The organism is Aeromicrobium sp. SP1 (assembly GCF_055663785.1).
Map to the genome: position 1 here is coordinate 1 of NZ_JBQVVK010000001.1, position 57,214 is coordinate 57,214.

General features: G+C 71.3%; 50 protein-coding genes (1 of these 50 cut by a window edge). 38 read left to right on the forward strand and 12 right to left on the reverse strand.

What is annotated here, in order from left to right:
- Positions 1-1,544: HtaA domain-containing protein (locus ACT26F_RS00005; RefSeq protein ID WP_471668394.1), on the reverse strand; the 1,544-nt coding region annotated here is incomplete at its 3' end.
- 122 nt (positions 1,545-1,666) lie between these two features.
- Between ACT26F_RS00005 and ACT26F_RS00010 the strand changes: the two genes are divergently transcribed.
- Genes ACT26F_RS00010 through ACT26F_RS00030 form a run of 5 tightly spaced genes read left to right on the forward strand, consistent with a single transcriptional unit; the run spans position 1,667 to position 8,287 of the window.
- Positions 1,667-4,621, forward strand: a complete 2,955-nt coding sequence (locus ACT26F_RS00010; protein WP_471668395.1) for an HtaA domain-containing protein — start codon at positions 1,667-1,669, stop codon at positions 4,619-4,621.
- Positions 4,618-5,715 carry a heme/hemin ABC transporter substrate-binding protein gene (locus ACT26F_RS00015; protein WP_471668397.1) on the forward strand — a complete coding sequence of 366 codons (1,098 nt, stop codon included), beginning with the start codon at positions 4,618-4,620 and terminating at the stop codon, positions 5,713-5,715. The genes ACT26F_RS00010 and ACT26F_RS00015 overlap by 4 nt, the downstream gene beginning before the upstream one ends.
- Positions 5,716-5,725: 10 nt before the next feature.
- On the forward strand, positions 5,726-6,763 hold the full coding sequence (locus ACT26F_RS00020) for a FecCD family ABC transporter permease (protein ID WP_471668398.1): 1,038 nt from the start codon (positions 5,726-5,728) through the stop codon (positions 6,761-6,763).
- Positions 6,760-7,581, forward strand: a complete 822-nt coding sequence (locus tag ACT26F_RS00025) for a heme ABC transporter ATP-binding protein (RefSeq protein ID WP_471668400.1) — start codon at positions 6,760-6,762, stop codon at positions 7,579-7,581. The genes ACT26F_RS00020 and ACT26F_RS00025 overlap by 4 nt, the downstream gene beginning before the upstream one ends.
- Before the next feature lie 46 nt (positions 7,582-7,627).
- The gene (locus ACT26F_RS00030) at positions 7,628-8,287 is read left to right on the forward strand and encodes a biliverdin-producing heme oxygenase (protein WP_471668401.1); all 660 of its coding nucleotides are present in this window, start codon (positions 7,628-7,630) and stop codon (positions 8,285-8,287) included.
- 68 nt (positions 8,288-8,355) lie between these two features.
- Here ACT26F_RS00030 and ACT26F_RS00035 read toward each other — a convergent pair whose 3' ends face one another.
- Positions 8,356-10,137: a hypothetical protein gene (locus ACT26F_RS00035; protein ID WP_471668402.1), complete on the reverse strand. Its 1,782-nt coding sequence runs from the start codon at positions 10,135-10,137 to the stop codon at positions 8,356-8,358.
- Positions 10,138-10,341: 204 nt separating this feature from the next.
- Between ACT26F_RS00035 and ACT26F_RS00040 the strand changes: the two genes are divergently transcribed.
- On the forward strand, positions 10,342-11,439 hold the full coding sequence (locus ACT26F_RS00040) for an NAD(P)H-binding protein (protein WP_471668403.1): 1,098 nt from the start codon (positions 10,342-10,344) through the stop codon (positions 11,437-11,439).
- A gap of 59 nt (positions 11,440-11,498) precedes the next feature.
- Here ACT26F_RS00040 and ACT26F_RS00045 read toward each other — a convergent pair whose 3' ends face one another.
- The 4 genes from ACT26F_RS00045 to ACT26F_RS00060 are packed head-to-tail and all read right to left on the reverse strand — an operon-like array spanning position 11,499 to position 15,013.
- Positions 11,499-11,735: a hypothetical protein gene (locus ACT26F_RS00045; protein WP_471668404.1), complete on the reverse strand. Its 237-nt coding sequence runs from the start codon at positions 11,733-11,735 to the stop codon at positions 11,499-11,501.
- A gap of 55 nt (positions 11,736-11,790) precedes the next feature.
- The gene (locus tag ACT26F_RS00050; protein WP_471668405.1) at positions 11,791-12,507 is read right to left on the reverse strand and encodes a hypothetical protein; all 717 of its coding nucleotides are present in this window, start codon (positions 12,505-12,507) and stop codon (positions 11,791-11,793) included.
- Positions 12,507-14,072: a class I adenylate-forming enzyme family protein gene (locus ACT26F_RS00055; protein WP_471668406.1), complete on the reverse strand. Its 1,566-nt coding sequence runs from the start codon at positions 14,070-14,072 to the stop codon at positions 12,507-12,509. The genes ACT26F_RS00050 and ACT26F_RS00055 overlap by 1 nt, the downstream gene beginning before the upstream one ends.
- Before the next feature lie 5 nt (positions 14,073-14,077).
- Complete coding sequence (locus ACT26F_RS00060; RefSeq protein ID WP_471668408.1) at positions 14,078-15,013, reverse strand: hydroxymethylglutaryl-CoA lyase; 936 nt, start codon at positions 15,011-15,013, stop codon at positions 14,078-14,080.
- 54 nt (positions 15,014-15,067) lie between these two features.
- On the opposite strand from ACT26F_RS00060, the gene ACT26F_RS00065 reads away from it, so the two are divergent.
- From ACT26F_RS00065 to ACT26F_RS00075, 3 genes are read left to right on the forward strand one after another with little or no spacing between them, the layout of a single operon-like run.
- Positions 15,068-16,300, forward strand: coding sequence for a CaiB/BaiF CoA transferase family protein (locus ACT26F_RS00065; RefSeq protein WP_471668409.1), 1,233 nt, complete (start codon positions 15,068-15,070; stop codon positions 16,298-16,300).
- Positions 16,301-16,303: 3 nt separating this feature from the next.
- Positions 16,304-16,984 (forward strand): isochorismatase family protein, encoded by a 681-nt coding sequence (locus ACT26F_RS00070; protein ID WP_471668410.1) that lies wholly within the window; start codon positions 16,304-16,306, stop codon positions 16,982-16,984.
- On the forward strand, positions 16,962-17,561 hold the full coding sequence (locus tag ACT26F_RS00075; RefSeq protein ID WP_471668411.1) for a hypothetical protein: 600 nt from the start codon (positions 16,962-16,964) through the stop codon (positions 17,559-17,561). Before ACT26F_RS00070 ends, ACT26F_RS00075 begins: the two co-directional genes overlap by 23 nt.
- Positions 17,562-17,625: 64 nt before the next feature.
- Here ACT26F_RS00075 and ACT26F_RS00080 read toward each other — a convergent pair whose 3' ends face one another.
- Positions 17,626-19,032 (reverse strand): MFS transporter, encoded by a 1,407-nt coding sequence (locus tag ACT26F_RS00080; RefSeq protein WP_471668412.1) that lies wholly within the window; start codon positions 19,030-19,032, stop codon positions 17,626-17,628.
- A gap of 80 nt (positions 19,033-19,112) precedes the next feature.
- On the opposite strand from ACT26F_RS00080, the gene ACT26F_RS00085 reads away from it, so the two are divergent.
- Complete coding sequence (locus tag ACT26F_RS00085; RefSeq protein WP_471668413.1) at positions 19,113-20,747, forward strand: nitrilase-related carbon-nitrogen hydrolase; 1,635 nt, start codon at positions 19,113-19,115, stop codon at positions 20,745-20,747.
- 118 nt (positions 20,748-20,865) lie between these two features.
- Positions 20,866-22,827, forward strand: a complete 1,962-nt coding sequence (locus ACT26F_RS00090; RefSeq protein ID WP_471668414.1) for an FG-GAP repeat domain-containing protein — start codon at positions 20,866-20,868, stop codon at positions 22,825-22,827.
- 26 nt (positions 22,828-22,853) lie between these two features.
- Here ACT26F_RS00090 and ACT26F_RS00095 read toward each other — a convergent pair whose 3' ends face one another.
- Positions 22,854-24,278, reverse strand: a complete 1,425-nt coding sequence (locus ACT26F_RS00095; protein WP_471668415.1) for an FAD-dependent oxidoreductase — start codon at positions 24,276-24,278, stop codon at positions 22,854-22,856.
- Between the two features lie 24 nt (positions 24,279-24,302).
- On the opposite strand from ACT26F_RS00095, the gene ACT26F_RS00100 reads away from it, so the two are divergent.
- Both ACT26F_RS00100 and ACT26F_RS00105 read left to right on the forward strand, forming a co-directional pair.
- Entirely contained in the window at positions 24,303-25,184 is an 882-nt protein-coding gene (locus ACT26F_RS00100) for a hypothetical protein (RefSeq protein WP_471668416.1), read from the forward strand.
- Positions 25,181-26,185: an MDR family NADP-dependent oxidoreductase gene (locus ACT26F_RS00105; RefSeq protein ID WP_471668418.1), complete on the forward strand. Its 1,005-nt coding sequence runs from the start codon at positions 25,181-25,183 to the stop codon at positions 26,183-26,185. Before ACT26F_RS00100 ends, ACT26F_RS00105 begins: the two co-directional genes overlap by 4 nt.
- 7 nt (positions 26,186-26,192) lie before the next feature.
- Here ACT26F_RS00105 and ACT26F_RS00110 read toward each other — a convergent pair whose 3' ends face one another.
- Entirely contained in the window at positions 26,193-26,912 is a 720-nt protein-coding gene (locus ACT26F_RS00110; protein ID WP_471668419.1) for a GntR family transcriptional regulator, read from the reverse strand.
- A 166-nt stretch (positions 26,913-27,078) separates the two neighbouring features.
- Between ACT26F_RS00110 and ACT26F_RS00115 the strand changes: the two genes are divergently transcribed.
- From ACT26F_RS00115 to ACT26F_RS00175, 13 genes are all read left to right on the forward strand, one after another.
- Complete coding sequence (locus tag ACT26F_RS00115) at positions 27,079-28,335, forward strand: flavin reductase family protein (RefSeq protein WP_471668421.1); 1,257 nt, start codon at positions 27,079-27,081, stop codon at positions 28,333-28,335.
- Positions 28,332-29,672 (forward strand): acyl-CoA dehydrogenase family protein, encoded by a 1,341-nt coding sequence (locus ACT26F_RS00120; protein ID WP_471668423.1) that lies wholly within the window; start codon positions 28,332-28,334, stop codon positions 29,670-29,672. Before ACT26F_RS00115 ends, ACT26F_RS00120 begins: the two co-directional genes overlap by 4 nt.
- A complete protein-coding gene (locus ACT26F_RS00125; protein ID WP_471668425.1) occupies positions 29,669-31,180 on the forward strand; it encodes an aldehyde dehydrogenase family protein in 1,512 nt (503 codons plus the stop codon). The genes ACT26F_RS00120 and ACT26F_RS00125 overlap by 4 nt, the downstream gene beginning before the upstream one ends.
- Before the next feature lie 2 nt (positions 31,181-31,182).
- On the forward strand, positions 31,183-32,385 hold the full coding sequence (locus ACT26F_RS00130; RefSeq protein ID WP_471668426.1) for an FAD-dependent oxidoreductase: 1,203 nt from the start codon (positions 31,183-31,185) through the stop codon (positions 32,383-32,385).
- Between the two features lie 17 nt (positions 32,386-32,402).
- A complete protein-coding gene (locus ACT26F_RS00135) occupies positions 32,403-33,854 on the forward strand; it encodes an aldehyde dehydrogenase family protein (RefSeq protein WP_471668428.1) in 1,452 nt (483 codons plus the stop codon).
- Positions 33,855-33,917: 63 nt separating this feature from the next.
- Positions 33,918-34,733, forward strand: coding sequence for a hypothetical protein (locus tag ACT26F_RS00140; protein ID WP_471668429.1), 816 nt, complete (start codon positions 33,918-33,920; stop codon positions 34,731-34,733).
- On the forward strand, positions 34,730-35,755 hold the full coding sequence (locus ACT26F_RS00145; RefSeq protein WP_471668431.1) for an alpha/beta hydrolase family protein: 1,026 nt from the start codon (positions 34,730-34,732) through the stop codon (positions 35,753-35,755). Before ACT26F_RS00140 ends, ACT26F_RS00145 begins: the two co-directional genes overlap by 4 nt.
- 11 nt (positions 35,756-35,766) lie before the next feature.
- The gene (locus ACT26F_RS00150; protein ID WP_471668433.1) at positions 35,767-37,041 is read left to right on the forward strand and encodes an aromatic ring-hydroxylating dioxygenase subunit alpha; all 1,275 of its coding nucleotides are present in this window, start codon (positions 35,767-35,769) and stop codon (positions 37,039-37,041) included.
- Positions 37,038-37,799, forward strand: coding sequence for a hypothetical protein (locus ACT26F_RS00155; RefSeq protein WP_471668434.1), 762 nt, complete (start codon positions 37,038-37,040; stop codon positions 37,797-37,799). Before ACT26F_RS00150 ends, ACT26F_RS00155 begins: the two co-directional genes overlap by 4 nt.
- Entirely contained in the window at positions 37,796-38,752 is a 957-nt protein-coding gene (locus ACT26F_RS00160; RefSeq protein ID WP_471668435.1) for a hypothetical protein, read from the forward strand. Before ACT26F_RS00155 ends, ACT26F_RS00160 begins: the two co-directional genes overlap by 4 nt.
- Positions 38,749-39,576 carry an SDR family oxidoreductase gene (locus tag ACT26F_RS00165; protein ID WP_471668437.1) on the forward strand — a complete coding sequence of 276 codons (828 nt, stop codon included), beginning with the start codon at positions 38,749-38,751 and terminating at the stop codon, positions 39,574-39,576. Before ACT26F_RS00160 ends, ACT26F_RS00165 begins: the two co-directional genes overlap by 4 nt.
- Positions 39,576-40,256 (forward strand): hypothetical protein, encoded by a 681-nt coding sequence (locus tag ACT26F_RS00170; RefSeq protein WP_471668439.1) that lies wholly within the window; start codon positions 39,576-39,578, stop codon positions 40,254-40,256. Before ACT26F_RS00165 ends, ACT26F_RS00170 begins: the two co-directional genes overlap by 1 nt.
- Positions 40,253-40,999, forward strand: a complete 747-nt coding sequence (locus tag ACT26F_RS00175; RefSeq protein ID WP_471668440.1) for a maleate cis-trans isomerase family protein — start codon at positions 40,253-40,255, stop codon at positions 40,997-40,999. Before ACT26F_RS00170 ends, ACT26F_RS00175 begins: the two co-directional genes overlap by 4 nt.
- A 129-nt stretch (positions 41,000-41,128) precedes the next feature.
- Here the strand turns inward: ACT26F_RS00175 and ACT26F_RS00180 are convergent, their stop codons facing one another.
- Entirely contained in the window at positions 41,129-41,776 is a 648-nt protein-coding gene (locus ACT26F_RS00180; RefSeq protein ID WP_471668442.1) for a class E sortase, read from the reverse strand.
- Positions 41,777-41,943: 167 nt separating this feature from the next.
- Between ACT26F_RS00180 and ACT26F_RS00185 the strand changes: the two genes are divergently transcribed.
- From ACT26F_RS00185 to ACT26F_RS00210, 6 genes are read left to right on the forward strand one after another with little or no spacing between them, the layout of a single operon-like run.
- A complete protein-coding gene (locus tag ACT26F_RS00185) occupies positions 41,944-43,794 on the forward strand; it encodes a hypothetical protein (protein ID WP_471668443.1) in 1,851 nt (616 codons plus the stop codon).
- A 39-nt stretch (positions 43,795-43,833) separates the two neighbouring features.
- Positions 43,834-45,207: an ABC transporter substrate-binding protein gene (locus tag ACT26F_RS00190; protein ID WP_471668444.1), complete on the forward strand. Its 1,374-nt coding sequence runs from the start codon at positions 43,834-43,836 to the stop codon at positions 45,205-45,207.
- Positions 45,197-45,955, forward strand: a complete 759-nt coding sequence (locus ACT26F_RS00195) for an ABC transporter ATP-binding protein (protein ID WP_471668445.1) — start codon at positions 45,197-45,199, stop codon at positions 45,953-45,955. Before ACT26F_RS00190 ends, ACT26F_RS00195 begins: the two co-directional genes overlap by 11 nt.
- On the forward strand, positions 45,955-48,801 hold the full coding sequence (locus tag ACT26F_RS00200) for an ABC transporter permease subunit (RefSeq protein ID WP_471668446.1): 2,847 nt from the start codon (positions 45,955-45,957) through the stop codon (positions 48,799-48,801). The genes ACT26F_RS00195 and ACT26F_RS00200 overlap by 1 nt, the downstream gene beginning before the upstream one ends.
- An 11-nt stretch (positions 48,802-48,812) precedes the next feature.
- Entirely contained in the window at positions 48,813-49,502 is a 690-nt protein-coding gene (locus tag ACT26F_RS00205; protein WP_471668448.1) for a neocarzinostatin apoprotein domain-containing protein, read from the forward strand.
- A complete protein-coding gene (locus ACT26F_RS00210; protein WP_471668449.1) occupies positions 49,499-50,695 on the forward strand; it encodes a hypothetical protein in 1,197 nt (398 codons plus the stop codon). Before ACT26F_RS00205 ends, ACT26F_RS00210 begins: the two co-directional genes overlap by 4 nt.
- A gap of 159 nt (positions 50,696-50,854) precedes the next feature.
- Here ACT26F_RS00210 and ACT26F_RS00215 read toward each other — a convergent pair whose 3' ends face one another.
- Complete coding sequence (locus ACT26F_RS00215) at positions 50,855-51,697, reverse strand: NAD-dependent epimerase/dehydratase family protein (RefSeq protein WP_471668450.1); 843 nt, start codon at positions 51,695-51,697, stop codon at positions 50,855-50,857.
- Positions 51,694-52,527 carry a hypothetical protein gene (locus tag ACT26F_RS00220; protein ID WP_471668452.1) on the reverse strand — a complete coding sequence of 278 codons (834 nt, stop codon included), beginning with the start codon at positions 52,525-52,527 and terminating at the stop codon, positions 51,694-51,696. The genes ACT26F_RS00215 and ACT26F_RS00220 overlap by 4 nt, the downstream gene beginning before the upstream one ends.
- A 47-nt stretch (positions 52,528-52,574) precedes the next feature.
- Here ACT26F_RS00220 and ACT26F_RS00225 point away from each other — a divergent pair, with 47 nt between their 5' ends.
- The 6 genes in view from ACT26F_RS00225 to ACT26F_RS00250 are tightly spaced (at most 30 nt apart) and all read left to right on the forward strand, a layout consistent with a single transcriptional unit that may run on beyond the window.
- Complete coding sequence (locus ACT26F_RS00225; protein ID WP_471668454.1) at positions 52,575-52,901, forward strand: hypothetical protein; 327 nt, start codon at positions 52,575-52,577, stop codon at positions 52,899-52,901.
- The gene (locus ACT26F_RS00230) at positions 52,898-53,557 is read left to right on the forward strand and encodes an alpha/beta fold hydrolase (RefSeq protein ID WP_471668455.1); all 660 of its coding nucleotides are present in this window, start codon (positions 52,898-52,900) and stop codon (positions 53,555-53,557) included. Before ACT26F_RS00225 ends, ACT26F_RS00230 begins: the two co-directional genes overlap by 4 nt.
- A 30-nt stretch (positions 53,558-53,587) precedes the next feature.
- Positions 53,588-54,103 (forward strand): MaoC family dehydratase, encoded by a 516-nt coding sequence (locus ACT26F_RS00235; RefSeq protein ID WP_471668456.1) that lies wholly within the window; start codon positions 53,588-53,590, stop codon positions 54,101-54,103.
- 7 nt (positions 54,104-54,110) lie between these two features.
- Positions 54,111-55,148, forward strand: coding sequence for an LLM class flavin-dependent oxidoreductase (locus tag ACT26F_RS00240; protein WP_471668457.1), 1,038 nt, complete (start codon positions 54,111-54,113; stop codon positions 55,146-55,148).
- On the forward strand, positions 55,145-56,353 hold the full coding sequence (locus ACT26F_RS00245; RefSeq protein ID WP_471668458.1) for a CaiB/BaiF CoA transferase family protein: 1,209 nt from the start codon (positions 55,145-55,147) through the stop codon (positions 56,351-56,353). Before ACT26F_RS00240 ends, ACT26F_RS00245 begins: the two co-directional genes overlap by 4 nt.
- Positions 56,353-57,214, forward strand: the 5' portion of a protein-coding gene (locus tag ACT26F_RS00250; RefSeq protein WP_471668460.1) for an MmgE/PrpD family protein. It continues 518 nt past the right edge of the window; the window shows 862 of its 1,380 coding nt (coding positions 1-862); it begins with the start codon at positions 56,353-56,355; its stop codon lies off the right edge, out of view. The genes ACT26F_RS00245 and ACT26F_RS00250 overlap by 1 nt, the downstream gene beginning before the upstream one ends.

Sequence of the window (57,214 nt, forward strand, 5' to 3'; positions counted from 1 at the left end):
TGCGTGGCCGTGAAGGTGATCGGGGTGGCGGTCTCCCAGGCGGCGTTGGCTGCGCCGCTGCCGGGGTAGGTGTAGATGCCGTAGTTGGTGTGCTCGGCGCCGAGTCCGGAGATCGCGTCGGCGCTGGCCTTGGAGATCGTGAGCTCGGTGGTGAAGGTGCCGTCGGCCTTGAGCTCGATGGCTCCGGCGTTGGCTCCGCCGACGGTGGCGATGTCGGCGGCGGGGAGGGCCCACTTGGTGGCGGCGCCGACGTTCTTGCGGGCTGCGGAGGTCGCTCCGGCCGAGGGGCGCCAGATGTTGGCGTACTTGCCGAAGGCGACGTAGAGGCCGCCGGACCGGCCGGCGAGCGGCGGACGGGTGGCGATCGCATCGGCACTGTCGAAGCCCGAACCGGTCACGGTGATCGTCGCGGTCTCGGCGTCCGTGAACTCCGTCTTCGAGACGGTCACCGTCGGCGCGGCGGCGAACGTGATGGGGGTGGCGGTCTCCCAGGCGGCGTTGGCTGCGCCGCTGCCGGGGTAGGTGTAGATGCCGTAGTTGGTGTGCTCGGCGCCGAGTCCGGAGATCGCGTCGGCGGTGGCCTTGGAGATCGTGAGCTCGGTGGTGAAGGTGCCGTCGGCCTTGAGCTCGATGGCTCCGGCGTTGGCTCCGCCGACGGTGGCGATGTCGGCGACGGGAAGGGCCCACTTGGTGGCGGCGCCGACGTTCTTGCGGGCTGCGGAGGTGGCTCCGGCGGAGGGGCGCCAGGTGTTGGCGTACTTGCCGAAGGCGACGTAGAGGCCGCCGGACCGGCCGGCGAGCGGCGGGCGGGTGGCGATCGCGTCGTCGGCGTCGAAGCCCGAGCCGTTCACGGTGACGGTCGCGGTCTCGTCGTCGTAGACCTTCACCCGCGAGACCGTGACGGTCGGGGTGGTCGCGAAGCTCAGCGTCGCATCCAGGGCATCGAGCTCGGTGCCGGCCGGGTACATGGGCAAGCCGCCGTAGGCGAACACCGCCGCGCCCGCGGCCGTGAGCGTCGTCGGCGCGTCGGTCACGGTGGCGCCGAGCGCCGTGGAGGCGACGTGGCCCGTGAGATCGACATCGGCGATCGCCAGGTCGTCGTGCGTCACGTCGTCGCTGTCGACCGCGTCGACGACCAGGTGGGCGCCGTCCTCGGCGGCGACGAGCCGCACGTCGGACAGGGTCACGTCGAGCGCTCCCGCGTGGCCGGTGAAGTTCACCGATCCCTGGGTCGCGAGCGAGAAGGAGCCGCCGTCGCGCCAGGAGCCCGAGCCCTGGTGGAACGTCGTCTGGCCGCCGCCGTCAGTCGCCGGCGGGGTCGCCGTGACGCTGCCATGGGCGACCGGGCCGGTCAGGTAGGAGCGGAACGAGGCCTTGAGGCCCCACGAGATGAAGCCGCCGTCGAGCGCGATCTCGGTGCCCGCGGCCTGCGCGGCCGTCGTGGGGGCGAGGGCCAGCAGGCCGGCGGTCAGCGCCGCGACCGAGGTGCCGACGAGGGCGCGACGTCCGCGCTTGGGAGCGCGCGGGAGGGTCTGGGGGGACATCGATTTCCTTTCCGAGACGGCCGAACTCACCCGTCGGCCACTGCAGGTAAGGCACACCTTATACTTCTCAGGTCAGCCTTACCTACAGGGGTCCGGTTCGCCGGATCGAGGGGAGCAGAGCCGTGCTGGACCGGATCTCGGGACGTCGAACGACCGCCTCCGCGCGCGCCGCGGGAGCGGCACTCGTGGCCGCGCTGCTCGCTCTCGTGGCGCTGCCCGCGCTGCGTGCCGACGCCGCGGAGCCGTCGGCCGAGGTCGCCGGCGGCACGATCTCGTGGGGGCTCAAGGCGTCGTACCGGTCGTACCTCACGGGTCCGATCGCCCACGGACGACTGACGACCACCGCCCCGGCCACCGACGACGGCACCCAGACCACCTGGGCGCAGGCGGGCGGCACCTGGGCCGAGGGCGCGGCGTCGGTCGAGGCCTCGGGTGCGGTGAACTTCACCGGACATGACGGTGAGATGGACCTGACGCTCGCCAATCCCAGGCTCGTCGTCAGCGGCGGGTCGGCCCAGCTGGAGGTCGACACGATCGACACCGACGGCACCCGGATGACCGGCCTGGCGATCGTCGAGGTCGACCTGGCCGGCGCCGTGGCGACCGGATCGGGTCAGATCACGATCGCCGACGCCCCGACGAGGTTGACCGCAGCCGGCTCGACCTTCATGGGCGGCTTCTACCCGGCCGGCGCCGCGATGGATCCGCTCGACGCCCGCCTCGAGCTCGAGACGCCGCCCGTGCCGCAGCCGACGACCGAACCCACCACGGAGCCGACCGCCGAGCCGACGACGACACCCACGACGACGCCCACCACGGTGCCCACGACCGAGCCGACGACCGAGCCGACGACCGAGCCGACGACCGAGCCCACCACGGTGCCGACGACGGGGACCGGGGAGGTCACGGGCGGCTCGATCTCGTGGGGCCTGAAGGACTCCTTCCGCTCGTACATCAAGGGCCCGATCGCGGCCGGCGCGATCACCACCACCGCACCCGCGACGGACGACGGCACGCAGACGAGGTTCACCGCGGCCACGGGCTCGTGGACCGACGCGGGCGTCGACGTCGCCACGGCGGGCGGCGTCCGCTACACCGGCCACCACGGTGAGCTCGACCTCACGATCACCGCGCCGCGGCTCGTCCTCGACGGCGACGGCGCCCGCCTCGTCGTCGACGCGCGGGACAGCGACGGCATCGCCCGGGCCGGACTCGTCCTCGCCGACGTCGACCTCGGTGGGCACGTCCGGGTGTCCGGCGGCACCGTCAGGGTCTCGGCCGCACCGACGACGCTGACGGCGTCGGGCGAGAGCCTGTTCGCCTACAACGGCGGATCGTTCTACACCGCCGGCACCGCACTCGACCCGCTGGACGCGACGTTCGAGGTCGAGGACGCGGTCGTCCCGACGACCCCGCCCAGCACGCCGAAGCCGACCACGCCGACGACGGCTCCCACGTCCCCGACCCCGACGAGCGGCACCAAGAAGCCGACCTCGTCGAGGGCCGGTGCGCTCACGTGGGGCGTGAAGTCCAGCTTCCGCTCGTACATCACGGGTCCCATCGCGCAGGGCAGCGTCTCGGTCGCCGGTGGTGCCAGCGCCGTCACCGGCGGATACCGCTTCGGCCAGGGCACGACGACGGCCACGCCGCCGGCCGCACAGGGCACGACCGGCTATCGCGGCACGGTCCGCTTCGCGGGTCACCACGGCGAGCTGGACCTGTCCATCTCCCAGCCGTCGGTGCGAGTGACCTCCTCGACGTCGGCCGTCCTGTCGGCCGAGGTCTCCGGCCGTGGCCGCACCGATCTGGCCGTGCTGAGCCTCGGACGGGCCGTCCGCACGACGGAGCAGGGGTGGGTCCAGTACGCGAACGCGCCGGCGGCCCTGACGGCGGCGGGCTCGAGCCTGTTCTCGTACAACGGCAACGCCTTCTATCCCGCCGGCACGCTCGTCGACCCCGTGACGTTCTCGATCGGCGCGACGGCGGGCCCGTCCGGCGGCTCCGGCTCGGGCACGTCCGTCGTCGCGGCCGCGTCCACCGCCGACGACTGGACGGCTCCGGCCTCCCCGCCGGCGACGACGGGTCTGACCCTCGAGCAGGACGAGGTCGCGGCGGGGGACGAGGTCACCGTGTCGGGCGCGGGCTTCCGTCCCGCCGAGACCGGCATTCGCGTCGTGCTCTACTCGACGCCGGTCGTCCTCGCCGAGGACGTCACGGCCGACGCGTCCGGAAGGGCGACCTGGACCGGGACGATCCCCGCCACCCTCGAGGCCGGCGAGCACACGCTGACCTTCCAGGGATCGGTCGACCGCGGCATCGTCTTCACCGTCGCGGCCGCCGACGAGGTCGTGGGTTGTGAGCTGTCCGCTGGCCGGCTCGACTGGGGCTTCAAGGAGTCGTTCCGGGCGTACGTCTCCGGCTCGATCGCGAACGGCGACTGGACCACCACCGGCAACGCCTCCTACGCCACGCCGCAGTTCACGTGGTCGAAGGGCGAGGGCGTGCGCGCGGACTCCGGCGTGGGCCACCTCGACTTCACCGGGGGGATCGAGTTCACCGGTCACGACGGGGCCCTCGACACGGTCGTCGCCGACCCGGTCGTGACGTTCACCGGCGAGACCTCGGCGGTGCTGTCCGTCGACTACAGCGGCACCACGATGGACGCCGCCATGGCCGGCGACGACGCCGAGCAGGTCCAGGCGGACGTGCCGTTCGCCGACCTCGATCTCGCGGCCGGCACCACGACGACCGACGGGTCGACCGTCACGATCTCCGAGATCCCGGCGACCCTCACGACCGCCGGCAGTGCCGCCTTCCCGAACTACGAGGCGGGAACGGCGCTCGACCCCGTGACGCTGACGTTCACCGTCGCCGACCAGTGCGACACCCCCGCGGCCGCCACGACCGGAGCGGACGACGAGGCAGCGGCATCGGTGGCGGGCGCCACCGGGAGCAGCGTCGGCTACGCCGTGCCGCAGTGGGTGGCGTGGGTCGGCGGGGCACTGCTCGGCGCCCTCGTCGCGGTCGCCGGTACGGTGCTCGTCATGCGACGTCGGACCCCCGGGGCGGGCGCATGAGGTCCCGCGCCCTGACCCTGGTCAGCCTGCTCCTGCTGGCCCTGCTCGCCGCCTGTGGCGGCGGCAGCGCGGCCACCGAGGAGGTCGACGGAGCCGACCTCCCGCCGCTGTCGGAACTGCAGCCCTCGAAGGCGCCCCAGGAGATCAAGGGCCCCAGCACCGCCGTGCTGACCGATCGGCGCATCGCCCCGGTCGAGTCCGACGAGAAGCCGTCGTTGCCGGCGACGGTGACGTCGCACGTGCGCGCCGGTGATGAGCAGGTCACCGTCACGGACACGTCCAGGATCGTCGCGTTCGACATGTCCGGCTCGATCGCGTCCACCCTGTGGGGACTCGGGCTGGGCGACCACCTCGTCGCGCGCGACGTCTCCACCGACTTCCCCGGCGCCGAGGACCTCCCGCTCATCACGTCGGAGGGGCACGCCGTCAACGCCGAGGCCGTCATGGCCCAGAAGCCGACCGTCATCATCACGGACGGCTCGATGGGTCCGCGCGACGTCGTCGAGCAGCTGGCCGACACCGGAGTCCCGGTCGTCTTCGTCGACAACGACGCCAGCTTCGCGGGCGCCGCCCGACTGGCCCGCGACGTCGGCGCGACGGTGGGCCTGCCGAGGACGGGCGAGGCCCTCGCGCAGCGCATCGAGTCCGAGATCGCCGACGCCACGTCCGAGGTCACGCGGTTCGTCCCCGAGGCCGCCGGCGACAGACTGCGGATCGTCTTCCTCTACCTGCGAGGCAAGTCGGGCGTCTACTACCTGTTCGGTGACGACTCCGGCGTGGGCGACCTCGTCGACGCGGTCGGAGGGGTCGACGTCGCACAGGAGCTCGGCTGGAACGAGATGCAGCCACTCACCGACGAGGCGCTCGTCAAGGCCAGGCCCGATCTGATCCTCGTGATGACGCACGGCCTCGAGTCGACCGGTGGCGTGGAGGGGCTGCTGGCCGACAAGCCCGCGGTCGCGCTGACCCCCGCCGGCCGGAACGAGCGGTTCGTCGACATGGCCGACGGCGACATCCTGTCCTTCGGGCCGCGCTCGGCCGGCGTCGTCGAGGCGCTCGCGCGCGCGATCTACGTGCCGGAGTCGCAGGAGTGACCGGATCGTGGTGAGCACCGGCCGTCGGACCGCGGTCGTTCTCGGGTTCCTGGTCCTGTTGCTCGTCGGCACGTTCGTGTCGGCCGCCGTCGGCCAGCTGCCGGTGGGTCCGCGCGACGTCGCCGGTGCGATGCTGCACGGCCTCGGCATCGACACGTCATGGCGTCCCGACGACGCGATCATCGAGCAGACGCTCCTGCAGATCCGCTTCCCGCGTGTCGTCATGAGCATCCTCGTCGGCGCGGCACTCGCGGTCGCGGGCGCCGTCATGCAGGCGATCTTCGGCAACCCGCTCGCCGAGCCCGGAGTCGTCGGCGTCTCCTCCGGTGCGGCGCTCGGCGCATCGATCGCGATCGCGTTCGGCGTGGGTTCCTTCGGCGGCTGGGGCGTCGCCGTGTTCGCGTTCGCGGGCGGCTTCCTCGCGACGGCGCTCGTGTACGCGACGGCGCGCGTGGGCGGTCGCACCGAGGTCGTCACCCTGCTGCTCACGGGCATCGCGGTCAATGCGTTCGCCGGGGCCGGGCTCGCCCTCGTGATGTTCGCCGCCGACACGGGCTCGCGCGAGCAGATCGTCTTCTGGCAGCTCGGCTCGATGAACGGCTCGCGCTGGTCCGAGGTCGGCATCGTCGCGGCCGTGGGCATCCCGGCAGCGGTCGTCGCCTGCCTGCTGGCCCGGCGTTACGACCTGCTGTCGCTGGGGGAGCGGACCGCCGCACACCTCGGCCTGCGGGTCGAGCGGCTGCGCATCGGCTCGATCCTGCTGGTCGCGCTGCTCACCGGCGTCGCCGTCGCGTTCACCGGCATCATCATGTTCGTCGGCCTCGTCATCCCGCACCTCGTGCGCATGCTGCTGGGGCCCGCCCACCGCACCCTGCTGGTCGCGAGCATGATCGGCGGCGCCGCGCTGATGGTGTGGGCCGACCTGCTGGCCCGCACGATCGTCGAGGGCTCCGACCTTCCGATCGGCCTGCTCACGTCGCTCATCGGCGGTCCGTTCTTCTTCTACCTCGTCCGCGCCACGCGGTCGAAGGCCGGAGGCTGGGCATGACGACCACCAGCACCGCCTACGAGGTCCGGGGGCTGACGTGCGTCCTGGGCGGGCGCGAGATCGTCCGGGACGTCGACCTCGACGTACGCCACGGCGAGGTGCTGGCCCTCGTCGGCCCGAACGGTGCGGGCAAGTCGACACTGCTGGGGGCGCTCACAGGTGACGTGGCGGCCGCGGCTGGTGAGATCCGGCTCGGCGGCCGGCCGTTGCGCGAGTGGTCCGCCGGCGACCTCTCCCGTGCGCGATCGGTGCTGCTGCAGGCCAACCAGGTGAGCTTCCCGTTCACGGTGCGCGAGGTCGTCGACATGGGCCGCAGCCCGTGGATCGGCCGTGCCTCCGCGCACGAGGACGATGCCGCGATCGAGGAGGCCATCGACCGTACCGACATCCGCCACCTGCTCGACCGGCCGTTCACGGCGCTGTCGGGCGGCGAGCGGGCCCGTGCCTCGTTGGCGCGCGTCCTCGCCCAGCAGACCGACGTCGTGCTGCTCGACGAGCCCACGGCGGCGCTCGACCTGCGCCACCAGGAGGAGGTCATGGTCGTGGCCCGCGCCCTCGCCGGGGCGGGTCGCGCGGTCGTCGTCGTGCTGCACGACCTGTCGCTGGCCGCCGCGCGCGCCGATCGCGTCGCGATGGTGGACGCCGGGCGGATCGTCGCCGCCGGCAGCCCGGAGGAGGTCCTCACGCCCGAGCGCGTCGCCGCCGTCTACGGCATCGGGGTGCACGTCCTGACCGACACTCCCGACGGTCACCTCATCGTCGTCCCGCGCCGGGAGCGGGAGCGACCAGATTCTGACACTCCGTCACCTCGTTTATGACAATGTGTCATATACTTGGGGACACCCCCCACAGAGAGGCGCGAACATGACCGTGCTGCCGACCGAGACCGGACTGTCCGTCCTCATGCGTGACGGCTCGCAGGCCGAGCACAAGGACGCCGAGGGCTCGAACTTCATGTCCGCCCTGCTGGACGGCCGTGTCAACGAGACCGGCTACACCGAGTACCTGGCGAAGCTGCGTCCGGTCTACGCCGCACTCGAGGCCGTCGGCGCCGAGCTGGCCGACCACCCGATCGCGGGCGTGCTCGTCGATCCTGCGATCGCGCGGCTCGCGTCGATCGACGCCGATCTGGCGTACTGGACCGGTGGCGGCCCCGTGCCGACCGTGATCAGCGCCGCGTCCGACCGGTACGTCGCGCGGATCCGGGCGACGCTCGACGACCCGGCCCTCTTCGTGGCGCACCACTACACCCGCTACCTCGGAGACCTGTCGGGCGGCCAGGCCATCGGCCGGATCCTCTCGCGCACCTTCGACCTGCCCGAGGGCCGGGGCGTCGCGTTCTACCAGTTCGACGCCGTGTCCAAGCCCAAGCTCTACAAGGACGACTACCGGGCCCGGCTCGACTCGCTGCCGCTGTCGACGGCCGAGCAGGAGCGCATCGTCGACGAGGTCAAGGTCGTCTTCGGTCTCAACGGAGCGCTCTTCCAGGAGCTCTCGCAGGACCTCGCGCGCTACGCACGCTGAACGACTCCGCACGAACGACGAGAGCGGGTGGGATCCGATCGGATCCCACCCGCTCTCGCGTGTGGTGACTACTTCTTGACGGTGAACTTCGTCGTGCCGCCGTTCAGGGCCGTCGTGTACTGACCGCTGCCGTAGTAGCGGACCGTGACCTTCCAGGTGCCCTTCTTGAGCTTTGGCAGCTTGACCTTGGCTCCGCCGTTCTTGGCCCAGCCGACGATCTTGACCTTCTTGCCCTTGGAGGACGTGAGGGTCAGCAGGATGCGTCCGCGAGCCTTGGCCATGCCGGCCACGCCCGCGACGGTGACGGACGACTTGCCCGCCTTCTTCGTGGTGGGACGCTTCGTCACCTTCACGGTGACCTTCGGCGTCGCCTTCGTGACGAGCAGGACGTTGGTGCCCGTGCCCTTGATGAACCAGATCGGCGTCGCGTCGGCCTCGACGTAGGTCGCGCTCAGCTGGTGCGGACCCACGGCCGGCTTGCCGAGCGGGAACCGCGCCGCACCGTCCTGGACCGGGGCGGTGCTCGTGCGGCCGTCGACCGTCAGCCGGACGGTGCCGGTCTCGACCTCGGGAACCTTGACCGTCACGACGGCCGGCGTGCCGTACGTGGTCGGCGAGACCACGATGTACGGGGGCGTGACCGCACCGTTGAGGATGATCGTGGTGTCACCGGGCGTCGGCTCCTCGTCCGGATCCTCGATGACCGGGGCGCTCGTGACGTAGATGAGCGGCGTCATCGTGTCCTGGCTCGTGTTGGAGTGCTCCGTGGCCTGCCACGTCACGAGCGAGTACTCGGTGTCCAGCTTCAGGTTGGTCCGGCGGATCGTGACCTTCTTCGTGAAGCCGCCCGTCGTCGGGTCGATCTCCGACGCGGGGACGTGGGCGAGCCCGTACGGGTACGCGTCCTCGGGCTCGATCGTCTCCAGATCGGTCGAGCTGGGGACGACGCCGACCCACACGCCGTCGTCGTTGGGGCGGGTGACGCCCGTGAAGTGCCTGCCGGTGACGTTGACGGACAGCTCGCCGTTCACCGAGGTGCGCGTGAAGCTGACCGTGGGCGCGGCGGCCGTGGGCTCGGTCGTCGGCTCCGTGGTGGGCGTCGTGGTCGGCGTCGTGGTGGGCTCCGTGCTCGGAGTCGTCGGCGTCGTCGTGGGCTCGGTCGACGGAGGCGAACCGATCGTCGCGGTGAACGCGACCGGCGCCGGGTCGTTGAACCAGTTGGCCAGGCCGGCCACGGTGTAGTCGTTCGTGCCGTAGTCGTCGACGATCTGGGCGATGAACTCCGGGTCGAAGGACTGCGTCGACCAGTCCGGCGTCGCGATCAGCCGGTCGAGTCCGCCCGAGCGGAGCCAGTTGGCGCCCGAGGCGGCGAACGACACGACGTCGACGCGCTTCGGCTCCTTCTTGGTGGAGGTCGCGGCGCCGTTCTTCAGCAGGACGGATCCGACGACCGCCGAGATCGTGCCCTGGCCATCCTCGTCGACCGTCACGGTCGGATCGGAGATCGAGATCGTGTAGCCCGACGAGCTGTCGAAGAGCCGGTTGCGGCTGGCGGTCACGGTGCCGTGGTAGCTGAGGGACGTGACGCCGCTCGCCTCGTTGCGGGTGCCGGTGCCGCTCGTCCAGTACATGTTGCTGCCGTCCCGGACGGCCCCGTTGGTGTAGAGCTTGTTCGTCAGGCGGTTCTGGAAGAGGCTCGAGATGTTCCACTTGAGGGACGGGCCGGTCGGTGCTGCCGCCTGCGCCGGCCCGCTGGGAAGCGCGGCGAGCGTGGCGGCGACGACGGCCGTCGCGACGCCGGCGAGGGCGGCGCGTCGGCGATGAGGCCGCGCGAGGGTACGTGCTGACATGGGGGTCCTTCCCGAGAAAGAGCTGGTGCTCGTGCCCCCGCCACCAGTACGCGTGGTGCCAGAGTAACGGGGTGTTACCCCTGTGACTGGGGATTTCGCTGAAATTCCGCGTGATGCGCGCCTCGTCGAGGGCGGTCGGCGGCGCCCGGGACAGTCATGCGCAGAAGTGCTTCCCTGTGAACCAATAAGATATATGATCTACGTATGGCTTTCAGTACGATCACCTCGCTCGATGTCCAGGCGGCCCAGGCGCACAGCCACGAGCTGCGCAACCGTCTGCTCTCGACCGGATCCGACACCTACGTCACCGGGCCCCTCGGCTCGGGCAACGGTGAGCGGGTCCTCGTCCTGGGCGGCACCGGATACATCGGTCGCGCCCTCGTCCCCGAACTGGTCCGCCGCGGCTACCGCCCGGCCGTGCTCTCGCGCAGCGCCGAGATCAAGAACGAGCCCGAGTACGTCGGGGCCGAGGTCATCGTCGGCGACGCGACCCGGGCCGAGGACGTCGCGGCGGCGGTCGCCGCCGCTCCGACGGCCGTCGTGATCTCGCTGCTCAGCGGCCGCCGGCCCAACGACGTGGAGGACTGCCGAGCCGTCGACCACGACGCCGTCGTGCACGGGATCAAGGCTGCCGTCGCGAACGACGTGCAGCAGTTCATCCACATCAGCGACTACGGCGTCTACCGCCCCGAGCTGATCCCGCAGGTCTACAAGCTGCAGGTCGAGGGCGAGCTCATCGGTGCGCACCACGGCGAGCTGAACTGGACGATCGTCCGCCCGACGGCGTACTTCCCCTACCTCTCCGTCGCCTTCGGTGACGTGAAGAACGGCCTCGCCTACCGGATCTACGACCACGGCGAGTACAACGTCGTCAACCCGATCGCGCGCGAGGACCTGGCCGAGTTCATCGTCAACCAGGTGCTCAACGCCGAGTCCTACTCGCGGATCCTTCCGGTCGGTGGACCGTGGACCCCCGAGAACCTCGTCACGCTCAAGAACGCCGGCGAGATGATGTTCGACATCACGGGCAAGCCCGAGCAGTGGGAGGTCATCACGATGGACTCCTGGGACAAGAAGATCTCGCGCATGGGCAAGCTCAGCCGGCTCAGCAAGCAGCTCAAGCCGGTCGTCTTCTACCTCGAGGCCGCGAAGTACTGGTCCGTCGTGGACCACGTCGCCCCGGCCTACGGCGGCCGGACCCTGCGCGGCTTCATGGAGAAGCTCAAGGACCGCGAGTTCCCGACCGGCAGCTACCGGGAGCGCATGCGCCAGGGCACGAACGTGATGCCGACCGACATCTGAGTCGCGCCGACCGAGCCCACGAGCTCCCGATCCCTCCGGGGATCGGGAGCTCGAGTGCTTCAGGGGGTCGGGATCTCCAGGGACTCGCAGCGCTTGCACGTGCGCCGCGCGGGGAGCTGACCGGGCTTGGGCCGCTTCCAGCCGTGGCCCGCGAGGCGGCAGCGCAGCGGGAGCGTGACGCCGGGGGCCTGCGGGATCGCGGCCGACTGCGCCCGCCGGGCGATGCCGAACACGGTCGCCAGGACGGCGGCGATCGAGACCGCCAGGACGATGCGGCGGCGTGCGGGTGTGCTCATGTCGTGATCCTTCTCTCGCGCGTGGTGGACTCGGGCCTGACCCGAACGTACTGGGTCAGAACGCCGTGGAGCCGGGCTTCATCACGCCGAGGGCGGCGGCCAGCAGCACGAGGCTCCAGAGGCTGTAGACCCACGGCTCGCAGCGGCGGATCGAGCTGCGGATCGCGTTCTCGACGTCGGGCGTCGAACCCGCCGTGACGAGGTGGCCGAAGGCCGGGCCGAAGGCCTTGAGCTCGTGGCGGATCATCACGCCGGAGAAGATGCACAGGCCGTAGGCGATCACCTTGGCGCCGAGCCACTTCGGGTTGGTGTCGACACCGAACGGCTCGGTGGCGATCACCGTGTAGAGGCCGATCAGGACGAGCACGGCCGAGAGCCCGTAGCGGACGAGCAGGTCGGCCTGCTGGGAGAACCGGGCCAGGGGGGTGTCGCCGCCGCGGTAGTCGACGAGCGACACCGCGAGCCACGTGAGGCCGCCGATCCAGACCGGCAGCAGCCACCAGCCGCGCAGGAAGAACTCGTCGCCGAGCGGTCCGAGCGCCATCAGCGTGATGCCGCTGGGCAGGAAGAGCACGAGCGAGATCCGCGGGGCGATGTCGACGCCGTGCATGATCTTCGTCGACACCGCGCGCGCCTCCGGGCCGAGCTCGGACTTCAGGATGTAGCGGCTCGCGTAGTACACGCCCACGTCGCCGCCCAGCCAGTAGGCGAACAGGACCACGTGCAGCAGGACTGCGAGGCTGTGGCCGTTGAATCCGTGAACCGCTTCCATCAGGCTTCCTTCAACTCTCGTTCGGGGGCGCGCAGGTCGCGCTTGACGACCTTGCCGCCGGCGTTGCGCGGCAGCGCGGGGGCGACGTACCAGCGTCGCGGGATCTTGTAGCCGGCGAGGCTGGCCCGGCAGTGCTCCTCGAGATCGGCGGCGAGCTCGCTCGTGAGCACCCCGGCGGCGTCCGCGCCGTCCACGAGGACGACGTGGGCGACGACGGTCTCGCCCCACGTCTCGTCGGCCTCGCCCACCACGGCGGACTCGACCACGGCCGGGTGCGCGGCGAGGACCTCCTCGATCTCGCGCGGGTAGACGTTCGTGCCGCCGGAGATGATGAGGTCCTTCTTGCGGTCCACGATCGAGATGAATCCGTCGGCGTCGCGCACCGCGATGTCGCCGCACGTGACGAAGCCGTCGTCGGTCGTGCAGGCCGCCGTCGCCTCGGGGTCGTCGAGGTAGCCGTTCATCAGATAGGGCGACCGGCTGAACAGCTCACCCGGCTCGCCGGGCCCGACGGGTGCGCCGGCGCCGTCGACGATCCGGATCTCGGTGTGGAACCACGGGTGGCCCACCGAGCCCGGCTTCGAGCGCATGTGGGTCGGGCGCAGGTTCGTGATGATCCCCGACTCGGTCGAGCCGTACAGCTCGTGCACGCCGCACGCGGGGAATCGCTCCATGACCCATTCCTTGAGCGCCCACGGCAGCGCCGCGGCGTTGAAGTAGAGGGTGTCGAGACTCGACAGGTCGTAGGAGTCGATCACGGCGTCGCCGAGGCTGCGCAGGGTCTGGGCGTGGGTCGGGACGAGGAAGGCCGACTGGACCCGGTCGCGGGCGACCAGCTCGAGGAACGCCGTCGGGTTCCACGAGCGCAGCATCGTCGTGGTGCCGCCGGAGTACACGGGCGCATAGCCGAACGCGAAGCCGGCGCCGTGGTACATCGGTGCGACCGCCGCGGAGACCCGTCCGCCGGACAGGCCCCACTCGAGCGCGCTCATCATGAACGTCAGCGAGCGACTGCGGTGCGAGATGACGACGCCCTTGGGGCGTCCCGTGGTGCCGGACGTGTAGGCGATGCAGAACGGGTCCTGCTCGTCGACCCGGACGATCGGGTCGGTGCCGGCAGCGGCCGCCAGTGCCTGCTCGTAGGACGAGGTGGGGGTGCCGTCGAGCGACAGGCGGGGCAGGCCCGCGGCGGCGGTCCCGGCGACGATCGGCGCGAGGGCCTCGTCCAGGACGAGGGCGTGCGCCCCGCTGTGCTCGAGGATGAAGCCGGCCTCGGCGGGGGTGAGTCGCGGATTGAGCGGCACCATGACCATGCCGACCGTCGCGATGGCCGCGGCGATCTCGGGGTACTCGAGCCGATTGCCGAGCAGGACCGCGACCCGGTCGCCCCGGCCGAGGCCGAGCGTGACGAGGTGGGAGCCGAGTCGGTTCACCCGCTCGGCGAGCTCGCGGTACGTCAGCTGCCGGTCGCCGTCGATCACGGCGACGGCGTCGGGCGTGGCCTCGGCGAACTCGCGCAGGCCGTTGACGATGGACAGCGGGGCGCCGCCGGGTGCGAGGGTCATCGCGATCAGCCCGCCACGACGGCGGCCTGCGGGAACCAGCCGGCTCGCGCGAGGTGCGCGGGCGCCTGCGACAGGCCGAGCTCCTCGGAGATCCAGACGCCGGTCTGGGCCAGGGCCATCGCATCGGGGTCGCCGACGACGGCGACGTCCTCGGTGTGGTGCAGCAGGTAGAGCAGGTCCTCGGTGGAGATGTTGCCCGTGGCGCCCGGCGCGAAGGGGCAGCCGCCGATGCCGCCGACCGAGGAGTCCAGGGCGGTCACGCCGGCATCGACCGCCGCGATCGCGTTGGCGTAGCCGGTGTTGCGGGTGTTGTGGAAGTGCGCGCGCAGCGGCACGGTCGCGTCGAGCGAGCGCAGGCCGGTGACCAGGCGGGTCACCTGGCTGGGGACGCCGACGCCGATCGTGTCGGCCACGGCCAGCTCGTCGGGTGCTCCCGCGAGGCAGGCGCTGGCCACCTCGAGCACGCGCTCGACCGGGACGACGCCGTCGAAGGGGCAGCCGAACGCCGCAGCCAGCAGCACGGTCGTGCGCAGGCCCGCAGCGCGGGCGGCCTCGGCGATCTCGAGCCAGTTGCCGATCTGGGTCTGGGTGTCGACGCCCTGGTTGCGGATCGCGAGACCGTCGCTCGCGACGACCACGACGGTGACCTCGTCGCAACCGCTGTCGATCGCGCGGTCGAGCCCGCGGCGGTTGAGGACCAGTCCGATCCGGGAGATGTCCGCCATGCCCTCGAGCGCGGCGAGCACGTCCTGGGCGTCGGCCATCTGGGGCACGAGGTCGGGACGCGCGAAGGCGGTCACCTCGACCCGTCGCAGACCCGCCGCGACGCTGCGGCGGATCAGGTCCACCTTGGTGGCGGTCGGCAGCAGGCGCTGCTCGTTCTGGAGACCGTCGCGAGGGGAGACCTCCACGATCTCGACGGTCTTGGCCGGTGCGTTCACGTCCACTCCTCGATGTCGCTGACAAGTACAGCGTATCGAATATATGATGTAGCCATGACCGATTCACACACTGTCAACGATTCCCATCGCGGCGGCGGGGCGCTCGCCGGAGTCCGCGTGATCGAGGCGGGCCAGCTGCTGGCCGGCCCGTTCGCGGCCACGTTGATGGGCGACCAGGGCGCCGACGTGATCAAGGTGGAGCCGCCGGGCGTCGGCGATCCGATGCGCCAGTGGGGCCGCGAGAAGGTCGACGGCGCCTACCTGTGGTGGCCGGTCGTCGGCCGCAACAAGCGCTCGGTGACGCTGAACCTGCGCGAGTCCGAGGGCCAGGAGATGTTCCTCGAGCTGGTCAAGGGCGCCGACATCGTCGTCGAGAACTTCCGCCCCGGCACGATGGAGCGCTGGAACCTCTCGTACGAGCGCATGAAGGAGGTCAACCCCGGCATCATCCTCGTCCGGGTGAGTGGCTACGGCCAGACCGGCCCCTACTCCTCGCGCGCGGGCTACGGCTCGATCGGTGAGGCGATGGGCGGCCTGCGCTACATCACGGGCGACCCCGACCGGCAGCCCGCGCGGACCGGCATCTCGATCGGCGACTCGCTCGCCGCGATGCACGCGTGCATCGGCGCGCTGTCCGCACTGCGTCACCGCGACGTCACGGGCGAGGGCCAGGTCGTCGACAGCGCGATCTACGAGGCGGTGCTCGCGATGATGGAGAGCACCGTCACCGAGTGGGACGTGCAGGGCTACCAGCGCGAGCGCACCGGCGCCGTGCTGCCGAACGTCGCGCCGAGCAACGTCTACCCGACGTCGGACGGCCAGCTCGTGCTGATCGCCGCCAACCAGAACTCCGTGTGGGCGCGCCTGGCCGAGCTCATGGGTGAGCCCGAGCTGGCCGCCGAGGGCAGCCGCTACGCCGGCCACGCCGAGCGAGGCGAGCACCAGCAGGAGCTCGACGACTACATCGGCCTGTGGACCGCCAAGTTCGAGGCCGACGAGCTGCTCGAGATGCTGCACGAGGGCGGAGTCCCGGCCGGCCGCATCTTCCGCCCGAAGGACATGCTGGTCGATCCGCACTTCGCGGCCCGCGAGGCCATCGTCCGCGTCCCCGACGACAAGTTCGGTGCGCTCGCGATGCAGAACGTCGTGCCCAAGATGTCGCACACGCCGGGCTCGATCCGGTGGACCGGCCCGGCGCTCGGCGAGCACAACGAGGACGTCTACACCGGCCTGCTCGGTCTCGACGAGGCGCGCCTGGCCTACCTCGCCGATCGCGGAATCATCTGAGCCATGGCGGTCGACACGCCGACGGGGGACGCCAGGGAGTCCGACTACGCCTCGGTCGGCTTCCGGGGCCGGATCGGCCCGGGATCGGCGCCGGCAGTGATCGTGGTCGACGTCTGCCGGGCGTACCTCGACGGCGGGCCGTTCGGTGACGACGGCGGCCGCTTCGAGGACGCCCGGGCCAGCGCCGATCGTGTGGTCGAGGCCGCACGATCGGCCGGCGTCCCGGTCATCTTCACGCAGGTCGTGTTCGCTCCCGGTGGTGCCGACGGCGGTTGGTTCGTCGTCAAGGTGCCGGGGCTGAGCTGCTTCGAGGCCGGCTCGCCGTACATCGACTTCCCCGAGTCCCCGGCGCCCGTCGACGGCGACGTCGTCGTGGTCAAGCAGTACGCCTCGGCGTTCTTCGGCACGAGCCTGGCCTCGACCCTGCGGGCGCGCGGCATCGACACCGCCGTCGTGCTCGGATTCTCCACGAGCGGCTGTGTCCGGGCGACCGCCCTCGACGCGCTCCAGCACGGCTTCCGGCCGCTGGTCGTGCGCGAGGCGTGCGGCGACCGCGAGGCCGCCGCGCACGAACAGAACCTCTTCGACCTCGATGCCAAGTACGCCGACGTGCTGGGCGAGGCGGAGGTCATCGACTACTTCCACGAGCGAGGAGCTCACCATGACCGAACCGACCACCGCTGACGTCACCGTCGTCGACCTCGACGGCGAGCTGGCCTGGACCGAGCACCACATCGCCGGCGCCGAGGCCCCGGCCCGGATCGCGCTGCTGCGCGCCGACGCCGAGCGGGGCACCCGCACCGTCATCGTGCGGTTCCCCGACGGCTGGAGCCGATCGGCCACCGGCAGCCAGCCGGCGGGTGAGGAGATGGTCGTCCTCTCCGGCGCGCTGACGATCAGTGGTCACACGTGCGAGGTCGGCGGACTGCTCGTGATCGAGCCGCTCGCCACTCGCGCCGCCACCTCGACCCTCGACGGAACCGCCGCGCTCGTGTTCTTCTCGGGCGCCGGGGGAGGCTGGGTCGACGGCGAGGCGGAGAACGCCGGTGCCATCGAGCTGCTGCCCGTCGAGGCGGGCGTGACCCGTGCCGCCCGTCCCGGCCTGGTCGGCGAGGTGCAGATCCTCGCGTCGGCCGCGGGCACCACGTTCGAGGTGGACGCCGACGTCCACTTCGTCGACGCGAACTCGTGGGCCTTCGTGCCCGCCGGTGCCGCGGCACCGTCCCTCGAGGGCACTGCCGTCGTCCACGCGTGGGCGTGAGTCCGAAGGACTGACCTGACCTGATCGGGGCCGACCGCACGACGTGCGGTCGGCCCCGATCGCGTCACGGCTCGATCGTGGCCCGGACGTCCGACTCGTAGTGCCGCGTCGTGCGCGCCAGCAGGACGATCGCCGCGAACAGCGGCGGGACCAGCGCGAGCAGCGCGATCCGCAGCGATCCGACGGCGTCGGACAGCAGGCCGATCACGAGCGGACCGGCCGCGCCGCCCAGCGTCGTGACGAGCTGCAGCATCGCGAAGCCGACGCCGCGCCGCCGGGCGGGGACGACGTCGGCCGAGGCGGCGGTCAGGTTCGGGATCGCTCCGGCGAAGCCGACGCACGCCACCGTGACGAGGCCGAGCCTGACGGGCAGCCCCGAGAGCAGCACCGCGCCGGTCAGCGCGACGGCGCCCACCGCGAGGAAGCCGATGCCGACCCGCAGTCGCCATGCCGGTCGCGCACCGTGGTGCCGGTCGCCGAGCCGTCCGCCGGCGATGATGCCGATCACGATGCCGGTGCCGCCCACCGCGCCGGCCAGGCCCGCGGCGGAGTCGTAGTCGAGGCCCTCGGTCCGCTCGAGGAACGTGGGCAGCCAGTAGAAGAGGCCGCCGAGTCCGAGGTAGAGCAGGGACAGGCCGCCGATGATGCCGGCCAGGGCGCGGATCCGCAGGACGTCCCGCGCATCTGCCAGCATCGACGTGGTCACGGGCGCGGCGTGGACGGCGGCCTCCGCGGCGACGCTCTCGGCGTCGTCCGTGGTGCCGTCGGCGGCGTGGCGATCGAGCCGGTCGCCCAGGCCGCGCAGCGGCTCACGCAGGGTGAAGGCCAGGATCGCGATGATGGCGCCGGGGACGGCCGCGATGAAGAAGACGGAGCGCCAGCCGACCGCCTCGGCGAGCACGCCGCCGAGGGCCACGCCGACCGGCAGGCCCAGGTAGTAGCCGGCCCGCTCGAAGCCGAAGGCCTTGCCGCGCGAGCGCGCGGGGTAGTAGTCGGCGAGCAGGCTCGAGGCGGGCGGGTTGTAGAGCTGACCGGCGGCGCCGAGCAGGATCCGGCTCGCGAAGAACAGCGCGAAGCTCGTCGCGACGCCGCTCAGCAGCGAGCATGCCGACCAGGTCAGCACGACGAGTCCGATGATCGAGGTGCGGCGTCCCCGGTCCGCCAACCGGCCGGCCGGCAGCAGCAGCAGGACGCCCGCGATCGCCGATGCCGTCGGGATCGCGCCGGCGAGCGTGTCTCCGAAGTCGAAGTGCTCCTGGATCGCCGGCAGGGCGCCGGCGACGAGGTTGTACTCGACGCGGTCGATGAAGGCGACGAGTGCCACGACGAGGGCGGCCCACCAGCCGAACGGCGCGGAGGCCCTCGGATCGATGAGGACGGGCTCGCGTCCGGGGAACGCCGCGACGGCGACCCTGCCCGCGGACTCGTGCGTCGAGGTGGACTCGGATTCGTCGCTGCGGGATTCCGGCATCCGGGTTGCTCCTAGAGTCGGGGGACGAGATGTGCAACAATCGCCCTGATTTTCATAGATCATATACGGAAGGTGGCATCATGTCGTCGGTTCGAGTGGCAGCCGTCCAGTACGCCGTGACCGAGGACGGCGAGCAGAACCTGGCCACGGCCCTGCGGATGATCGACGCTGCCGCAGCCCGGGGAGCGCAGGTCGTCGTCCTTCCCGAGTTCTGCAACCACGTCTCCTGGTACGACGACCGTGAGCACGCCCGCCGCAAGGCCGAGCGACTCGACGGCCCGTTCGTCGCCGCCCTCGGCGCCAAGGCGGCCGAGCACGGCATCCACCTCATGGCCAACTGCACGGTGGCCCGCGAGGACGGGCGCACAACGGGCAGCAACATCCTCTTCGGCACCGACGGCGCGATCCTGCTGGTCACCGACAAGCAGGTCCTGATGGGCAGCGAGCGCGACCACCTCGATCCGGCGATCGCCCCGTCGCCGGTGGTCACGACCGCCTTCGGTCGCGTCGGCCTCTACTCCTGCATGGACGGCGTGATCAACGAGACGCCGCGGATGCTCGCGGTCCAGGGCGCGCAGATCCTGCTCAACAGCCTCAACTCGTTCGCGCTCGACGAGGCCTCGCTGCACGTCCCCGTGCGCGCCGCCGAGAACAAGGTGTGGGTCGTCGCCGCGAACAAGGTCGGCCCGCTCGTGCCCGAGCACAGCATCGGCTTCGTCGCCGAGCGCGTCGGAGTGCCGATCGACCGGCTCCACGGCGCCGGCGAGAGCCAGATCGTCGCGCCCGACGGCACCGTCGTGGCGATCGGACCCCGCACGGGCGAGGCGGTCGTCGTGGCGGACATCGACATCGACGCCGCCGACGACAAGGCCCGCCCCGACGGCACCGACGTCCTCGCATCGCGTCGCCCCGAGCTGTACGAGGCCCTCGTCGGCGCCCCGCAGGGCCGTCGTCGTCCGGCCGGGGCCGAGGAGCTGCGCACCGCCGTCCTCGCCCCGTCCGATGACGCGGACGTCCTCGGGCTGGTCGCCGAGGCGCTCGCCGCGGGAGCCGGCCTGATCGTGCTCCCGGAGCTCGCGGGACCGTCGGTCGACGACCTCGTGGCGGCCCTCGCCGGCTCCGAGGCGGTGCTCGTCACGAGCGTCGCCGCCGGGTCGGCGCACCTCGGTCTCGCGCTCACGGCTGCCGGCGTGGCCGCGAGCCAGCCGCAGCTGCACGCCTCGGCCCGGCATCCGTGGGTGACCGACCTCGGCGACGACCTGAGCGTCGTCGACCTGCCGTGGGGCCGGCTCGCGGTGATCGTGGGCGACGACGCGCTGTACCCGGAGGCCTTCCGGCTCGCTGCGCTCCAGGACGTCGACGTCGTCGCGGTGCCGTTCTCGACGCAGGAGCCGCACGATCTCGACCTGCTCCTGCTGGAGCGGGCGGCGGAGAACCGGCTCAACCTGGCCGCCGCGAGCCGCCCGGGCCCGCACGGCGCCGGGATGCTCGTGCCGCTGTCGACCGACTTCACCCTCTGGGCACCCGACCGGGGTCCGTTCACGGGGATCATCAGTCGCCCGGAGCCGGTCGTCGCGACCGACCCGGTCACGATCGCGACCCTGCGGCCGGCATGTGCGGTGAACCGCTTCGTGAGCAAGGGGACCGATCTGGTCGACGGCCGGCCATGGGATCTGGCCGCCGTCCTCGTCACGCCGCAGACCGCCGGGGTCTGAGCCCCGCGGGGCGGCGAGACACTGGAGCGAACCGGCCTTTGCCGAAGAATATATGGTGTACGTTCAGGGGACGCCGGCGCCGAGTGAGCGTCGTCACGCCGATCACGGAGGCCTCCGCATGAGCTCAACCCGTCGTCGAGGCGCCCTCGCCGTCGCCGCTTCCCTCGCGATCGCCGCCCCGCTGCTCGCGGCACTCGCGTCGTCCACGTCGGCCGATGCCGCGCAGGACCACGGACTGGGCTTCACGCGGATTGACCTCGACGACGCGGTCACGGGCGCGTCCTTCACGAGCGTCGGCGAGATCTACCCGGGCGAGCAGAACATCGTGACCTCCGGCTACGGCGCGCTCACGGCGGGCGTGCCCAGCGGCGGCGGGACCCTCCAGATCTACCGCCCGGGCGAGAGCCTGCAGGACTGGGACACGGTGCGGGTCTTCGACGCCAGCGCCGACCTGATCTTCCCCAACCGGCCGACGATCGCCGACGTCGACGCCGACGGACTCAACGACGTGCTGCTGCCGTCGGGCTACTTCTTCGACACCGATCCCGCGAAGACCGGCGGGGCCCAGTCGCGCAGCGCCATCACGTGGTGGGAGAACCTCGGCGTCGACGAGGACGGCGTGGCGCTCGGCTTCACCCGTCACGACGTGATCACGGGTCAGGCGGGGTCCTACCACGGTGCCCAGCTCGTCGACCTCGACGACGACGGCATCCGCGACATCGTCGCCACCTCGGAGGAGGCCCGGGTCGCGAGCAACCAGTCCGACGACACCGTCGAACTGCAGTACCTCAAGGGCAACGCCGACCTCACGTTCCAGCCGCCCGTCGTCCTGGCCGACGGCTCGGGCGGCAGCGTGCCGGTCGTCGAGGACGTCGACGGTGACGGCCGACTCGACATCGTCTCCTCGCAGTACTTCGAGATCCCGTCCCCCTTCTACGGGTCGGCCACGAGTGGCACGCAGGCCTCCTTCATGTGGTTCGAGCAGGTCGGCGTCGGCGAGGACGGACTCACCGCCGCGAACTTCGCGAAGCACACGATCGCCGAGGTCGGCGCGGTCGGCCACGGCTTCCAGGTCCGGCCCGTGCCGAACTTCCGCGGCCCCGGCACGGTCTCGTGGATCGGCACCAACCACCAGAACCGGTGCTTCCTCGAGCGGGTCGGAGGCGGGTTCATCAAGGCCCCCGTCGAGGCCGTGATGGAGTTCGTGCCGGGTGCCGACGTGCGGGCCCAGTGGGACGTCAAGGTCCTCTCCACACCGTACCCGGGCGCGAGCGATCCGACCGACTGCGACGACGCCTTCAAGCTCTCCACCAGCCCGGCGATCCCCGAGACCTACGTCCCGTTCCACCCCGGTGGCGAGATCACCGCGCGCACGAACGCCGGACAGGGCGCCCCGGGCGTGCTGGGATACGGCGACCTCGACGGCGACGGCGACCAGGACCTGCTGGTCGCCGGTGACGGCGATCGACGCCTCTTCTGGATCGAGCAGCTCGACAACGGCGACACCGTGCTGCGCCGGCTCACGGGCGCCGTCGAGGAATTCGGTCAGGCCGGTGGCGCCGAGGCGGCCGACTTCGACGGCGACGGCACCCTCGAGGCGGTCTTCAGCTCGTTCGACCGGAACGCCGTCTCGATCTGGAAGACCTACGACACCGAGCCGGAGGCGACCCCGCCGACGACCGCGCCGACCACGGTCCCGACCACGGTCCCGACCGTCAGGCCGACGACCCCGGCCGTGGTCACGAAGAAGTCCGTGCTCACGACCGCCCCCGGCACGATCAAGGTCTCGCGCAGCAAGAAGCATGCGAAGAAGGTCTCGGTCAAGGTGTCGCTCAAGGCGGCGTCCGGCGGCGGCGCACGCAAGGTCACGGTGACCTTCAAGCCGGCGAACGGCAAGCGCGTGAAGGTGGCCACGGTCACACTCAAGCCGCGCGCGGGCGGGACGTACACCGGCAACCTGACGTGGAAGCCGATCCGCAAGGCCGGCACGCTGACCTTCTCGTACGCCGGACGGAAGGTCTCGCCGTACCTGAAGGACACCGCGGCGCAGCGCGTCGTGAAGGTCAAGCTCGGGCGTTGAGCCGCTACGCGGCGTGACCCGCCCGGTCAGCTGCGCAGCGCTCCGAGTCTCTCGCCGAGCAGCATCCCGAAGGTGAGGGCGGGCGTGAGCAGCATGCCCGAGCAGAAGCTGTTGCCACACGTGGCGGCGGCCCCGATGACCTCGCCGACCGCGTGCAGCCCGCCGATCGGCGCGCCGTCCTCGCGCACGACGTGCAGCGCCGCGTCGACGTCGAGGCCCTGGAACGTGACCAGCGTGATCGCGTGGTTGCGCACCGCGTAGAACGGGGGCTCGTCGATCGGCGCCGGGAGGTGGGTGCGGCCGAATGCCGCGTCGTGACCCGACGCGACCGCCCGGTTGTACCCGGCCACGGTGCGGACCAGGCCTTCGCGGTCGATGCCCGCCAGCTCGGCCAGCTCTGTCAGCGTCGCCGCGGCGTGGATGCCCGCCCGGGTGTTGGCCAGGGCGCGCAGTGCGGGCGCGTCGCGGCCGAGGAGCAGGAACCGCTCCGGCTCGTCGGCAGCGCGGACGGCCGCCTCGTCGAACACCGTCCAGAAGACCTGTCCTGACAGGCCGGCCAGGGCGCGCTCCTTCAGGTCGATGGACGGATCGTCCTCGGCGACCCAGCGCCGACCGCCGCGGTCGACGTAGATCTCCCACGGGGGGCGCTCCTGGGTGAGCACCTGTCGCTCCTCCCAGTTCGCGCGGCCGGGGGAGCGGGGATCGGGCAGTCCGCCGAAGGAGGGAAGGTGGGAGCCGGCTCCCTGGAGGCGGGCGCCGACGGTCTGGCCGAGCAGGATCCCGTCACCGGTCGACGTGCGCGCACCGGCCGAGACGAGGGGAGCGCCCTCGAGTTCGGCGAAGAGGTCGTGGTCACCCGCGTAGCCGCCGGTCGTCAGGACGACGGCGGGCGCCGCGAACGTCGTCTCCCGGCCGTGGCGCAGGGCCTCGACACCGGTGACCGTCCCGTCGTCATCGGTGCGCAGGCCGACCACCGGCGTGCCGGTCAGCACCTCGAGCGAGCACTCGGTCCGGGCCAGGTCGAGCTCGGCGGTCAGCACGCGCAGGATCGAGAGTCCGCCGTCGGGGCCGTAGATCGTGCGGGCGGTGTCGTAGGGCTCGTGACCGTAGACGATCCGCGGTGTCTCGGGGTCGAGGGCGAAGCCGTGGTCGAGGAGCCACTGCACCATCCGGGGTGCCTCGGCAGCCACCGGTCCGACGAGGTCCTCGCGGGCGCTCCCGTTGCTGATCCGTCGGATGTCGGCCAGGTGGGCGGCGGGTGAGTCGATGATGCCGAGCTCGCGCTGGCGACGCGTGCCGGCGGCCGCGAGGTGGCCACCGCTGAGGTGCAGGGCCCCGCCGAGGCGGTCGTCCTTCTCCAGCAGGAGGACACCGGCGCCGGAGCGTGCGGCGTGGATCGCGCACATCAGGCCTGCCGCGCCGCCTCCGATCACGATCACGTCGTACGACATTCGTAGATCATATACAGTCGCGCCATGTCTGGCGCTCACCTTCTCGGTCCGGTCTACGCCACCGCCGATCCCGCGGCGATGATCGGCCTGCTGGTCTCGGTGGGCGGGATGGAGGTCGAGGGGACGCACGACCTGGATCCGGACGAGTCGAGGATGCTGTGGGGCCCTGACGTCGAGGCCGTCTCGATGACCTGGCTGCGAACGCCGGGGGTGGACGCCGGCGCGGTCGTTCTCGACTTCGGGCGGCCGGACGCCCCGGCGATCCGCACGCAGGATTCCCGCCTGCACCGCGATGCGCTGCGGGTCGTCGACTACTACGCCCCCGACCTGGACGTCGCGGTCGCGCACGCCCGCGGCCTGGGTCACCACGTGGAGACGCGACAGGCCGACTACGAGCTGAGCGACGGCGTGTTCCGCGAGGCGCACCTCGTCGGACCCGACGAGACCGTGACCGCATTCCTCACGGGCGACGCGACGTTCTTCACCGACTTCGCCCGGGTCCGTGACCGAAGGGTCAGCGAGGTGCTCAGTGTCTCGTTCCCGGTCAGCGACCTCGCCGGGACGCGCGACTGGTACGCGGACACGTTCGGCTGGGAGGTCGTCTTCGAGTACTCCGTCGACGACCCGTCGTTCGGTCAGATGGTGGGCACGGACGGACCGCTGCGGCTCGACTCCCAGACGGTCGGCGCCGCCCGTGACGAGCCCTACGTGAACCTCGTCCACTACGGCGTCGACGCCGACCCGGCGACCTCGTTGGCCGGACGGGTCAGGGCTCCGGCGCGAGGACTGCTCGGTCTGGTGGTCCAGGTCGACCACGTGGCCGAGCCACGCGTCAGGATCGGCGACCTGGCCTGCGCCGTCGTGCCGTCCCCACAGGGCGTGCCGCACCTGGTGGTGCAGCGATGACCGCGGTGGTGACGCTGGCCCGCATCCCCGACGGGGTGCCGGTGGCCGAGGACTTCGCACTGACCACGGTGCCCGTGCCCGAACCGGGACCGGGGCAGATCGAGGTAGAGGTCGAGACGCTTTCGCTCGATCCTTACGTGCGCTCGCTGCTGGGCGGGCGCCACCTCCAGGACGCCCCGATCCTGCCGGGAGGCGTGATCGCCGGCCGCTCGATCGCCCGGGTGAGCCGGTCGACCGTCGACTCCCGCCCGGTGGGCATGCTCGTGCTGGCCGAGACCGGGTGGCGGGCCCACGCCGTGATCGACGCGTCCACGGCGACGCCGATCGACGTCCCCGACGCGGTCCCGCCGTCCGCCGCCCTCGGCGCCCTCGGGATGCCGGGGCTGACCGCGCATGCCGCGATCACGCGCCACGTGCGCCCCGTACCGGGGGAGACCGTCCTGATCGGCGCCGCAACCGGCGGTGTCGGCTCGGTCGCCGGTGCCCTCGCGGCGCGGGCCGGCGCGCGCACCGTCGCCCTCGTGGGGAGCCCGGCGAAGCGGCGGATCGCCCTCGAGAGCGGCTACGACGAGGCGATCGATCGCACGCAGACGCACTGGCGGGACGAGCTGGTCGCCGCATGCCCCGACGGCATCGACGGATACCTGCACCTGGGCGACCAGTCGACGCTCGACGTCGTGATGGAGCACCTCGCGATCGGCGCCCGCGTGAGCCTCTGCGGACTGATGGACCAGTACAACGGCGCGACCCCGACGCGGCTACGGGCCGGCGCGGTGATGTCGGCCCGCGCGATCGTGCACGGCATGGTGGTCCACGACCACGCCGATCTGGCCGCGGAGCATCGGGCGACGGTCGCGGAACTGATCACCGCGGGCGCCCTCGTCCTGCACGAGGAGCGCCATCGCGGGCTCGCCGCCGCCCCGGCGGCCTTCGCCGACCTGATGGCAGGACGCAATCAGGGCAAGGTGCTGGTCGACCTCGTCGATCGCGGCCAGCGCTGAGGCCGGTTCAGGCCGGAGCGGAGACCGCGACGTTCGCCGGGTGGTTCTCGAGGGCGGCGAGCAGCGCGTTCTCGGTGCTCTCCAGGTGCGCGATCCACGCCGCGCGCAGGCCCTTCGCGTCGTGGGCCTCGGCCAGGTCGAGCAGCTCGCGGTGCTCGTCGATCCGGCCCTGCTGGGTCTCCGGGGCGTGGTCGAGGTCGCTCATGAGCAGGTGCAGGTAGCGGTCCGAGGCCTTCCAGAGCACGCGCAGGACGTTCGAGTCCGCCGGACCGATCTCGTCCAGGAGCATCGCCTCGTGGAACGCGTGGTGCTTGGCCGCCAGCGCCGCGGGCTCGCGCTCGATGCCGACGTACTCGGTCAGCGCCTCCTCGGCGTGGGCGAGTCGCTCGGCCGACATGTTGCGCCCCGCACGCAGGCTCAGGTCGCCCTCGATCAGCTTGCGCAGGTGGTAGATGTTCTTGAGCTCCTCGGTGGTCACCGTCGCGACCAGGGCGGAGCGGCCCGGGCGGAGGCTGATGACGCCCTCGCTCTCGAGGCGACGCAGTGCCTCCCGCACGGGGATGTGGCTGATGTCGAAGCGCTCGCACAGGTCGACGATCGAGACGGTCGAGCCCGGCGCCAGGTCTCCGTTGAGGATCGCCCGGTGCAATTCGTCGGTGACGCGGTCGACCAGCGAGTGATGCGCGATCGGTCGGACGCCCTCGGCGGCATTGCTTCGTCGGGTCATCGGGTCCTCCATCAGGTCGGGTGGCTCGAGGTCCGGGGCGCGTGGCCGCGAGCCTTACCTGACAGATCCTATATTCGTTTGCCCTCATTGCCCGGTTACGACGGATCTCGGACATTGCGTGCCGCGGAAGAAGATATCGTATATTCTCTGATCGAGAGGAGGTGCGATGATCGACCCACGAACGTTCCGTGACGTGATGGCCCAGTGGCCGAGCGGTGTCACGGTCGTCACGACCCTCGACGCCTCCGGCACCCCGCACGGGATGACGGCCAGCTCGTTCTCCAGCGTGAGCCTCGACCCGCCGCTCGTGTCGATCTGTCTCACGACCACTCTCTACAGCCACGCGCTCATCGAGGGCAGCGGCGTCTTCGCGGTCAGCGTCCTCGCGAAGGACCAGGCCGACATCGCCCGCCGGTTCGCGGGCATGGACGGCGCCGTCGACCGCTTCGAGGGCGAGAGCTGGACCACGTCCGTCACGGGCGCTCCCGTGCTGGACTCGTCGCTCGGCTGGTTCGACTGCCGGATCGTGCACTCCTACCCCGGTGGGGACCACACGATCTTCGTCGGCGAGGTCGTCGCCGGCAACGCCGCGGGCCGTTCGGCGCCGCTGCTCTTCCACTCCCGCGGATGGGGCCAGTTCGCCGACGTGCTGCCGCCCGCGGCCGCGCTGTCCGACACGCGTCTGCTGTCGCAGGCCTCGCCGCTCGCGGCCCACCCCACCCTCGCGACCGATCTGGCCGCCACCGGCGTCCGGGTCCGCATTCCCGGTCTGGCGATGGGCACCGTCGTCGGCACCGTCCCGGCGACGGCCAGCGCGCTGGTGACCGATCGCGCCGAGGCCGATCGCGCCCTCGCCGCCGGAGCCGCCGTGGTGGAGGTCGAGATCGATCCGAGCCACGACCACCGCGATCTGCTGGCCGGCTTCGACGGCATCGAGGGCAGGACCGTCGTCCACGTGCGCCGTGCCTTCGTCCCCGAGGCGTTCGACGACGTGCTGGCCGCCGTCGCGGCCGTGTCCGCCGCCGGCGTCGCCGAGATCGGACTCGACGACGAGAGCGGCCGCGCGACACCGCTGCAGGTCCGCCGCCTGCTGCAGGAGGTCGTGTCCCTGGCCCGACCCGTCCCGGTCCGGCTCCGGCTGCACGACCGCGATCGGCTCGGCCTGGTCAAGGCCCTGACGGCGCTCAAGAGCGGCGTCTGCCATTTCGACACCACGCTCGCCGGCCTCGAAGGGGCCGTCGCGACCGAGGACCTGGTGCGTCTGCTCGAGGAGGTGGAGGTCGAGGTCGAGGTCGACACGACGAGCCTGCAGGACCTCGCCGACCGTCTGCGCGCCCACCACGCGAGCGCCCCCGCGTCCGCCCCAGTTCTGTCACCTCAGGCGTCGTCCGGCGCCGCCGAGATCGTAGGAGTCATTGGATGAGCAAGACGTTGACCGCCGAGTACCTGCTTCCCGATCTCACGCCCGCCGAGCGTGCGCGGATGGAGCGGGTCGAGGCGATCCTGCCCGCGATCGCCGCTGCGGCCGAGTCCGCCGACGCCAACGGCGCCTTCCCGAAGGGCCACGTCGACCTGTTGGCCGACTCGGGTCTGCTCGGCCTCGTGGTCCCCGAGGAGTTCGGCGGCCTCGGCGGTGGCCTGCGCGACCTCGCGGCGACGACGTACGCGCTGGGCACGGTGTGCGGTTCGACCGCGCTGGCCTACTTCTTCCACTGCTCGGCGTCCTCGCGCGGCATGCTGCCGCTCGCGGCGCTCGAGGCCGGCCTCTACACCGACGAGGAGGCCCCGCTGGTCCGTGCGTTCTCCGAGAAGGTGCTGACCCGCATGGGCACGGACCGCATGATGTTGGCCAACTTCGCGAGCGAGGCCGTCAAGGCCAGCAACGCGAACGTCCTGATCCTGACCACGGCCACCAAGACCGAGGGCGGCTGGCTGCTCAACGGCGAGAAGTCCTTCGGCTGCCTCTCGGGCACGGCCGACTACTACCTCGTCACCGCTCGCCGGGAGGACCTCCCGGGGATCGACGGCCTGTCGCTCTTCTTCGTCAAGCGCGACAGCGAGGGTTCGCGTTCGCGCGCCCCGTGGCTCGGACTGGGGATGCGGGCCTCGGACAACCACGGCCTGATCATGGAGAACTGCTTCGTCCCCGACGACGAGGCGCTCACCATCGCCGGCGGGTTCACCCGCGCGACGACGATGTCGCGTGGTTCGTGGGTGGGCAACCAGATCGCCATCGCGGCGATCTACGCTGGAGTCGCACAGGGCGTGTGGAACTACGCGATGGAGCGCACGATGGCAGCCAAGTTCGCCGACACCGGCAAGCCGATCGCGTCCAGCCCGATGCACCAGGTCCTGATCGGCAACGGCGAGGCCTCGCTGGCCGAGGCGCACCTGTGGCTGCGGCGGCAGATCGACCTCGAGGCCAGCGAGCCGCCGATCCTGCCGAAGGACGAGGTCGTCAAGAACTGGAAGCTGGCCAAGGGCGCGATCTGCGAGCACGCGTTCAGCGTGGCCACCGACGCCATGAAGATGTGCGGTACCTCCGGCGCGCTCATGAACAACCAGATCGGCCGCGCCGTACGCGACACCGCGATGGGCCTGGTCCAGGCGTTCCCGGCCGAGCGCGGCAAGCTGGACCTGGCCAAGACGATCGTCGACCAGCAGGGCTGGGCCGGCCTCACGACGCGTGACGTCATGGAGAAGGCGGCGGCGGCCGACGCCGGCGCGAACGGTGCGGTCAAGTCGGCGGGTGCTCGATGACCGACACGCTCGACCAGACCTCCGACGTCCGCGCTGCGGGCGGACTTCCCCCGCTGGAGCAGCTCGTCGACGGTGTCTGGTCCGTGCCGGGCGAGACGTTGTCCGTCGACCTGGTCGACCCCTACACCGGCGAGTCCGCCGGGGTGGCGACCGCGAGTGACGCGGCCTCCGTGGAGGCCGCGCTGGCCGCCGCCGACCGTGTCCACCGCAACGGGTCGTGGAGCTCGACCAGCACGGAGCGTCGTGCCGAGATCCTCGATGCGGTCGGCGTGGCGCTCGGCGCCGAGGTCGCCCGGATCAGCGCCCTCGACTCGGTTGCGACCGGAGTCCCGATCACCCAGACGTCCATCGTGGGCGTCATCGTTCCGGGTGCCTTCCACCTCGCCGCCCAGATGCTGCGTGACGGGGTGCTCACCGAGACCGCGACGACCGAGGACGGTCGCACCGTCGAGGTGCACCGGCTCCCGCTCGGACCGGCCGTCTGCCTCGTGCCGTGGAACGCCCCGGCACCCATGGCGGCCCACAAGGTCGCCAGCTCGCTCGCCGCGGGCGCGCCGACCTTGCTCAAGCCGAGCGAGTACGCGGCGTGGGGGACCACGCTGCTCGCCCGCGTGATCGACCGGGTCCTGAGCGACGAGGGCGTCGCCCCGGGCACGTTCCAGCTGCTCCAGGGCGGCCCGGCCGTCGGTGGCCGGCTCGTCACCGATCCGCGCACGCGCGCCGTCTCCTTCACCGGTGGACTGACCGGTGGCCGCGCGGTCGCGATCGCCTGCGCCACGAACTTCACGGCACTGCAGCTCGAACTCGGCGGCAACAACCCGCTCGTGGTGCTCCCCGACGCCGATCCCGCCGAGGCGGGACGCCATGCCGCCGACCTGCTGACGACGCTCAACGGTCAGTGGTGCCGCGCGCTGGGTCGCCTCATCGTCCCGGCCGACAAGGCCGACGCCGTCGTCGCCGCCGTCGAGGCGCGGCTGGCCGACCTCGTCGTGGGTGATCCGCTGGATCCCGCGACCGAGTTCGGCCCCGTCATCAACGAGGTGCACCGCGGCCGCCTGCAGGCTGCGATCGACGAACGGGTCGAGGCCGGCGGCACGGTCCACGCCACCACACCACTGCCCGAGGACGGCAACTTCCTGGCGCCGACCGTCCTGACCGGCGTGGCGAGCGACGCCGCGCTGGACGAGATGTTCGGTCCCGTCGCGACGGTGCACACCTACGAGAGCGTCGCCGAGGCGATCGAGCTGGCGAACGCCACGCCGTTCGGACTCGAGGGCTACGTCGTCGGCGCCGACACTGAGGCCGCGCTGGCCGTCGCCCGCGAGGTGCGCACCGGCGAGGTCAAGGTGAACGGATCCACGATCATGAGCCTGCACCTCATGACGCCCCGGCCCGCCTGGGGCCTGTCGGGCATGGGCGAGGAGGGCACGGTCGAGACGATCCGCATCTTCACCGGAACGCGGGTCGTCGGCATCGAGGGCGGTTTCGCCCTGCACGGGAAGGCGTGAGCATGGGTACCTCCCCGAAGGTCCTGGTCGTCGGCGCCGGTCCCGTCGGCATGACCGCGGCGCTGATCCTGGCGCGCGCTGGGATCGCCGTCACGGTGCTCGAGGCCGGTCCCGGACTCGCCACCGAGTCGCGGGCGTCGACGTTCCACCCGCCGTCCCTGGAGATGCTGGCCGACCTGGGTGTCCTGCCGGCGCTTCTGGAGCGCGGCATCACCTCGACGACGTTCCAGTACCGCGACCGCGTCGGCGGCCCGATCGCCGATCTCGACCTGGGCGCGCTGGCCGAGGACACGGCCTATCCGTTCCGCGTGCAGTGCGAGCAGAGCAAGCTCACCCCGATCCTGCTCGAGGCGCTGGCGCAGCACGCCGACGCCGAGGTGGTCTTCGATGCCCGGGTGACCTCGGTCGTCCAGGGCGGCGGGACCGTCACGGTGACGACGGAGTCCGGTCGCAGCTGGACGGGTGACTGGGTGATCGGCGCCGACGGCGCGAGCTCGGTCGTGCGCCACGAGATCGGTGCGCAGTTCGAGGGCATGACGTACCCGGAGCGGTTCCTGGTCGCCTCGACCACCGAGGACCTCGAGGCCGCGTTGCCGGGCATCGCCGCGGTCAACTACATCTTCGATCCGAACGAGTGGCTCGTCCTGCTCCGCACCCCGGAGCACTGGCGCGTCCTGTTCCCGACCGATCCCGACAGCCCGGACGAGGTCGAGGTCGACCCCGCGCGGGTGCAGCAGCGCCTGCAGGGCGTGGCGGACCTGGGTCGTGAGTGGGACCTGCTCCACTCCTCCCTCTACCGCGTGCACCAGCGGGTCGCCGACCGGTTCCGCGTCGGACGCGTCGTCCTGGCCGGCGACGCCGCGCACGTCAACAACCCGCTCGGCGGGATGGGGATGAACAGCGGTATCCACGACGCCGTCCTGACGGCGCAGGCACTCGTCGACCTGCTGGCCGCCCCGTCCCCGTCCGAGGCGGTGCTGGGCGAGCTGGACGCCGTGCTCGCGGCGCGTCGTGACGTCGCGCTCTCGTACGTCCGGGCGATCACGCACGAGAACTGGAAGAACCTGCGGGAGACCGACGAGGAGGCACGCGCCGCGCACCACGCGTCGCTGCGTGAGCTCGCCGGGGACCCGCAGGCGAGCCGCGCCTACCTGCGTCGTACCTCGATGATCGACTCGCTGCGTCCGTTGGTCGTTCCGGCGTGACGATGAGTCAGGCCACGATGAGCACGGTGGGCCTGGTGCGGGAGAACCCTGCCCGGGTGGACGAGATCGTCGGCGAGGTCCTCGCGACCCCGATCACCGAGGTCGACACGATCGTCCGGGTGGCCGACCGGGCCCAGTCCGCGTGGGCCACGCGACCGGTCGCCGATCGTGCCGCGATCCTGCGCACGGCCGCCGACGCGCTCGAGGCCGAGCTCGACCGGATCGCGCATCTCGTCGCGGCCGAGACGGGCAAGGTCCTCACCGATGCCCGCGGTGAGTGCGGCTTCGCCGTCGCGGTGCTGCGCTTCTACGCCGATCGCGGCGTCGACCTGCTCGTCGACGTCGTCTCCGACGACGAGCGCGGGCGGCTCGTCCGCCAGCATCGTCCCTACGGGGTCGTTGCCGCGATCACGCCGTGGAACGCGCCGATCATTCTCGCGATGCTCAAGATCGCCCCGGCGCTCGTCGCCGGCAACGCGGTCGTGGTCAAGCCCTCCCCACTGGCGCCGTTCGGCGTGACGGCGGTCCGGGAGATCATCGCCGCCGTCCTGCCCGAGCCGGTGCTGCACGTGGTCCAGGGCGAAGCTGAGGTCGCCACCGCCCTCGTCGGTCATCCGGCCGTGCGTCGGGTCGCCTTCACGGGCGGCGAGAACGCGGGCCGGGCGATCGCCGGCCTGGCTGGACGCTCGCTCACCCCGAGCGTGCTCGAGCTCGGCGGCAACGATCCGGCGATCCTGCTCGAGGACGCCGATCTCGACGAGGCCGCGTACGAGCGGCTCGTGATGGCGACCTTCGCCACGAGTGGCCAGGTCTGCATGGCGATCAAGCGGCTCTACGTGCCGCGCGCCCGGCTCGCGCAGGTCCGGGCCGGGATCGTCGCCGCGGCCGAGCGCGTGCTGCGGACCGGCGACCCCCAGCATCCCGGCGTGACCATGGGACCGGTCGTGAACGCCCAGTCGGCCCGCCGGCTGCGCGCCCTGGTCGACGACGCCGTCGCGGCGGGAGCCACCGCCACGGTCCTCGGGACCGTCGACCCCGCGACCGATCTCGGCCGTGGACACTTCGTGCTGCCGACCCTCGTCGAGGGCGTCGTCGACGCCGACCCGCTGGTCGCGCAGGAGCAGTTCGGACCGGTCCTGCCGCTGCTCGCCTACGACGACGTCGAGGATGCCGTGAAGCGCGCCAACGCCGGGGAGCTCGGCCTGGGCGCCTCGGTCTGGTCGGCCGACGAGGAACGCGCCTTCGCACTCGCCGCGAGGCTCGATGCCGGGTTCGTCTTCGTCAACACGCACAATCGGACGGGAATGGCGTTGCATGCGCCGTTCGGCGGGGTGAAGCGCTCGGGTTGGGGTCGCGAGTACGGTGACGACGGTCTCCACGAGTACGTCCAGCCGTGCGTCGTCCACGCCCCGGCGGCGTTTCGTGACGGCGGCTCCGGGCTCGGGGCCGCGGCCTACCCGAGTGTCTGAAAAGATCCTCACGCCAGGGAACTGGATAGGATATATTCTTCGCAACAGGAGAAGGGAAGATCCGTGAGTCAGAATCTCAAGTCGGTTCAGGAGTACTTCGACGAGGCCGGTCCGACCGATGTCTCGGCGCTCTTCACCGATTGGCTGGCCCTGATCGATCGGCTCAGCGCCAAGGTGCAGCAGCGCTTCGAGCTGACCCGCGATCCGTCCACGCACGATCTCGAGTCGTTCTCGTCGCAGAACGGGCCCGAGGGCAGCGTCCGCGCCTACAGCGGCCCGGAGATCGACTGGATGGTCCACTCGCACATGCAGAGCGCGGCGATGGGCTTCGTCAACGTCCACCTGACGATCTGGCTCGGCCCGCACGTCAAGGTGCCGCACTTCGGGATGGCGCTCGGCGCGTTCCCGCAGGGCTGGATGTTCCTCGACTCGGTGCCGCGCAGCAACCTGCTGGTCGACACGGACTCGTACGACAAGTACTACGCCCCGCTCAACGACGAGTGGGAGCAGGTCAACTCCCAGCACGACTGGGTCGAGCCCTTCGTGAGCCGCAGCGCGTTCGTGCGCGCCAGCCTGTCGCCGACGGCGCACTGCTTCATGGCGCCCGGCGACGCGCGGATGACCACGCTCGCCACCGAGCTGGCCGAACGTCACCTCGACCGCTGGCTCGGCTGGGTCGACGAGGCCGAGATCGTGCCCGTCGAGGAGCGCGAGGCCCTCGCGGCCGCCGACGAGGCGACCCGTCGCAACATCGCCGAACGCGACCCGGCCAACGAGATGGGCGAGCGCTTCTTCGGCGAGGACATGACGCAGCGTCTCGTCCGTGCGCTGTGGGGCGGCGACCGCGAGCTGCCCCACGCTCGGTTCCTCGACTCATGAGCCAGCCCGCCGACGTCCTCGTCCGCACCCATCGACTCGGGGTCCGCGTGCCGGGTGAGCCGGAGCCGTACGACACGCTGCACGTGACGGTCCGCCACCCGGCACTGCCGGCCGCCGATGACGTCGAGCGGATGAGCGGCATGCTCCGCCCCGACCCGAGCGGCGCCCCGTACCCGGTCGTCGTCGTGATGCCCGGCATCAACGTCGCCTCGAGCGGCTACACCGAGCTCGCGACGGCTCTCGCCGCGGCGGGGATGATCGCCGTCACGTTCGACTGGGTGGGCCAGCTCTTCCCCGGTCAGCAGGGTCTCACCCCCGGCGTCGACCTCGGCGCCGTCGGCCCGCAGACCTACGGTTCGCGACCGACCACGCAGGCCCTCAGCCCGCTGCTCGAGGCGCTCGCCCAGGTCAACGCGGACGGACCGCTCGCGGGTCTGCTCGACCTCGGCCGCGTGGGCCTGTTCGGCCACTCCGCCGGCGGCACGGTCTCGCTGCAGTCGGCCCGACCCGAGTGGTTCGGCCAGATCCGGGCGGTCGCGACGTACGGCGCCCACACGATGGCATCGCAGCAGCTCGGCTTCCCGGCCGGCACGCTGCTGCCGGCCCCGATCGCGGCGCCGGTCCTGCTCGTCGCCGGCACCGCCGACGGCATCATCGCCGCGAGCGCGATCCGCTACGGCAACGAGGCCGGCGCGCCCGGACACGACCCGGTCGAGCGGACGTGGGCCGAGGCGATCCCCGAGGGCACCGAGGCCTGGCTCGTCCGCCTCGCCGAGGCCGGGCACATGCTGCCGGCCTCTCCCGAGGACCCGACCACCGCGCGTGGCTTCCTCGAGGAGCCGCCGACGGCCGACCAGGACGAGCTCCGCCGCGTCCTCACGGCGCTGCTGGTCACGTTCTTCACCGCCCGTCTCGCCGAGGGCGAGGCCGCCGAGACGGCCGAGGCCGTCCTCGAGGGCCACCTCAAGAACCACTCGACGGAGACCGCAGGGTCTCCTTTCGCCGACATCCGACGTCGCTAGGAGGCACGGGAATGTTCAAGAATTTCTGGTATGCGCTCGAGTTCAGTGAGGATCTCGAAGCGGGCACGCCGAAGAAGGTCAAGGTCCTCGGCCAGCAGCTCGTGCTCTACCGCAAGACGAGCGACAACTCCGTCGTCGCGATGTCGGACCTGTGCGTCCACCGTGGCGCCGCGCTCTCCGGCGGCACGATCAAGGACGACTGCATCGTGTGCCCGTACCACGGCTGGGAGTACAAGCCGAACGGCGAGGTCCAGAAGATCCCCGCCCACCCCGACAAGGGCATCCCGCGCAAGGCGCGCATCGACTCCTACCCGGTCGTCGAGAAGTACAAGTTCATCTGGGTCTACATGGGCGACCTGCCCGAGGAGGAGCGCCCGCCGATCCCCGACTGGTCCGAGATCGACGACACCGAGACGTACCGTGCGGTGACGGGCAGCTTCCTGTGGAAGTCGAACTACGAGCGCATCCTCGAGAACGGCGTCGACGTCGCGCACACCCCGTTCGTGCACGGCGGCGTCTTCGGCAACCGGGAGAAGCCCGAGGTCCCCGAGTTCGAGATCGAGTCGGACGAGTGGCAGTGCAAGGTGTCGGTCGTGCTCAACCCGCCCAACTCCAAGGGCATCTGGGGCATGCTCAACCCGAACAAGACCAAGAACCTGCAGGAGCGCCCGCCGGTGCCGGTCTCCACGACCTGGTACCTGCCGAACCTGTTGACGCTCGACGTCGGCACGCCGATGGGCCAGCTGAAGATCTTCGACGTCAACATCCCGATCGACGAGGAGACGACGCTCGTAAAGTTCGTCGCGCTGCGCACGTTCTTCAAGGGCGCGTGGGCCGACCGCGACGCCCGCCGGCGCGTCTTCAAGGTGCTCTACGAGGACCAGGCGATCGTCGACACCGTCCGTCCCGAGCTGCTGCCGTTCGACCTGTCCGACGAGCTGCACGTCAAGAGCGACTACAACGCCGTCCTCTACCGCCGTCGTCGTCAGGAGCTGATCGAGGCGGGCTGGAGCGTCGAGGGCAACACGATCGTCGGTGAGGGCCCGGCCCGCGTCGAGCAGCGAGTCATCCCCTCGCCGGTGCGCAAGGAGGTGCCGGAGCTCGCCAGCGCGTGGAACTTCAAGGAGGTCCGCAGCCGCGAGATCCTCAGCGGCCGTGCGGCCGAGGGAGCCGTGCCCGTCACCAAGCCGCTGACCCCGCGCAAGCAGGCGCCGGCGAAGAAGGCGCCCGCCAAGAAGGCCCCCGCCAAGGCGGCCGAGAACACGACCCAGGAGACCACGGCATGAGCCTGCCCGAAGCGCTGTGCACCAGCACGCTGGACACCATCGTCGAACGCGCCGGACTGACCGAAGTCACCGGCGCCGACGGGGGACCCTTCCTGACGCTGACCTCCAGCGCCTTCCCCGGCGGCCCCGCGCCGGTGGGCCAGGCCCGCGTCTTCCGTGGCGATGGCGTCGCCAAGGTCGTCTACGTCGGCCTGACCGTCGACATGATCGGCCTGGACTCGCACATGGTCTTCGCCTTCACCCCGGACGACGTGCCGGTGCCGCACTTCACCCTCGACTCCGTCCAGGGCCAGGGCACGTACGCGTTCCACCTCGACCTGATCCCGCGGGTCGACCTGGGCACCCACCTGCCCTACCTGGACTGGGCGCACACGCCGCTCGACGCGACGTTCGCCGACGTCCAGGAGCGCCCGGGCCTGACGAAGACCGCCATCGGTCCGCGCCAGTTCGCGATGATGTCGCCGTGGATGCTCGTCCACCGCGCCGACGCCGACGCGTTCGGCTCCATCGGCGACGCCGTCTCGGCGTACCTCGAGCACTGGTTCGGCCTCGTGGAGTCCGGTGCCCCCGCCGAGGTGCTCGCCGACGTGGCCGACACCGACCTGGCCACCCGCGACGCCCGCAACCGCGCCAACATCTTCAACCCGGAGGTCGACAAGGTGTGGGCGCAGGTCGCCCAGCTCGTCGGCGCCGAGCAGAGCGAGGCCGTCCGTGGCCTGCTGCTCGACAACTCGATCCCGGCTGGGGTGTCGGCATGACGAATGACGTCGAGACCAGCGAGTGGCAGAAGAAGATCGAGGGGGAGTGGCACGGCATCCCCGGCCTCTTCGACGCCCAGGGCAACCACGTCGGCTTCGAGTCGATCGCCCGCGCCAGTGAGGTGACGGCCGAGGGCGCCCGCTACTGGATGGACTCCAAGCTCTCCGGCTCCGGTCCTCTGCGCAATCGCTTCGAGCTCGGTGCCCAGTTCGACTTCGGTGTCGTCGACTCCGACGAGAACCGGGTCTACACCGGTCCCGACTTCTACGGCACGGGTCAGCCCTACGGCCTGTTCGTCGAGGCCAACTACTACTCGCCGGGCTGGCAGGCCGACCTGCGCACCTGGAACCAGGTGCTCGCCGACGGCGAGACGCAGGTCTACTCGTCCGTGCTGCACGACGGCTGGACGGTCTGCGCGGTGTTCAACGGCGTCTACAAGCGCACGCTCGACCGCGAGACGAACCCCGAGACGCAACGCTTCGTCGACCAGTGGCGTGCGCTGGAGCAGGAGCGCGGCTCGCGTCCGCAGGTGCTGCCCACGAAGCAGGCCGGCGCGTGGGTGGGCGAGCTGTTCCTCAACTCCGCCGACCAGCAGGCCGACGGCAAGGTGCAGGTCGAGATCGCGCACGAGCCGACCTCGCTGCGTTCGGCGCGACACACGATCACGTGGTCCGGCGACCTCGAGCGCCAGTACACGTTCGACCGTTACCGCGACGGCGCCCGCACGCTCTACGAGGGCCCCGAGGTCTTCGGCAACGCGACCGGCTACGGCCGCGCGCTGTTCACCGTGCAGCACCTGATCGGCCCCGATGCGACGGGTGTCGAGAAGATCCGTGGACGCGAGTTCCTGATCGATCCCGACACGAAGGAGCTGGCCATCGTCTGGCAGCTGCTGCGCGGCGAGACCACGACCCACTGGGTGCACGGCTCGCTCGCCTGGGAGCCCCGATGAGCGCGGCCGAGGACCGGGTCGTCGTCGTCACCGGCGGCACCCGGGGGATCGGCGCGGGCCTCGTCCGCGAGCTGCTCGCCCACGGCTGCCGCGTCGTCGTGTGCGGTCGCTCCACCGAGAGCGTCGATGCCGCGCTGGCCGAGTACGAGGCGATCGCGCCCGGCCGGGTGGCCGGGATCCCCGCCGACGTGTCGTCGCGGGCCTCGGTCCAGGCGCTGTGGGACCACGCCGCCGCGACGTTCGGCCGGGTCGACGTGTGGATCAACAACGCCGGCGTGTCCGCGCCGCCGCGATCCTTCCAGGACGTGACCGAGGAGACGGTCGCCCAGGTCGTCGCGACCAACCTGTACGGCGCCGCCAACGGCAGTGCCGTCGCGATCGCCGGGATGACCGCCCAGGGCGGTGGCTGGGTCTGGAACATGGAGGGCTTCGGCTCGACCGGACAGGTCCGCGCCGGGATGGGACCGTACGGCGCCTCCAAGCGCGCCGTCACGTACCTGACCGAGACCCTCGTGAAGGAGCAGAAGGACGGACCGGTCAAGATCGGCTTCCTGTCGCCGGGCATCGTCGCGACCGACCTGCTCGTGTCGGACTACGACGGCGACCCCGAGGCCTTCGAGAAGGCGCGCAAGATCTTCAACATCCTCGGTGACCGGGTCGAGACCGTGACGCCGTGGCTCGTCCAGCACCTGCTGGGCGCGTCCAAGTCCGGCACCCGGGTCGCGTGGCTGACCACGCCGAAGGCGATGGGCCGCTTCATGACCGCGGGCTTCCGCAAGCGCGACATCTTCACCGCGCCGGAGCTGACCGAGGCGAAGAGCTGATGGCGATCGATCCCTGCACCGAGTACGGGCTCGCCCTCGCGATCGAGGACTTCGTCCCCGTGCTGCTGGCCGGCGCCGGCACCGTGGTGCTCGCGCTCGCGGCCGGCAAGCGGCTGCCCGCCGTGCGCGTGCCCGCGCTGCTCGCCGGCGCGCTCGTCACCCTCGGTGGCCTGGCCAAGGCGATCTGGAAGCTGCTCGTGGCCGCCGAGCCGTGCCGGAACTACCCGGTCCTGGAGAACATGCTCTTCCCGTGCCTCGCGTTCGGGTTCGCCGGCATCGCCTGCGCGCTCGTCGGCGTGTGGCGTGGCCGGCAGGTGCCGTGGGCGCCGTTCCTCGTGCTGCCGGTCATCGCCTCGATCGCGGCCCTCGTCGTGGGGGACACGTGGCCGTTGCTGGTCGTCGCCGCGATCGGCGCCGTGTTCGTCGGCGTCCTGGGCATCCGGCTCAGCCTGCGTGAGGGCCACCCCTTCGGTGCGGCGCTCTTCGTCGTCTACATCGTCGGCACCCTCGTACTGCCGCCCCTGGCCGCGCGACCGCACCAGTCCGAGACCCTGCAGTGGTTCGAGCAGGCCACCAACTCGCTCGTCCAGCTCAGCTTCCTGCTGGGCGCCATCGGCCTGCACCGCCGGCTCGGGACGTCCCCCGAATCCGCCCCCGTCCTGCAAGGAGAGACCTCATGACCGACCGCCTCGGCTGGCGCCGCAAGTTCGGTGTGATCGCGCCCAGCACGAACACGATCGTGCAGCCCGAGTTCGACTCGATGCGGGTCCCGGGCGTGACGTCGCACTACGGGCGGATCCTGATCCGCGACGGCCGGATCGCCGATGACGAGGGCATGCAGAACCTGCTGGTCCAGATCCGTGAGGCGATGGACGACTGCGTCGAGGGCATCATGACCATGGAGCCCGACTACATGGTGATGGGGATGAGCGCCGAGACCTTCTGGGACGGCGTCGAGGGCAACCGCCAGTTCGTCAAGCAGATCCAGGACCTGTCCGGCGGTCTCGGTGTCGCCACGGGTGCGGAGGCCTGCGAGCGGGCGCTCAACCTGTTCGGTGCCAAGAAGATCGGCATCGTCACCCCGTACACGCCGATCGGCGACGAGAACGTCCGCAAGTTCTTCACCGAGCTGGGCTTCGAGGTCGGCGAGATCCGCGGCCTGAGCTGCCCCTCGGCGGTCTCGATCGCGCACGTCTCGGAGCAGACCCTGCGCGAGTCGATGATCGCGGTCAACGACTCCGACGTCGACGCGATCGTGCAGTGCGGCACCAACCTGTGCATGACGGAGCTGGCCGACGAGGCCGAGCGCTGGCTCGACAAGCCGGTCATCGCGATCAACGCCGCCACGTGGTGGATGGCACTGCGCGAGAACGGCATCGAGGACCAGCTCCAGGGCTTCGGCACCCTCCTGCGCGAGCACTGAGCCGCACCCCGGGCGTGATCTCGATACGCCCGCTCGTTCCTCGCGGAGCTACTCGATCACCGAGACCTGGTGATCGAGTAGCGGGCGCGAGCGCAGCGAGCTGGCCGCGTATCGAGATCACCGATCAGGTCAGGCGGTGGGCTTCGTCGCGCTGACCGCGACGAGCTGGGCGCCGACGACGAGGCGCTCGCTCGAACCCCAGCGGGGGTGGCACGTGACGAGGGTCAGCGTGCTCTGCGTGGCCTTGTCGCCCGGATGTCCGGCGACGGGGGCCAGCACGTCGGTCGCGGTCGCCGGCAGGATCCGGTTCCACGTCACGCGGTAGGTGAACCAGCCCTCGGTGTCCTCGACCACGATGGGGTCGCCGACCTCGAGCTTGTCGAGGCGCGCGAAGGGCTGGCCGTGGGTCGCGCGGTGGCCGGCGACGGCGAAGTTGCCGACCTCACCCGGCAGGGCCGTGCCGGGGAAGTGGCCCGGGCCGAGCGCCAGGTCGGCCGAGTCGACGCCTTCGACGACGACCCACTGCCACTTCTTGCCGAGGGCGGGGATGTGCATGATCGCGACGCCGTCGCCCGGACTGGCCGGCGTGGCCGCCGTGGGGGCCGCCTCGCCCGTCCGGAAGTCGTGGCGCAGGCCCTCCTGGGCCGAGGAGGTCCGCTGGTCGGTCCACACGAGGGTGTAGACGACGAAGAGCAGCAGCAGGACTCCGATCGTGATCGCGATCTCGGCCGCGATCCGCAATCCGGATCGTGTCGCCGAACCTGCTGCGCTATCCATGAATAGAATATATCATCGCCACATTCGTGTTGAATGAGAGTTTTCGTGGAGGAGGCGGCGGCGTCGTGACGAAGTCGAGCCGACGGGTGACCGGTCGGAGCGCTGCTGCGCTGCTCATCGTAGGCACCTCGGCCGGTTTCAGTCTCGCTTTCGGCGCAAGCCCTTCCGTGGCCGCCGATCCGGTGCTGCCCAGCGGTGGCTGCTGGTCGTACGTCCCCAGCGGCGCTGCTCTCGCGGCGCCGCCGACGACCGACCGCTCGACGGCGTTGGAGCCGTGGTCCGCCTCCGGTGACGGCTCCGTCGCGCTCGTCTCCTCGGGCGCGACCGCCGTCGGGTCGAAGCGCAGCGTCGCCGTCACCGTCACGGACGGCCCCGTCCTGTCGACCTCGGCCGCGACGAGTGGCACGGCCTCCTTCCTGCTGTCGGTCGACGGCGATGCGCTCGCCGCCCCGATCGAGGTCCCGTTCGCCGTGGCCGCCGGTCAGCCGGTCGACGCCCTGGTGGCCAGCACGGACCTGACGATCGCCGACGCCGGCTCGCACGAGATCCGGCTCGACGGGATCTACTTCGACGACCCGGCGACGTCGCTGCGCGTCGCCTGCAACGGCCAGACCGGCCACGCCGCGACGCCCGGGACCAACCCGGCGACCACCCCGAAGCCGACCGACGTCACCGCCGGCTTCACGGCGGTCTCCGGCCCCACGGTCGCGATCGACTCGGTGAGCAACCAGGCCGTCAAGAACGCCGGGCGCATGGGCGACGAGGTGACGATGCAGCTCGCCGGATTCGCCTCCGGCGCGGTCGCCACCATCACGTCGTGCACCACGTCGAACGAGTGCGCGCCGCTGGCCAGCGCGATCCTCGGATCCGGCGGTGGCGGCACGACGACCTTCGTCATCCCCGCCACGGCGCCGGCCACGACCGGGACCCTCGTGGTGGACGACGGCGCCACGAAGGCGTCGACCGACTTCACGGTGCTCGGAACGCAGGGCATGACGGCGGCCGAGAAGCTCTCGGAGGACTCCACCACCGTGAGCCTCGTCGGCTCCGGATGGGACCCCGATCGCGACATCGTCGTCCAGGGGCACACGGGTGACTCGGGCGCGACGGCCAAGACCGGCGACGCCGCGGTCACGGTGCGCTCCGACGCGACCGGCGCCTTCTCGACCAGCTACACGGTGGCCGACGAGGACACCGTCTCGGTTATCGCCGAGCAGACGCGCACCAGCACCAGCATCGGATCGATCTACCTCATCTCGGGCGTGATCGGCTCGGGCGCCGCGGGCGAGGGTGGCGGCTCGGGCGGCGGCTCGGGCGGTACGGGTGGCACCACGACCGGCGGCAGCACCACGGGCGGAACCGCGACGCCGGTGTCTGACATCCCCGTGCCCTCCGACATCGCCGTCGCGGGCCAGGTGCCCGTCCAGGGCGGACTGGTCCCGACGGACGTCGTGGGTCAGCTCGAGGTCTCGGACGTGCGCCTCGACGGTCAGGACGGCGTGGCGACGCTCTTCGGCGGCACCCCGCGCCGGACCCTGACGTTCGTCGTCGAGAACACCGGCAAGACGGCCGTCGCCGCACCGATGGTCCGGGTCGCCGTGGGCCGGTCGTCCGACGTGGAGCCGCTTCCGGTCGCCGTGCCTATCGGGGACCTGGCCGTGGGCGGTCACGTCGTCGTGTCGGTGCCCGTCGAGCTGCCGACCGCCGCGTTCGGCACGTACCACGTCGTCGCCCAGGTCGGCGATGACGCGTCAGGTACCTTCAACGTCGCCTGGACCTCCTATCCGTGGGGGCTGCTGGCGCTCGACGCCGTCGCGCTCGCGCTGCTGGTCGCCGGAGTCGGGACCCGCGTGGTCCTGCGCCGGCATCCCGCTGCCGTGGCTCCGGCTCCGGCCTCGGCCACGGCTCCGGTGGCCGACGCCGACGCCGACGCGATCGTCGACCTCGACGCCGCGGAGCGGTGGTGGGCGTCCCGGGAGGACTCCTCGCGGGACACGAGCGTCCTGACAGTCAAATAGATATCGTATATTCTTAAGATTCATCGACGAGGGAGAAACGTGCGCACCACAAGGAGATGGTCCCGGGACCGCTCGGCCCTGCTGCGCCTCACGGGCGTGGCCGCGGCCGTCGCACTGGTCGTCGCCGGCTGCGGCACGTTGATGCCCGGCGGCAACACGACCGACCTCGCGGCGAGCGCGAGCGGACCCGACGGCCCCGGCGTGACGGCCGACTCCGTCAAGGTGGACTTCGTCGCCGTCGACCTCGACGCCGTCAAGAAGCTGACCGGCTTCAACACCGCCTCCGTCGGTGACCAGAAGGCCCAGATCAAGGCGCTCGAGAAGTGGGTGAACGCCAACGGCGGCATCGGCGGGCGGAAGATGCAGGCGAACTTCCGGCTGTACGACGCGCAGACCGACTCCCCGGCCGCCGAGGAGCAGCTCTGCAACAAGATCACGCAGGACGACAAGGTGTTCGCCGTCGTCATGACGGGGCAGTACCAGACCAACGCGCGGCCCTGCTACACCGACCGTCAGACGCTCGTCCTGGACGCCTCGCTGTACGCCATGAGCCAGGACTACTTCGACGACGCCTCGCCGTACCTGTGGACGGCAAGCTTCCCCGAGTACCACGCGTTCGTCCGTTCCTTCGTCAAGGTGCTGGGCGAGCAGGACTTCTTCGAGGGCCAGAAGTCGGTCGGTCTCGTGGCCGCCGACTCCCCGCTCAACCGCAGCACGATCAAGGAGCTCGCGGTTCCCCTGCTGAAGAAGGCCGGCGTCACCCCGGTCGTCTCGTGGGTCGACACGACCGACACCGGCTCGCTCTTCGAGGGACTGACGCAGGCGGCGGTGACGTTCCGCAGCAAGAAGGTCGACCGCGTGATGTTCCTCGGCGGATCGCGGCTGGCCAGCGTCTTCGCGAGCGTTGCCGCGACGCAGGACGGGTTCACCCCGCGCTACGCGATCTCCAGCTTCGACAACCCGACGTTCTTCGTGAACAACCCCGACACGATCCCCGCCGGGACGATGGACGGGATGGTCGGCATCGGCTTCCACCCGCCGCAGGACGTGCCGGACAAGGAGCTGCCGTTCCCCACGGCCGCCGCCGAGAAGGAGTGCCTCGCGATCTACAAGGCCGCGGGCGTCACGTTCCCCACGCGTGAGGCCGCCCGGGTGGCGCTGCCGTACTGCGACGCGACCCGGCTGCTCAAGCTCGGCGCCGACAACCTCGCGGCGGACGCGAGCTTCAACGCCGCCTCGTGGGCCGGCGCCGTCGATGCGCACGGCAGCGAGTTCCAGACCGCGTCCGGGTTCGGCAACGAGCTCGGCGACGGCGGGCGCGCGGCGTCCGGTGCCTACCGCGTCCTGAAGTACGACGAGGACAAGGGCCACTTCGTGTACGTGGGTCCCGAGGTGCCGCTCGATGAGGAATGACGTCGCCGGGGCGCCCGCGCTCGAATGCACCGGGATCCGCGCCTCCTACGGTCCGGTCCAGGTGCTCTTCGACGCCGGCCTGCGGGTCGACGAGGGTGAGATGGTCGCCCTCCTCGGCCCCAACGGCGTCGGCAAGAGCACGCTGCTCAAGGTGATCGGCGGCCTGCTGCGCCCCGACGCCGGCACGGTCCACCTCGGTGGCGTCGACGTCACGACCCTCGCGCCGCGCAAGCGGGTCGCCCACGGACTGTGCCAGGTGGTCGGCCAGGCCACCTTCCCGTCGCTGACCGTCGCGGAGAACATCGCGATGCACGCCTACGGGGCACCCGACCGGCGGTGGGCCAAGGAGGCGAGCGAGGCCGCGCTGGCGGTCTTCCCGCGACTGGCCGCCCGCCGCGACCAGCCCGCCTCGAACCTGTCGGGCGGCGAGCGCCAGATGCTCGCCCTCGCGAAGGCGATCGTCGTGGACTCCCGCATCATCGTGATCGACGAGTTCTCGCTCGGACTCGCGCCCGTGGTCGTCGGCGGACTCATGGAGCTGGTCCGCCGGCTCAACGCCCGCGGCAGCGCCATCCTGCTGGTCGAGCAGTCGGTCAACGTCGCGCTGTCGCTCGTCGACCGCGTCTACATGATGGAGAAGGGCGAGATCATCGCCGAGGAGCGCGCGTCCGTCCTGGCCGCCGACCCCGAGCGCGTGCAGGCCCTCATGCTCGGCGGCCACGTCGACGCCCACGGGATGAGCGCGTGATGGGCGGCTTCGACTTCGGCATCGACCGCCTCGTGATCGGCCTGTTCACGGGTCTGACGTACGGCATGCTCGCCGTGGGCCTCGTGCTGGTCTACCGCTCGAGCCGCTTCGTGAACTTCGCCCACGGCGCGGTCGGGGCGTTCGGCGCCTCGGTCCTCGCGCTGCTCGTCGGCGACTGGGGAGCGCCGTACTGGGTGTCCCTCGTGATCGCGATCGTCGTGGCCGCGCTGCTGTCCGCGGTCGTCGAGATCCTCGTGGTCCGGCGCCTCGACGGACGTCCCAGCATGGTCGGGATGATCGCCACGCTGGGCCTGTCGCAGCTGATCCTCGTGATGGCGCTGCTCATCAACTCCGACGGCGTCAGCGGCTTCACGTTCCCCAAGCCGACCGGACTGCCGACGTTCACGATCTCGTCGCTGCCGATCGGCACGCCCTACGTCGCGATGCTGATCCTCGCGCCGGTGCTGCTGGCCGTGCTCGGCTGGTTCCTGCGGTACCACCGGTTGGGCATCGCGATCCGGGCCGCCGCCGACGATCCCGACATCGCCGCGCTCGAGGGCATCCCCGCGCGCTGGATGGCGACCCTCGCGTGGGCGATCGCCGGTGGCATCGCCGCCTTCTCGGCCATCCTCGTCACGCCGACGACCGCGGGAGCGGGCATGGAGGGCCTCGGCCCGGACCTGCTGCTCAAGGGCCTCGCCGGTGCCGTCATCGCCCGCATGACCTCGATCCCGATCGCGATCGCCGCCTCGCTGGGCATCGGCGTGATCGAGCAGTTCCTGCTCTCGAACCCCGACACGGCCGACCTGGTCACCGTCGTGATCGCGCTCATCATCGTGATCGCGCTGCTGCGCCAGCCCGCCCTGGGTCGCTCCGGCCAGGACAAGGGCCGCTGGCGCCGGGTGGTCCTGCCGCCGCTGCCGCCGGCGTACCGCTCGGTGCGCAGCATCGTCTGGCTGCCCCGCGTCAGCGTCGCCGTCGGCGTCGTCGTCGCATTCGGTCTGGCCTGGGTCGTCACCAACGACACCGCATCGGTGCTCACCCAGGTGGCCGGCTACACGCTCGTCGGCCTGAGCGTCGGTCTGCTGACCGGACTCTCGGGCCAGCTCTCGCTGGGCCAGTTCGCGTACGCGGGCATCGCGGCCGCCGCCTCGATCCACGTCGCCGCGGCGACCGGCAGCTTCCTGCTCGGGATGCTGTGCGGCATCGTCTCGGGCGCGATCGCCTCGGCGCTCGTCGCGATCCCGGCGATGCGGCTCAAGGGTCTCGCGCTGGCCGTCTCGACGCTCGCCTTCGCGCTGGCCACGTCGGGTTGGCTGCTCAAGCAGGAGCTCTTCCTCGGCGACGGCGTCGCCCCCGCGAAGCCGACGTGGTGGGGCTACCCGCTGACGTACGCCGTCGACTACTACCTCTTCGCCGTCGTCGCGCTGTGCGTCGGCGTCTGGGTCACGAACAACCTGCGCCACGGCGGCTTCGGTCGCATCCTGCAGGCGCTGCGCGACAACGAGCAGGCCGCACGCGCGCTCACGGTCCCCAACCGCCTGCGCTTCATGCAGCTGTACGCCACGTCGGGTGCGCTCGCGGGCCTCGGCGGCATCGTGATCGGCCACGGCCAGTCGCAGCTGACGGTGAACTCGTTCCCGGCGGACGCCTCGATCGACGTCGTCGCGCTGACCGTGATCGGCGGCCTGACCGTCACGCTGGGCCCGCTCGTCGGTGCGCTGCTGCTGATCGGCATCCCCGGCCTCGTCGGCATGAGCACCGTCGGTCAGGCGGCGCTCGCGATCGCGTGGCTGCTCGTCGTGATCTTCCTGCCCGACGGCATCGGCGGAGTCCTGATCGGTGGCCGCGACCGGGTCTACGACTGGCTCGCCCGCCGTGCCGGCCTCGATCCGCTGCGCGAGCGCCACGGCGTCGGCGACCCCAGCCGGGCCGCCTCGCCGCTGCGCGCCCACCCGCAGCTCGACAAGCTCGACGCCGCCGCGCCGGCCGTCCCGGGCAGCGGCCCGATCCTCGCCGTCCACGGTGTGGGTCGCCGATTCGGCGGCGTCGTCGCCGTCGACCAGGTCAGCTTCGAGGTCGCCCCGGGCGAGATCCTCGGCGTCATCGGCCCGAACGGCGCCGGCAAGACCACGTGCTTCGAGATCGTCGCCGGGTTCACGAGCCCCGACGCGGGTCGGATCGTCTTCGACGGCATCGACATCACGGCGGCCACGCCCGAGCAGCGCGCGGGCGAGGGCCTCGTCCGCTCGTTCCAGGACGCCGCCCTGTTCCCGACGCTCACGGTGCACGAGACGGTCATGGTCGCGCTGGAGTCCGCCGAGCCCACCCAGTGGTGGACGTCGGCGCTCGGCATCCGGTCGGCCGAGCGGGACAAGGCCGCCGCCGCCGACGAGATCATCGAGCAGATGCGCCTGACCCGCTACGCCCGCCACGCCGTCGGCGAGCTCTCGACCGGCACCCGTCGCGTCGTCGAGATCGCCTGCATGCTGGCCCTCAAGCCGCGCGTCCTGCTGCTCGACGAGCCGTCGGCCGGCATCGCCCAGAGCGAGTCCGACGCCCTCGGCGACCTGCTGCTCGCGATCCGCGACGAGCTCGGCACGACGATGGTGATCATCGAGCACGACCTGCCGCTGCTCTCGCGCCTGTGCGACCGGATGGTCGCCATGAACCTCGGCCGCGTGATCGCCAGTGGCACCCCCGACGAGGTGCGCAACGATCCGGCCGTCGTGACGTCCTACCTGGGCGCCGACCAGGCCGCGATCCACCGCTCCGGCACGCATGTGGGAGATCTCGACCCCGATGCGCCCACCCTGACCGACATCCAGCCGATGCCGACCCGATGAAGGAGACCGACGTGACCCGTCACGTGACACGTGCGCACTCGAGCGCGGGAGTGGTCCGCCGCCTGCTCGCGATCGCTGGCGCCTTCGCCCTGCTGATCCTCGCGGCGGCACCCGGCTACGCCGCACCCGCGCTCCAGGTCAGCGCGACGTCCAAGCTGACGGACGGGCAGACCCTCACGATCTCGGGCTCGGGGTTCGCGCCGAACCTCGCCAGCATCGCGATCGGCCAGTGCATCAAGGGCTACGTGGGTCCGGCCGACTGCAACACGAGCGGCGGCGCGACCTTCAAGAACGCCGATGCCTCGGGCAAGGTCTCGAGCTTCACGATCGTCGTCAAGGAGAAGTTCGGCGGCCACGACTGCACGAAGGAGCAGTGCGTGGTCGCGGGCGCTCCGCTGCCGACCACGTCGGACGCCGCGACCGTGAAGGCGAACACCTACGTCGTCCCCATCTACTTCGGTGACGCGGGCCCGGCGCCGACGGCCGCTCCGACCTCGGCCGCTCCGGCGCCGCCGGCCTCGACGACGATGGCGACCGGCCTGTCGACGACATCGGCCGCCACGGTCACCGGCCCGGTCACGCCGACCGACTCGCACGGGGCGGCCGGGTTCCTGGCACTCGGTGCCGGCGCCCTGATCGCCGGCGGGGTGGGGATCATGCTCATGGTCCCGCGCCGCGGTCGGGCGGGGGCGGCGTCATGATCCGGCTCCGGTCCGCGCTCGTCGCCCTGGGCGCGCTCATCGTCGCGCTGACCGCGCTCGGGCCCTGGTCGGCCACGACGCCGAGCGCGTCCGCCGCCGAGGGCGATGCCTCGGCGACGGTGGCGTTCAGCTGCAAGATCGGCAACTTCCCGGCGTATCCCTGGAACCCGACCATCACCGTCTCGTCCGTGCGTCCTGCCGGATCGGCGACCGTGACCGTCACCGCCCACACCACCGAGATGGCGGGGGCGTCGCCGGTTCCGCTGGACTACGACGCCACGACGAGCATGAAGCTGAGCCTGTCCGGCACCGCGCTCACCACGGCGGGCTCGGGACACGTCAAGGCAGAGAGTTACAGCACGTTCGCGATGCCGGACTCGACCGGCACCTTCGTGTCCTCCGCGGCCGACGTCGCGGTCACGGTGACCTCGTTCGGGTTCGTCGTGGACCCGAAGGGCCTGAAGATGTCCGGCACGTGCACGCCCACCGGCAGTGCCGCGCTCGGGACCATGACGATCGTGATGGGCACCGTCCCGACGCCGACGCCGACGCCCACGACGATCAGCTCCGCGACCGCGAAGCCCACGGCCACGGCCACCGCCACCGAGTCGACGGGCGACGACAGCGGGACGCCCGCGCGGGGCAAGGTCACCTTCGCCTGCGTGCTGCACCCGCTCTCGAGCAAGTTCAGCTACCCGGCGACGATCACCGTGGCGGGATACCGCACCAAGTCGACCGACCCCGTCACGCTGTCGGCCACGATGACGAACCTCCCGGGCATCGCGCCCGTGACGATCGACGGCACGATGAACGTGGCGCTCGGACTGACGGTCGGTGGCACCAAGACCACCCTGACCGGTTCCTCGCACGCCAAGGCCGCACCGAAGCAGGCCGTCCCCGTGCCGACGTTGTCGGGCAAGGTCGCCGCCGACGGGAACGAGCTCAAGGTGCTCGTTCGCTCGTTCACGTTCGACTTCCCGGACATGAGCATCGACGCGACGTGCACCGCCTCCGCGGTCTCCCTCGGCACCCTGGTCGTCGGGTCCGAGGCGGCGAGCGGTGTCAGCGACGCCTCGTCCGGGACGCTTCCCGTGACGGGCGCGAACCACCTGGGCATGCTGCTCGCCTGGGCCGCCGGCCTGGTCGCGCTCGGCGCCGCCGGCCTCGTGGCGCTGCGGCGCACCGCGCGCTGACGCGGGAGACGAAACATGAGGCATATCGGTGGCCAGGGCCACCGATATGCCTCATGTTTCGTTCAGCCCCGGGCGTCCGAGGGGCGCGGACGACAAATCCTTCTGCGTTGAGGCGGCCATAGCCACCCCAACGCAGAAGGATCCGTCCCCCGCAGGGGCTCAGTACTCGAAGGAGCGCGAGGCGCGGAAGCCCGTGGCCTCGAGGGCTGCGACCGAGATGGGCGCCGAGGGGGCGGCGATCTCGCCTCGGTACTCCAGCGGCGGCAGTCCCGCCTCGACGCTGATCCGGTCGAAGAGCTCCGCGTTGCGCGGGCCGACCTCGGCGTGCGTCAGGTGGTAGACGCCGCTGAGCTGCGCATCGAGCGCGTGGACGATGGCATCGGCCGCGTCCTCGACGTGCAGGCGGTACAGCAGCGCATCGGCCGAGAACGGGACCGAGCCACCGAGGTACTGGTGCGCCATCGCGACCTTCTGCTCGATCGGCGGGTCGCCGGCTCCGAAGATGTCGCCGCAGCGGAAGACCACCGCGCGGTCTCCTGCCGCGAGGTAGGTGCGCTCCATCGCGAGGAAGTTGCTCGGGCTCGGATCGCTCGACGCGGTCACCAGCGACGACTCGTCGATCTCGTCGAGGTGGTTGGCCGCGTCGCCGTAGACCGACAGGGACGAGAGCGCCACGAGCCGCGTCGACGGGCTCGTCGTGGCGACCACGTTCTCCGCGGTCCGGACCAGCACGTCGTGGTAGGTCGCCGCGCGGCCCTCGGGGGTCATCGAGGTCTGGGCGGACGGACCCGCCGTGATCACGACGGCATCCACTCCGGCCACCGCCGCGGCGACTGCCTCGGCGTCGGACCCGCGCACCACGACCGCCTGGCCGAACTTCTCGGCCAGCGTGGCGACCTTCTCCGCGCTCGTCGCGGTCACGGTGACGTCATCGCCACGCTCCAGCAGCCGCGCGGCGACCGCGGAGCCGACGAGGCCGGCGCCGATCACGAGGGTCTTCACGCAGCACCGCCGTCACCGCGCAGCGCGGCGATCTGTCCGAGGCCCGCGCGGGTCGCGACGAGCTCGTCGACGCGCTCGGCGCCGAGGAACTTCTTCGAGAGCTCGTTCATCGGGTCCAGCGTGTAGCCGTAGGTGCGCACGAGGTGGTCGCGCTCGCGCAGCGCGGCACGCTCCTCGACGGGCACGGGGGTCGCCTCGCGGACCCAGCCCAGCCACGTGTCGACCCGCTCGAGGACCGAGGCGCGCAGCGTCTCGACGACGTCCTCGGACCGCTGGGCCATGTAGGAGTTCGCGACGGGGGAGTTGAAGGCGCGCATGTACGTGCCGTGGCTGACCGACCACGTGAACCGGTCGTCACCGCGCAGCTGGAGCCACGAGTTGTTGAGCGGCTCGTAGTAGCGCTGGACGTAGTCGACGTCCGTCATCGGGTCGCGGCGCGGCACGAGGTCGCTGAAGTGGAAGATCTGCGGCACCGTGCCGAAGACGATGACCAGGTGCGGCACGTCGATGTGCGGGCCGAGCCAGACCTGCAGGTTCATGTCGAGGATCGAGGCCTTACGGTTGCCGATCCAGGAGTGGACGAGCCACTCGACGCCCGCGTCGGCGTCGCCGACGTAGGGATTGAGCGAGCCCTCGTAGCCACCGTCGTCGGTGGTCCAGTAGTCCAGGCCCTCCCCGGACGAGTGCGGGGTCACCGCGAGCTCGGCCGTGATGCGGTCCTTGGCCTCGCTCAGGATGCCCCAGAAGGCCGCCCACAGCTCGGAGCTGTCGACGTCGGGTGCTTCCGCGAGGAACTCGTGAATCGTCTTTGTCTGCACGCTATTGCTCATGCGATGACGATATACATATATGATCTATTCTGACAGGAGGTTGAGCGATGATCGTCGTGGTGAGCCAGGCGTGGACCAAGCAGACCGAAGAGGACGCGCAGGCCTACATCGCGCTGAACGAGGAGTTCGGCCGGTTCTTCAGGACCCATCCGGGCTTTCGCGGTCGTCGTCTCGTGCGCGGCCGGGAGAACCCGTGGCACTTCACCCACCTGCGCTTCTTCGACACGGTCGAGAGCTACGAGGAGTGCACGAGCGCCGACGGATACGTCGAGCACACCGTCGCGATGTACGCGCACCTCGAGCCCTACGACTCCTATCCGCGTGAGTACCTCGACGTCGTGATCGACGAGGTCGCGGACGGGAGCACGCGATGACCACGTTCGTCCTCCTCCACGGTGCCTTCCGCGGTGGCTGGGCCTGGCGCCGGGTGCGCCCGTTCCTCGTCGCCGCGGGCCATGACGTCCATGCGCCGACGCTGGCCGCCGACGCCGACGGACTCGAGGCCTGGGTCGACCAGGTCGCCACGTTGCTCGAGGTCGAGGACCTCACCGACGTCGTCCTCGTGGGCCACAGCCAAGCCGGCATCGTCGTGCACGAGGTCGCCCGCATCGCCGCCGACCGACTGCGCGGCATCGTCTACCTCGACGCGGCCGTCCCCGATCCGGGGGAGCGTGCCGTCGACATCGCGGCGACGCCCCCGGACGACGCGATGCTGCCGCCGCGGGACACCGCGATCCCGCCGCGCCCGCTCGAGGCCGCCGGCACCCTCGACGCCGCCACCGCGGCCTGGATGAACGCCCGCCTCGCCGCGACGCCGTTCGCGCCCTCGCTCGACCGCGCCGGAGCCGACCCCACGGTGGCCGCGACCTTCGCCTTCTTCGCCGACACCCCGGCGATGTACCCCTGTGGCACGACGCGTGCCCGGCTGGACGACCGGGGGACGCCGTACGTCGTCCTCGACGGCGGCCACGACGCGCCGCTGACCCACCCCGAACCCGTGGCCGGGCTGCTGCTCGGCCTCGCCGCATGAGACACCCAGACAGAGAAACGGACGAACGACGTGACAGTGCGTGAAGGCTGGCAGGGCCGCTACTTCGAGGACTTCGAAGTGGGTGACATCTATCAACACCCGCTCGGGCGCACCGTGACCGAGTACGACAACATCTCGTTCTCGCTGCTCACGATGAACAGCAACCAGATGCACTTCAACAGCGAGTACGCCGCGAAGTCCGAGTTCGGCAAGCCGCTGGTCGTCTCGACCCTGACGGTCGCGATCGCCGTGGGGCAGTCGGTCACCGACCTCACCCAGAACGCCTTCGCGAATTTGGGCTGGGACGAGATCCGGATGACGCACCCCGTCTTCGCCGGCGACACCCTCTACAGCGAGTCCATCGTGCTCGAGAAGCGCGAGTCCGCGAGCCGCCCCCACGCGGGCATCGTGACGGTCAAGACCCGCACCCTCAACCAGGACGGCGCGGAGGTCTGCTCGTTCAAGCGGACCTTCTACGTGTACCGCACGGGTGCGCAGCAGCTCGAGAACCTCTTCCCGGTCGGCGAGCGACCGCTCGAGGCCTGAGCGACCGATGACGATGCGGATCACCTTCGCGCCCTGGGGCGAGACGTTGGCCGAGCTGGCCGACGCCTCCGCCCGGGCCGAGCGCGCCGGCGCCGAGGCCATCTGGGTGCCCGAGCTGCATCGCAGCGCCACCGTGACCGCCGCGGCCGTCATCGGCGCGACGACCACGGCGCAGGTCGGCACGGCGATCGCCCTGGCGTTCACGCGCAGCCCGATGGTGACCGCGCTCGAGGCCCTCGACCTCGACGAGCTCTCCGGTGGCCGTTTCGTGCTGGGCCTGGGCACCGGTGTGCAACGGCTCAACGAGGACTGGCACCACGCGCGCTGGGGCAAGCCCGTCGGGCACCTGACCGAGACGGTCCGCAACATCAGGGCCTTCATCGCCGGTGCCACCGCGGGGGAGCCGATCGAGCTCGACGGCGAGTTCGAGCCGATCCGCCTGCGCGGCTACGAACGCCCGTATCCGGTGCAGCGCACCGAGGTGCCCATCTACCTCGCCGCGATGGGTCCGGCGATGACCCGGCTGGCCGGTCGCATCGGGCAGGGCTGGATCAGCCACGAGCTCTGCTCCCCGGCGTTCCTGGCCGAGCGGGCGCTGCCCGAGATCGAGGCCGGTCTGGCCACCGCCGGGCGCCGGCGCAGCGACATCGACCTGGTCGTCTCGGCCTGCTGCTCGGTCGATCCCGACCCGGACGTGGCGATCGAGCGGGTCCGGGGCCACGTCGGCTTCTACGCCAGCGTCCGGACGTACGCCGACTTCTTCGACTTCCACGGCCTGGCCGAGGGCCAGCAGCGGGTCATCGACGCGTTCCGCTCCGGTCAGGGCGCCGAGCACCTCGCGGCCGCCGTGACCCCCGAGATGGTCGACGCGATCACGCTCAACGGCGACCGCCACCGGGTCGCCGAGCAGCTCGCCGCCTACGAGGGGCTCGCCGACTCGGTCAAGCTCTCCGCTCCCACGCACGGCCTCACCCCGGCGCAGATCCGCGCCGGCCAGGACGAGGTCATCGCCCTCATCGCAACCCTCACAGGAGGACGGCCATGAAGCCGCTCGCAGACATCCGGATCATCTCGCTGGAGCAGTACGGCGCCGGCCCGTTCGGCAGCGTCCACCTGGCCGACCTCGGTGCCGAGGTGATCAAGATCGAGGACCCGAGCGTCGGCGGCGACGTCGGACGCTACGTGCCGCCGTACTTCGAGGAGGAGGACTCGCTCTTCTTCGAGACCTTCAACCGGAACAAGAAGTCGGTCTCGATCGACATCAAGACGCCCGCGGGCCGCGCCGTGTTCGAGGACCTGGTCCGCGGCGCCGACGCCGTCTACTCCAACCTGCGCGGTGACGTCCCGGAGAAGATCGGGATCACGTACGACCAGCTCAAGCACCTCAACCCGCGGATCGTGTGCTGCTCGCTGACCGGGTTCGGCATGACCGGTCCGCGCAAGGCCGAGCCCGGCTACGACTACATCCTGCAGGGGCTCGCGGGCTGGATGGAGCTCACGGGCGAGCCCGACGGCCCGCCGACCAAGTCGGGCCTGTCCCTCGTCGACTTCTCCGGCGGGTACGTCGCCGCGCTCGCGCTGATGGCCGGACTGCACGCGGCACAGCGCGACGGGGTCGGGATGGACTGCGACGTCTCGCTCTACGACACCGCGATGGCGATGTTGACGTACCCCGCGACGTGGCACCTCAACGCGGGCTACACGCCGCAGCGGACGAGCCACTCGGCGCACCCGTCGCTCGTGCCGTTCCAGGCCTTCGAGGCCGCCGACGGCTGGTTCGTCGTCGGCTGCGCGAAGGAGAAGTTCTGGGGCCGGCTGGCCACGGCGCTCGGTCACCCCGAGTGGGCGCAGGAGGGGTCGCCCTACGCGACCTTCTCGCTGCGTCAGCAGCACCAGGGCGAGCTGACCGCGCGCATGGAGGAGATCTTCGCGACCGAGTCGGTCGACCACTGGCTGAGCCTGTTCTACCCGGCCGGGATCCCGTGCGGTCCGATCAACGACGTCGAGCAGGCGCTCAAGGACGAGCACCTGGCCGCGCGCAACATGCTCGTGGAGACCGAGCACCCGCGCTACGGCACCGTGACCCAGCTGGCCTCGCCGGTCCGGGTGGGCGCGGAGCCGCCGACCTACCGTCGCGCCCCCCAGCGCAACGAGCACCTCGTCCAGGTCCTGACGGAGGTCGCCGGGTACGACGAGGCCAGGATCGCCGAGCTGCGCGCCGCTGGCGCCTTCGGAGCCGAGAACGTCTGATGTCCGACCTGTTCGCACCCGCGCTGGCCGCCTGGGCGGTCGATGACCTCGGCGTCCCCCCGGCCGAGGTCACCGACGCCGCCCTGCGGCACCTCACCGACGGGTTCGGCACCGCCGTCGCCGCGGTCCGGGCGGGTGCGGCCGATCCGGCGATCACCGTCGCGCGTGGCCTCGGCGGCCCCGCCGAGGCGACGATCCTCGGGGGAGTCGATCGGGTGTCGGCCCCGGCGGCCGCCCTGGCCAACGGCACCCTCGTGCACGCCCTCGACTTCGACGACACCCATGCGGGCGGCCTCGTGCACGCGACCGCCGTCGTCCTGCCCGCCGCCTTCGCCGTGGGGGAGCAGGTCGGTGCGACCGGCCGGCAGATCGTCGACGCCGCGATCGTCGGCTACGAGGTCGCGTGCCGGGTCGCGGCCGCGGCCCCGAACGGCTTCCATGCCGGTGGGCTGCACGCCACGATGGTCGCCGGGGTGTTCTCCTCCGCGGCGATCGCCGCGCGGCTCATGGGTCTCGACGCGGTCACCGCGACGCACGCGCTGGGCATCGCCGGCAGCCAGGCCGGCGGACTGCTGGCCTTCCTCGCCACGGGCGCCAGCACGAAGCAGCTGCACCCGGGCCTGGCCTCGCAGTCGGGCATCCTGGCCGCCCGGCTCGCCGCCGCCGGCGCCACCGGACCGGAGACGGTCCTCGACGGGCCGCACGGGGTGTACGAGGCGCTGGCGCCCGCCGCCCTCGCCCGGGGTGCCGTCGACCGCGGCGTCCTGCTGCGTGGCCTCGGCGGATCGGACCCCGACGACTGGGAGATCACCCGGATCGGGATCAAGCCCTGGCCCGCCTGCCAGCTCTCCCACGCGACGA

Bases quoted from the DNA above. Each gene is read 5' to 3' on its own strand.
- ACT26F_RS00015 (WP_471668397.1), top strand. From the start codon at position 4,618: ATGAGGTCCCGCGCCCTGACCCTGGTCAGCCTGCTCCTGCTGGCCCTG.
- ACT26F_RS00025 (WP_471668400.1), top strand. From the start codon at position 6,760: ATGACGACCACCAGCACCGCCTACGAGGTCCGGGGGCTGACGTGCGTC.
- ACT26F_RS00030 (WP_471668401.1), top strand. From the start codon at position 7,628: ATGACCGTGCTGCCGACCGAGACCGGACTGTCCGTCCTCATGCGTGAC.
- ACT26F_RS00035 (WP_471668402.1), bottom strand. From the start codon at position 10,137: ATGTCAGCACGTACCCTCGCGCGGCCTCATCGCCGACGCGCCGCCCTC.
- ACT26F_RS00040 (WP_471668403.1), top strand. From the start codon at position 10,342: ATGGCTTTCAGTACGATCACCTCGCTCGATGTCCAGGCGGCCCAGGCG.
- ACT26F_RS00045 (WP_471668404.1), bottom strand. From the start codon at position 11,735: ATGAGCACACCCGCACGCCGCCGCATCGTCCTGGCGGTCTCGATCGCC.
- ACT26F_RS00050 (WP_471668405.1), bottom strand. From the start codon at position 12,507: ATGGAAGCGGTTCACGGATTCAACGGCCACAGCCTCGCAGTCCTGCTG.
- ACT26F_RS00055 (WP_471668406.1), bottom strand. From the start codon at position 14,072: ATGACCCTCGCACCCGGCGGCGCCCCGCTGTCCATCGTCAACGGCCTG.
- ACT26F_RS00065 (WP_471668409.1), top strand. From the start codon at position 15,068: ATGACCGATTCACACACTGTCAACGATTCCCATCGCGGCGGCGGGGCG.
- ACT26F_RS00070 (WP_471668410.1), top strand. From the start codon at position 16,304: ATGGCGGTCGACACGCCGACGGGGGACGCCAGGGAGTCCGACTACGCC.
- ACT26F_RS00075 (WP_471668411.1), top strand. From the start codon at position 16,962: ATGACCGAACCGACCACCGCTGACGTCACCGTCGTCGACCTCGACGGC.
- ACT26F_RS00080 (WP_471668412.1), bottom strand. From the start codon at position 19,032: ATGCCGGAATCCCGCAGCGACGAATCCGAGTCCACCTCGACGCACGAG.
- ACT26F_RS00085 (WP_471668413.1), top strand. From the start codon at position 19,113: ATGTCGTCGGTTCGAGTGGCAGCCGTCCAGTACGCCGTGACCGAGGAC.
- ACT26F_RS00090 (WP_471668414.1), top strand. From the start codon at position 20,866: ATGAGCTCAACCCGTCGTCGAGGCGCCCTCGCCGTCGCCGCTTCCCTC.
- ACT26F_RS00095 (WP_471668415.1), bottom strand. From the start codon at position 24,278: ATGTCGTACGACGTGATCGTGATCGGAGGCGGCGCGGCAGGCCTGATG.
- ACT26F_RS00100 (WP_471668416.1), top strand. From the start codon at position 24,303: ATGTCTGGCGCTCACCTTCTCGGTCCGGTCTACGCCACCGCCGATCCC.
- ACT26F_RS00105 (WP_471668418.1), top strand. From the start codon at position 25,181: ATGACCGCGGTGGTGACGCTGGCCCGCATCCCCGACGGGGTGCCGGTG.
- ACT26F_RS00110 (WP_471668419.1), bottom strand. From the start codon at position 26,912: ATGACCCGACGAAGCAATGCCGCCGAGGGCGTCCGACCGATCGCGCAT.
- ACT26F_RS00115 (WP_471668421.1), top strand. From the start codon at position 27,079: ATGATCGACCCACGAACGTTCCGTGACGTGATGGCCCAGTGGCCGAGC.
- ACT26F_RS00120 (WP_471668423.1), top strand. From the start codon at position 28,332: ATGAGCAAGACGTTGACCGCCGAGTACCTGCTTCCCGATCTCACGCCC.
- ACT26F_RS00125 (WP_471668425.1), top strand. From the start codon at position 29,669: ATGACCGACACGCTCGACCAGACCTCCGACGTCCGCGCTGCGGGCGGA.
- ACT26F_RS00130 (WP_471668426.1), top strand. From the start codon at position 31,183: ATGGGTACCTCCCCGAAGGTCCTGGTCGTCGGCGCCGGTCCCGTCGGC.
- ACT26F_RS00135 (WP_471668428.1), top strand. From the start codon at position 32,403: ATGAGCACGGTGGGCCTGGTGCGGGAGAACCCTGCCCGGGTGGACGAG.
- ACT26F_RS00145 (WP_471668431.1), top strand. From the start codon at position 34,730: ATGAGCCAGCCCGCCGACGTCCTCGTCCGCACCCATCGACTCGGGGTC.
- ACT26F_RS00150 (WP_471668433.1), top strand. From the start codon at position 35,767: ATGTTCAAGAATTTCTGGTATGCGCTCGAGTTCAGTGAGGATCTCGAA.
- ACT26F_RS00155 (WP_471668434.1), top strand. From the start codon at position 37,038: ATGAGCCTGCCCGAAGCGCTGTGCACCAGCACGCTGGACACCATCGTC.
- ACT26F_RS00160 (WP_471668435.1), top strand. From the start codon at position 37,796: ATGACGAATGACGTCGAGACCAGCGAGTGGCAGAAGAAGATCGAGGGG.
- ACT26F_RS00165 (WP_471668437.1), top strand. From the start codon at position 38,749: ATGAGCGCGGCCGAGGACCGGGTCGTCGTCGTCACCGGCGGCACCCGG.
- ACT26F_RS00170 (WP_471668439.1), top strand. From the start codon at position 39,576: ATGGCGATCGATCCCTGCACCGAGTACGGGCTCGCCCTCGCGATCGAG.
- ACT26F_RS00175 (WP_471668440.1), top strand. From the start codon at position 40,253: ATGACCGACCGCCTCGGCTGGCGCCGCAAGTTCGGTGTGATCGCGCCC.
- ACT26F_RS00180 (WP_471668442.1), bottom strand. From the start codon at position 41,776: ATGGATAGCGCAGCAGGTTCGGCGACACGATCCGGATTGCGGATCGCG.
- ACT26F_RS00195 (WP_471668445.1), top strand. From the start codon at position 45,197: ATGAGGAATGACGTCGCCGGGGCGCCCGCGCTCGAATGCACCGGGATC.
- ACT26F_RS00200 (WP_471668446.1), top strand. From the start codon at position 45,955: ATGGGCGGCTTCGACTTCGGCATCGACCGCCTCGTGATCGGCCTGTTC.
- ACT26F_RS00210 (WP_471668449.1), top strand. From the start codon at position 49,499: ATGATCCGGCTCCGGTCCGCGCTCGTCGCCCTGGGCGCGCTCATCGTC.
- ACT26F_RS00220 (WP_471668452.1), bottom strand. From the start codon at position 52,527: ATGAGCAATAGCGTGCAGACAAAGACGATTCACGAGTTCCTCGCGGAA.
- ACT26F_RS00225 (WP_471668454.1), top strand. From the start codon at position 52,575: ATGATCGTCGTGGTGAGCCAGGCGTGGACCAAGCAGACCGAAGAGGAC.
- ACT26F_RS00230 (WP_471668455.1), top strand. From the start codon at position 52,898: ATGACCACGTTCGTCCTCCTCCACGGTGCCTTCCGCGGTGGCTGGGCC.
- ACT26F_RS00240 (WP_471668457.1), top strand. From the start codon at position 54,111: ATGACGATGCGGATCACCTTCGCGCCCTGGGGCGAGACGTTGGCCGAG.
- ACT26F_RS00245 (WP_471668458.1), top strand. From the start codon at position 55,145: ATGAAGCCGCTCGCAGACATCCGGATCATCTCGCTGGAGCAGTACGGC.